This window comes from Gammaproteobacteria bacterium, from assembly GCA_019911805.1.
Classification (GTDB): Bacteria; Pseudomonadota; Gammaproteobacteria; order Thiohalobacterales; family Thiohalobacteraceae; genus JAHJQQ01.
In genome coordinates this window covers 1-57,671 of record JAIOJV010000041.1, presented here as the reverse complement: position 1 = coordinate 57,671, position 57,671 = coordinate 1, and the positions used below count along the sequence as shown (strand labels likewise).

The 57,671-nt window shown below is 57.5% G+C and carries 43 protein-coding genes and 1 pseudogene (1 of these 44 running past the window's edge); 18 read left to right on the top strand and 26 right to left on the bottom strand.

Features of this window, described 5'->3' with window-relative positions:
* Nucleotides 1-337: the final stretch of a VPLPA-CTERM sorting domain-containing protein gene (locus tag K8I04_03970; protein ID MBZ0070871.1), read on the top strand. Its footprint begins 377 nt before the window's first position; the window shows 337 of its 714 coding nt (coding positions 378-714); the start codon falls outside the window, past its left edge; the stop codon is at nt 335-337.
* 105 nt (nt 338-442) lie between these two features.
* Here the strand turns inward: K8I04_03970 and K8I04_03965 are convergent, their stop codons facing one another.
* Together K8I04_03965 and K8I04_03960 are read right to left on the bottom strand one after the other, a co-directional pair.
* Nucleotides 443-625, bottom strand: a complete 183-nt coding sequence (locus tag K8I04_03965) for a hypothetical protein (protein MBZ0070870.1) — start codon at nt 623-625, stop codon at nt 443-445.
* Between the two features lie 301 nt (nt 626-926).
* Nucleotides 927-4,091, bottom strand: a complete 3,165-nt coding sequence (locus tag K8I04_03960; GenBank protein MBZ0070869.1) for an error-prone DNA polymerase — start codon at nt 4,089-4,091, stop codon at nt 927-929.
* A gap of 143 nt (nt 4,092-4,234) precedes the next feature.
* On the opposite strand from K8I04_03960, the gene K8I04_03955 reads away from it, so the two are divergent.
* Nucleotides 4,235-4,444, top strand: a complete 210-nt coding sequence (locus tag K8I04_03955) for a hypothetical protein (protein MBZ0070868.1) — start codon at nt 4,235-4,237, stop codon at nt 4,442-4,444.
* Between the two features lie 63 nt (nt 4,445-4,507).
* On the opposite strand, the gene K8I04_03950 is transcribed toward K8I04_03955, so the two are convergent.
* On the bottom strand, nt 4,508-6,067 hold the full coding sequence (locus tag K8I04_03950) for a hypothetical protein (protein MBZ0070867.1): 1,560 nt from the start codon (nt 6,065-6,067) through the stop codon (nt 4,508-4,510).
* Nucleotides 6,068-6,322: 255 nt separating this feature from the next.
* On the opposite strand from K8I04_03950, the gene K8I04_03945 reads away from it, so the two are divergent.
* Nucleotides 6,323-7,783, top strand: coding sequence for a DUF853 domain-containing protein (locus K8I04_03945; protein ID MBZ0070866.1), 1,461 nt, complete (start codon nt 6,323-6,325; stop codon nt 7,781-7,783).
* A 6-nt stretch (nt 7,784-7,789) separates the two neighbouring features.
* On the opposite strand, the gene K8I04_03940 is transcribed toward K8I04_03945, so the two are convergent.
* The 3 genes from K8I04_03940 to lexA all read right to left on the bottom strand — a co-directional run bounded on the left by K8I04_03940 (nt 7,790) and on the right by lexA (nt 10,726).
* Complete coding sequence (locus K8I04_03940; protein MBZ0070865.1) at nt 7,790-9,373, bottom strand: DNA polymerase Y family protein; 1,584 nt, start codon at nt 9,371-9,373, stop codon at nt 7,790-7,792.
* 109 nt (nt 9,374-9,482) lie between these two features.
* Nucleotides 9,483-10,127, bottom strand: a complete 645-nt coding sequence (gene imuA, locus K8I04_03935) for a translesion DNA synthesis-associated protein ImuA (GenBank protein ID MBZ0070864.1) — start codon at nt 10,125-10,127, stop codon at nt 9,483-9,485.
* Nucleotides 10,124-10,726: a transcriptional repressor LexA gene (lexA, locus tag K8I04_03930; protein ID MBZ0070863.1), complete on the bottom strand. Its 603-nt coding sequence runs from the start codon at nt 10,724-10,726 to the stop codon at nt 10,124-10,126. Before lexA ends, imuA begins: the two co-directional genes overlap by 4 nt.
* Before the next feature lie 497 nt (nt 10,727-11,223).
* On the opposite strand from lexA, the gene K8I04_03925 reads away from it, so the two are divergent.
* The 6 genes from K8I04_03925 to K8I04_03900 all read left to right on the top strand — a co-directional run bounded on the left by K8I04_03925 (nt 11,224) and on the right by K8I04_03900 (nt 24,094).
* Nucleotides 11,224-13,524: a type I restriction-modification system subunit M gene (locus tag K8I04_03925; GenBank protein ID MBZ0070862.1), complete on the top strand. Its 2,301-nt coding sequence runs from the start codon at nt 11,224-11,226 to the stop codon at nt 13,522-13,524.
* Between the two features lie 134 nt (nt 13,525-13,658).
* On the top strand, nt 13,659-14,549 hold the full coding sequence (locus tag K8I04_03920) for a hypothetical protein (protein MBZ0070861.1): 891 nt from the start codon (nt 13,659-13,661) through the stop codon (nt 14,547-14,549).
* An 18-nt stretch (nt 14,550-14,567) separates the two neighbouring features.
* On the top strand, nt 14,568-16,676 hold the full coding sequence (locus K8I04_03915; GenBank protein ID MBZ0070860.1) for an NADAR domain-containing protein: 2,109 nt from the start codon (nt 14,568-14,570) through the stop codon (nt 16,674-16,676).
* Complete coding sequence (locus K8I04_03910; protein MBZ0070859.1) at nt 16,673-17,617, top strand: phospholipase D family protein; 945 nt, start codon at nt 16,673-16,675, stop codon at nt 17,615-17,617. The genes K8I04_03915 and K8I04_03910 overlap by 4 nt, the downstream gene beginning before the upstream one ends.
* The gene (locus tag K8I04_03905; protein MBZ0070858.1) at nt 17,614-20,631 is read left to right on the top strand and encodes a type I restriction endonuclease subunit R; all 3,018 of its coding nucleotides are present in this window, start codon (nt 17,614-17,616) and stop codon (nt 20,629-20,631) included. The genes K8I04_03910 and K8I04_03905 overlap by 4 nt, the downstream gene beginning before the upstream one ends.
* A 79-nt stretch (nt 20,632-20,710) precedes the next feature.
* Nucleotides 20,711-24,094: a hypothetical protein gene (locus tag K8I04_03900; protein MBZ0070857.1), complete on the top strand. Its 3,384-nt coding sequence runs from the start codon at nt 20,711-20,713 to the stop codon at nt 24,092-24,094.
* Nucleotides 24,095-24,236: 142 nt separating this feature from the next.
* Here the strand turns inward: K8I04_03900 and K8I04_03895 are convergent, their stop codons facing one another.
* Both K8I04_03895 and K8I04_03890 read right to left on the bottom strand, forming a co-directional pair.
* Entirely contained in the window at nt 24,237-25,724 is a 1,488-nt protein-coding gene (locus K8I04_03895) for a type I restriction-modification system subunit M (protein ID MBZ0070856.1), read from the bottom strand.
* 2 nt (nt 25,725-25,726) lie between these two features.
* The gene (locus tag K8I04_03890; protein ID MBZ0070855.1) at nt 25,727-26,215 is read right to left on the bottom strand and encodes a restriction endonuclease subunit S; all 489 of its coding nucleotides are present in this window, start codon (nt 26,213-26,215) and stop codon (nt 25,727-25,729) included.
* 283 nt (nt 26,216-26,498) lie between these two features.
* Here K8I04_03890 and K8I04_03885 point away from each other — a divergent pair, with 283 nt between their 5' ends.
* The 5 genes from K8I04_03885 (at nt 26,499) to K8I04_03865 (ending at nt 33,418) form a co-directional block, all read left to right on the top strand.
* Complete coding sequence (locus K8I04_03885; GenBank protein MBZ0070854.1) at nt 26,499-27,173, top strand: Tn7 transposase TnsA N-terminal domain-containing protein; 675 nt, start codon at nt 26,499-26,501, stop codon at nt 27,171-27,173.
* Between the two features lie 2 nt (nt 27,174-27,175).
* Complete coding sequence (locus K8I04_03880; protein MBZ0070853.1) at nt 27,176-29,170, top strand: DDE-type integrase/transposase/recombinase; 1,995 nt, start codon at nt 27,176-27,178, stop codon at nt 29,168-29,170.
* Nucleotides 29,171-29,172: 2 nt separating this feature from the next.
* Nucleotides 29,173-30,123 (top strand): TniB family NTP-binding protein, encoded by a 951-nt coding sequence (locus K8I04_03875; protein MBZ0070852.1) that lies wholly within the window; start codon nt 29,173-29,175, stop codon nt 30,121-30,123.
* Nucleotides 30,124-30,128: 5 nt separating this feature from the next.
* Nucleotides 30,129-32,324: a TniQ family protein gene (locus K8I04_03870; GenBank protein MBZ0070851.1), complete on the top strand. Its 2,196-nt coding sequence runs from the start codon at nt 30,129-30,131 to the stop codon at nt 32,322-32,324.
* Between the two features lie 476 nt (nt 32,325-32,800).
* The gene (locus K8I04_03865) at nt 32,801-33,418 is read left to right on the top strand and encodes a hypothetical protein (protein MBZ0070850.1); all 618 of its coding nucleotides are present in this window, start codon (nt 32,801-32,803) and stop codon (nt 33,416-33,418) included.
* Between the two features lie 382 nt (nt 33,419-33,800).
* Here the strand turns inward: K8I04_03865 and K8I04_03860 are convergent, their stop codons facing one another.
* From K8I04_03860 to K8I04_03800, 13 genes and pseudogenes are all read right to left on the bottom strand, one after another.
* Nucleotides 33,801-34,397 carry a hypothetical protein gene (locus K8I04_03860; protein MBZ0070849.1) on the bottom strand — a complete coding sequence of 199 codons (597 nt, stop codon included), beginning with the start codon at nt 34,395-34,397 and terminating at the stop codon, nt 33,801-33,803.
* A gap of 12 nt (nt 34,398-34,409) precedes the next feature.
* Entirely contained in the window at nt 34,410-34,793 is a 384-nt protein-coding gene (locus tag K8I04_03855) for a hypothetical protein (protein MBZ0070848.1), read from the bottom strand.
* A gap of 954 nt (nt 34,794-35,747) precedes the next feature.
* A pseudogene (locus K8I04_03850) lies at nt 35,748-36,611 on the bottom strand (hypothetical protein).
* A 279-nt stretch (nt 36,612-36,890) separates the two neighbouring features.
* Entirely contained in the window at nt 36,891-38,087 is a 1,197-nt protein-coding gene (locus K8I04_03845; protein ID MBZ0070847.1) for a peptidoglycan-binding protein, read from the bottom strand.
* A 568-nt stretch (nt 38,088-38,655) separates the two neighbouring features.
* Complete coding sequence (locus K8I04_03840) at nt 38,656-40,098, bottom strand: ATP-binding protein (protein ID MBZ0070846.1); 1,443 nt, start codon at nt 40,096-40,098, stop codon at nt 38,656-38,658.
* A gap of 3 nt (nt 40,099-40,101) precedes the next feature.
* Entirely contained in the window at nt 40,102-42,594 is a 2,493-nt protein-coding gene (locus tag K8I04_03835) for an Hsp70 family protein (GenBank protein MBZ0070845.1), read from the bottom strand.
* Entirely contained in the window at nt 42,591-42,962 is a 372-nt protein-coding gene (locus K8I04_03830) for a hypothetical protein (GenBank protein ID MBZ0070844.1), read from the bottom strand. The genes K8I04_03835 and K8I04_03830 overlap by 4 nt, the downstream gene beginning before the upstream one ends.
* Nucleotides 42,963-44,235: 1,273 nt before the next feature.
* Nucleotides 44,236-44,919, bottom strand: a complete 684-nt coding sequence (locus K8I04_03825) for a DUF1566 domain-containing protein (GenBank protein ID MBZ0070843.1) — start codon at nt 44,917-44,919, stop codon at nt 44,236-44,238.
* 469 nt (nt 44,920-45,388) lie between these two features.
* Nucleotides 45,389-46,234: a hypothetical protein gene (locus K8I04_03820; protein ID MBZ0070842.1), complete on the bottom strand. Its 846-nt coding sequence runs from the start codon at nt 46,232-46,234 to the stop codon at nt 45,389-45,391.
* 29 nt (nt 46,235-46,263) lie between these two features.
* Nucleotides 46,264-47,322 (bottom strand): hypothetical protein, encoded by a 1,059-nt coding sequence (locus K8I04_03815; protein ID MBZ0070841.1) that lies wholly within the window; start codon nt 47,320-47,322, stop codon nt 46,264-46,266.
* Complete coding sequence (locus K8I04_03810) at nt 47,315-48,358, bottom strand: WYL domain-containing protein (protein ID MBZ0070840.1); 1,044 nt, start codon at nt 48,356-48,358, stop codon at nt 47,315-47,317. The genes K8I04_03815 and K8I04_03810 overlap by 8 nt, the downstream gene beginning before the upstream one ends.
* Nucleotides 48,359-48,360: 2 nt before the next feature.
* Nucleotides 48,361-49,818 carry a DUF2779 domain-containing protein gene (locus tag K8I04_03805; protein MBZ0070839.1) on the bottom strand — a complete coding sequence of 486 codons (1,458 nt, stop codon included), beginning with the start codon at nt 49,816-49,818 and terminating at the stop codon, nt 48,361-48,363.
* 98 nt (nt 49,819-49,916) lie between these two features.
* Nucleotides 49,917-50,510 (bottom strand): hypothetical protein, encoded by a 594-nt coding sequence (locus K8I04_03800; GenBank protein ID MBZ0070838.1) that lies wholly within the window; start codon nt 50,508-50,510, stop codon nt 49,917-49,919.
* A 127-nt stretch (nt 50,511-50,637) separates the two neighbouring features.
* Between K8I04_03800 and K8I04_03795 the strand changes: the two genes are divergently transcribed.
* A complete protein-coding gene (locus K8I04_03795; GenBank protein MBZ0070837.1) occupies nt 50,638-51,279 on the top strand; it encodes an ankyrin repeat domain-containing protein in 642 nt (213 codons plus the stop codon).
* Here the strand turns inward: K8I04_03795 and K8I04_03790 are convergent.
* Nucleotides 51,246-51,473 carry a hypothetical protein gene (locus tag K8I04_03790; protein MBZ0070836.1) on the bottom strand — a complete coding sequence of 76 codons (228 nt, stop codon included), beginning with the start codon at nt 51,471-51,473 and terminating at the stop codon, nt 51,246-51,248. The genes K8I04_03795 and K8I04_03790 overlap by 34 nt on opposite strands.
* A gap of 157 nt (nt 51,474-51,630) precedes the next feature.
* Between K8I04_03790 and K8I04_03785 the strand changes: the two genes are divergently transcribed.
* The 3 genes from K8I04_03785 (at nt 51,631) to K8I04_03775 (ending at nt 54,359) form a co-directional block, all read left to right on the top strand.
* Nucleotides 51,631-51,861 (top strand): hypothetical protein, encoded by a 231-nt coding sequence (locus K8I04_03785; GenBank protein ID MBZ0070835.1) that lies wholly within the window; start codon nt 51,631-51,633, stop codon nt 51,859-51,861.
* Between the two features lie 287 nt (nt 51,862-52,148).
* Nucleotides 52,149-53,426 (top strand): hypothetical protein, encoded by a 1,278-nt coding sequence (locus K8I04_03780; protein ID MBZ0070834.1) that lies wholly within the window; start codon nt 52,149-52,151, stop codon nt 53,424-53,426.
* Nucleotides 53,427-53,588: 162 nt separating this feature from the next.
* A complete protein-coding gene (locus tag K8I04_03775) occupies nt 53,589-54,359 on the top strand; it encodes a hypothetical protein (protein MBZ0070833.1) in 771 nt (256 codons plus the stop codon).
* 395 nt (nt 54,360-54,754) lie between these two features.
* On the opposite strand, the gene K8I04_03770 is transcribed toward K8I04_03775, so the two are convergent.
* The 4 genes from K8I04_03770 to K8I04_03755 all read right to left on the bottom strand — a co-directional run bounded on the left by K8I04_03770 (nt 54,755) and on the right by K8I04_03755 (nt 57,321).
* The gene (locus K8I04_03770; protein MBZ0070832.1) at nt 54,755-55,504 is read right to left on the bottom strand and encodes an RES family NAD+ phosphorylase; all 750 of its coding nucleotides are present in this window, start codon (nt 55,502-55,504) and stop codon (nt 54,755-54,757) included.
* Nucleotides 55,505-55,864: an XRE family transcriptional regulator gene (locus tag K8I04_03765; protein MBZ0070831.1), complete on the bottom strand. Its 360-nt coding sequence runs from the start codon at nt 55,862-55,864 to the stop codon at nt 55,505-55,507. It abuts the gene before it with no gap.
* Nucleotides 55,865-56,380: 516 nt separating this feature from the next.
* A complete protein-coding gene (locus K8I04_03760) occupies nt 56,381-56,785 on the bottom strand; it encodes a hypothetical protein (GenBank protein ID MBZ0070830.1) in 405 nt (134 codons plus the stop codon).
* On the bottom strand, nt 56,782-57,321 hold the full coding sequence (locus K8I04_03755; protein ID MBZ0070829.1) for a MarR family transcriptional regulator: 540 nt from the start codon (nt 57,319-57,321) through the stop codon (nt 56,782-56,784). Before K8I04_03755 ends, K8I04_03760 begins: the two co-directional genes overlap by 4 nt.
* Nucleotides 57,322-57,671: the final 350 nt, after the last annotated feature.

The window sequence follows — 57,671 nt, the reverse complement described above, 5'->3', positions numbered from 1 at the left end:
AGGTGCCCTGTCGCCGATCGATTTCGTCTTTGGCCTCTCCCTGATGGATGCCGGATGGGTAGATAGGAAAGGCAATGGGGCCGATGTGCTGACATTCACGCCCCAAGGCGAGACTTCACGGTTCGACCTCCAGACCGAAAGCGGCAGCCTCATCTTCACACTTCTCGGCTGGTCCGCGGATGACGGTCAGACCTTCAGCGACAGCTTCACCGTCGGCGATGCCTCCGGCGCCAAGATCAAACTCTACGCTGCCGTCACACCGGTGCCGGTGCCTGCGGCAGTGTGGCTGTTCGGTACTGGCCTGGTTGCCCTGGTCGGAGTGGCCCGTCGCCGCTGAGTGACCCTGAGTGTGACCCGCGGTAATCCTGTCGCGGGCGCGCCGGTTGAAATGGATGGAAGGACAGAGGCACGGCTGCCCGCGGATGCGGGCAGCCGGCTGGACTCAGGGTTGAGTCTCGTCAGAAATGACGTCGTACAGTTGCTGTTTCAGTATCTGCGCCTCACGGCGTTCTTCGAGCCGGCGGCGCGCCAGGGCCTGGCGCAGTGCCGACTCCCCGCCCTTCCCCTTGGACGATGATTTGCCCACATCCCGGGCAAATGCGGAAGCACGTCTGATCGGGCTCATAGTACCCCCTCTTGATCGGAAAGGATGGAACCACAACCGTTGCCGAATACACCGCACGGCAATGCCTAGACTATCGACCCGGGCGAGGGGGCGCTTTAACCTACCGGTGTGTCGACGCACACTGTCTGGGAGACGCCAAGGCTGCGCCCGCCAATTTTCTGCACCTCGTCGGGAACGAAACTGCTGCTCACCGAGGGCTTGGGACACACACGCACCCGGCACGATGCCGGTGCGACGTCGACATGATGCATACCGCAGTGACATTCCTCTACCACCCCGGATAGAGGAACCGATACGTGGCTCAATGAAAATCCCGCGAGACGGCCTCCAGGTTGCCGAGCAGGATGCTCATGTCCTCCAGCCGTCGTGCGATCACGTGCACGACTTCACCGTTGCGCTGGATCTCGCCGGTGACGACCAGCAGACGCGCCTTGAGCAGGGGGCGTCGATACCGCTCGACGAGCGTGGGCCGCACCACCACCTGAGCGCTGCCAGCCTCGTCTTCAAGGGTCACGAACACTACGCCGGCCGCGCTGCCCGGGCGCTGCCGGCACGTCACCAGACCGGCCAGGCGCACACAGACGCCCGTCGGCGCCTGCCGCAGCGTCCGGGTCGTCACCATGCCCTGTGCCGTCAGCCGCCCGCGCAGCAAGGCCAGCGGGTGACGCCCGAGTGTGACACCCAGGCTGGCATAATCGGCGACGATATCCTGCGCCTCGGTCGGCCTGCGCAGCAGTGGCGTCGCCTCGGCGATGCCCGCATTCCCCAGCACCGGCAAGGGTGCCTCCACGCCAGCACAGTCCCAACGGGCGCGGTGCCGATGGCCCGCAAGCGCCCGCAAGGCGCCGGCGGCAGCCAGCGCCTCCAGGTCGCTGCGGGTAAGGCGCGCGCGCTGCGCGAGATCGCCGACATCGACAAATAGCTGCTGAGCGCGCGTGTCCACCAGGCGCTTCGCTGCCGCAGCGGTCAGGCCCTTGACCAGGCGCAACCCCAGTCGTAAAACCGGGCGCAAGGCCGCCCCCCCCGCAGGGTCTTCGAGTGAACAGTCCCAGGCACTGCGGTTCACATCCACCAGGCGCACCTCGACGCCGTGCCGACGTGCATCCTGCAGCAGCTGCGACGGTGCATAGAACCCCATGGGCTGGCTGTTGAGCAGCGCCGCCGTGAAGGCCGCCGGCTCATGGCATTTCAGCCAGGCCGAGGCATACACCAGCAAGGCGAAGCTCGCGGCGTGGGATTCCGGGAAGCCGTATTCGCCGAAGCCCAGGATCTGCTGATAGATCTGCCGCGCGAACCGCTCGGAATAACCGCGCTCACACATGCCGTCGATCAGGCGCCGCTCGAAGGGCTGCAGCCCGCCGCGCCGCCGCCAGGCCGCCATGGCACGCCGCAACGCATCGGCCTCGCCGCCGCTGAAGCCGGCCGCGACCATCGCGATCTTGATCACCTGCTCCTGAAAAATGGGGATGCCGAGCGTGCGCTCGACGACACCGCGGATGGCCTCGCTGGGATAGCGTACCGCCTCCAGGCCCTGTCTCCGGCGCAGGTAGGGATGGACCATGTCACCCTGGATCGGCCCCGGCCGGACGATGGCGACCTCGATCACCAGGTCATAGAAACAGGCGGGCCGTAGCCGCGGCAGCATGGCCATCTGGGCGCGTGACTCGATCTGGAACACACCGACGGCATCGGCCTTCTGGAGCATGCGATAGACCGCCGGATCCTCGGCTGGCAGCGTCGCCAGTGTCCAGCGACGCCCCGCATAGCCGGCGACGAGATCGAAACAGCGGCGTAGGGCCGTGAGCATCCCGAGCGCCAGGACGTCGACCTTCAGGAGGCCGAGCGCGTCGAGGTCATCCTTGTCCCATTGAATGACGGTGCGCTCCGCCATGGCCGCATTCTCGATCGGTACCAGTCGCGACAGCAGGCCACGCGCAATCACGAAGCCACCGACATGTTGAGAGAGGTGCCGTGGGAAGCCGCGCAATTCACCGACCAGGCTGCGCAGGCGCCGGATGACGGGGCTGTCCGGATCAAAACCCGCGTCGCGCAGCCGCCGCGCGGCGGTATCGGGCGCACCTGCGCCGGTAGTAGACACGGCCTCAGGTCGCCCCCAGCCTCCATCCCACCCGCTCTGGCCGTGCGCCAGACGCTCGACCTGGTCCTGCCCCAGACCCAAGGCCTTGCCGACATCGCGGATGGCGCTGCGTGTCCGGTAGGTGATCACGGTCGCCGCCAGCGCGGTCCGGTCACGGCCGTATTTCGTGTAGAGATACTGAATGACCTCTTCACGGCGCTCATGCTCGAAATCCACATCGATGTCGGGCGGTTCATCACGCTCCCTGGAGATGAAACGTTCGAACAGCGTATCGATACGATCCGGATCGACCTCGGTAATACCCAGACAGAAGCACACCGCCGAATTCGCCGCCGACCCGCGCCCCTGACAGAGTATCCCGCGGCCACGTGCGAACTGCACGATATCGTGCACGGTGAGGAAATACGGTTCGTACTGCAGCTCGGCGATCAGTGCCAACTCCTGTTCGATACGCGCCTGTATCTGCGCAGACACCCCGTGCGGCCAGCGCCGGCGCATACCCTGCTCCGTGAGTTTGCGCAGCCACGTCGTGGGCGTCTCATCGGCCGGGGTGAGTTCATCGGGGTATTCGTAGCGCAGTTCGTCGAGTGAAAATCGACACTGCCCGGCGATGCGCAGGGTTTCCGCAAGCAGTTCGGCCGGGTACAGCCGTGCCAAGGATCCGCGGCTGCGCAGATGGCGTTCGCCGTTCGAGGCGAGTGCCGTGCCGATGTGCGGCAACGGCGTATTGAGCCGGATGGCCGTGAGCGTATCCTGCAGGGCGCGGCGGCTGCGCACATGCATGTGCACATCACCGGTGGCGACCAGCGGCAGGCCGACCATAGCGCTGAGGCGCTCAGCACGCTGTAGCCGCACCCGGTCCCAGCCATCCCGCAGGAGTTCGACCGCAATCCACGATGATCCTGCCGGGAAGCGTGCGAGTTTGTCGTGCGCAGGAAACGACCGGTCCATCCCTTGTCTGAAATCGGGCAGCCACAGCAGTAGACAGCGTCTCCCCCACGCGGCGATATCTTCGAGCGTCAAGCGATACGTACCCTTTTTCGCCCGGCGTCTGCCCAAGGTGATGAGCTGTGTCAGGTCACCGTAGCTTTCCCTGTCGCGCACCAGCAATAGCAGGCGCAGACCATCATCTAACCTGAACTCACTGCCGACGATGAGCTGTAACCCGCACGCGTGGGCCGCACGATGTGCACGCACTACGCCGGCAACGGAACATTCGTCCGTCATCGCCAGTGCCGCATACCCCAGCTCATGGGCGCGTGTCACCAGTTCCTCCGGCCACGAGGCACCACGCAGGAAGCTGAAATTGGACAGGCAGTGCAGCTCGGCGTAACCGGGCGCGGATTGAGTGGACATGGTCGCAGACACGGTATTCGGATACTGTATATGTATACAGTATCCGAATACCGTGCAAGCCCCGCCCCAAGCCCTTGTGGCACCACTGCTTTTCAGGATGCATTCGCGACCAATTCGGCTATCATCCCGCCGAGGACATCCATAGAGGACGATCGATGAAGAGGTATGGCATTCGCGGCGAGCTGCCGCCCGGAGACCCGCTGCGGGCCGCGCACCTGCTGGGGGATCGTTGGGAGTGGACACGCTGGTACGACAGCGTCGCGGTCCGGGACGAGACCTATGACGAGTTGGCCCGGCAGTTCGTCTATTATCGCACCGGGGACCGGCCAAGCGTCGTGCTCACCAAGATCGAACAGGACGGCTGAACGGCCGTCACATCCCTCCATGATGAGGAAGGCCGCGCAGCGGCAAGATGCAGACGACCGACGTCAGGCGATTTTGAGCCGATCCTTGGGATCGTCCGAGACCTGGTTGCGCACGGCATTCTGCATCTTGTGCTCGACCGCGAAGCCGGAAATCAGCCGGCAGGCCGGGTCGACCAGGCGCTTGTCCATCCGCATGGCGGACTCCAACAGCTCCACGCCGCGCACATCCTTGCGCGACAGCATGAACTTGCCGACACCGAACGTGATACGCGCATCCTCCGGATTGAGCTCCAGAATGCGCTCGTATGCCTGCATGGCCTCCACAGGCGTACCGTAGCGTTTGACCAGGGCGGCATACTCCATAGCCTCACTGCCTCGCAACCCGTGGCGCTGCAGCAGCTCGCGCAGGGTGTACAGGCGGCTGTATTGACGCTGGGCCTTTTCGTGGCGGCTGCGCCATGCCTCCTGGTGTTCTCCCGCCCAACGTACATCGCAGCGGTCGATGAGCCACTGGTAGCTCGCACCGAAGAGCGCCTGGGCTGCGCCGACGGCTTGCGGAGAATGATAGTGGACATCGCCGTGACCAACCTCGTTCAGCCGCGCCTTCAGGCCCGGATCGCCCGCATTGTCACGCCACTTGCCGACGAAGGCCTCGCGTACCCAGGTCTGCACGGTGTCGGGGTTGACACGTTTGCGGAATACCGCCTCCAGGTTGCGGAATACCTTGAAATTCGGCGTGGCGGAATGCTCGGCCGCCGCCATGACCGTGGGCCAATAGATCTCCTTCAGGAAGCGCTGCATGATCACTTCACCGACGATCATCTCGACCACCAGGTCATCGCTCGCGACTTCAAGTGCATAGTGATCGCGCTTGAGCCGATGGGTGCCGTCCAGACGGTCGGCCAATGCAGTCATCAATGGCGCGTAGCCGGACAGGAACACCCGGTACAGTAGCGCAGCCGGTGTCCAGCGCCCGGCGACCGCTGCTCGATACTGGCGCCAGGTACGGGCCAACTGGCTGATCCAGCCGGCCACATCCGTGCGTACAGCGGACAATTCACCCACACAGGCGGCCAGCAGACACTTGAACTGATCGAGCGTCAGACATTGGAGGGTGGGCATCCCTGCCACCAGCACATGACGGAACAGGAACGGATAGCCGGTGCGCGGCACCCGATGTACCGTGAGTCGGGCATCATCTGACAGGTGGATGTCGCTGATCACCGGTGCCTGGAACGCCGAACGGATCTCATCGACGAGCGCGAACAACGCCGGGGCCTGCTCGGCAGTCAGCGATTCCCCTATGGGATCACCCACCCGCAGACGCCAGAGCGACACGGTGAATGTCACACACAGGGCCAGCAGGGACAACGTGATCCACTGCCCCTGGAGGGCGGCCAGCCCGCCCTCCAGGGGCGCAGTGACGAACCCGAAGATCAGCGCCAGCATCGCCACGGGAAACAGCAGTGGTACCGCATAACCGATCAGTGCCACAACGATGGCCACCCCCAGAAAGGGTTTCGGATGATGCTCGATCAGCCGCTGGGACAGGGCCGCCCAGAAGGCCTTGACACGCTCCCAGCGTGTTGTTTCCTCGGAAATATCTGTAATGGCTTCGTTCATTGTCGCTGGCCTCGTGGACGCGGCCAAGCCGCATCGTACCGTTCTGCTCGTCTGGCGGATCTGTCGACCGACAGCCGGTAAACTTAGCGACCTGCGTCACGGGACGTACAAAAGTGCCGCGCACGGTCACCCGACCAGAGACCTGTGTCACACTTTGCGAGGCGCGTGATATCCACTCCGGCCTGCCGGGGATGCTGGGCACATCCTTGCATTCCAAACGGCCACAGCACCCCACAACACCAAGGAAGCCATCGCATGGAGACCTCCGAGCACATCCAAATCGGTCATGGCGAGACACCCCTGCATCTGTTGATGAGCATGGCGAACCGCCACGGGCTGATTGCAGGCGCTACCGGCACCGGCAAGACCGTAACCCTGCAGGTACTGGCCGAAGGCTTCTCGCGCTGTGGCGTACCCGTGTTCATGGCGGACGTGAAGGGTGATCTGTCCGGTATCAGTCAGGCAGGAGAGGCCAAACCCAAGCTGCTGGAGCGTGCCCAACGCGTGGGGCTGGCGAATTTCACACCGCGCACCTACCCCACGCTGTTCTGGGATTTGTTCGAAGAACAGGGACATCCTATCCGTACAACCATTTCGGATATGGGGCCGCTACTGCTGGCCCGACTGCTCGATCTCAATAATACCCAGGAAGCAGTGCTGGCCATCGCCTTCAAGCTGGCCGACGACCAGGGCCTGCTGCTACTCGACCTGAAGGATTTGCGCACACTGCTCACCTATATAAGTGACAACGCCAAAGAACTGAAGAGCACCTATGGCAACATCAGTGGCGCATCGGTGGGCGCGATCCAGCGCGGGCTGCTGGTACTGGAGCAGCAGGGTACCGGACGCTTCTTCGGGGAACCGGCGCTGGGCCTCACCGATCTGATGCACACGGATTTTTCCGGCAATGGTGTCATCAGCATCCTTGCCGCGGACAAGCTCATGCAGACGCCCAAGGCTTACGCCACACTCTTGTTGTGGCTGTTGGCCGAACTGTTCGAGGAGCTGCCAGAGGTCGGCGACCAGGCGAAGCCGAAGCTGGTGTTCTTCTTCGATGAGGCACATCTGCTCTTCATCGACGCACCAAAGGCGCTTGTGCAGCAGGTCGAGCAGGTAGTGCGATTAGTTCGCTCTAAGGGTGTCGGTGTATATTTCGTCACCCAGAATCCACTGGATATCCCCGATACCATCCTCGGCCAGCTCGGTAACCGGGTACAGCACGCCCTGCGTGCCTTCACACCGCGCGATCAGAAGGCAGTACGCGCCGCCGCCCAGACATTGCGTACCAACGCGATGCTCGACACAGAACGGGCTATCACCGAACTGGGCGTCGGTGAAGCTCTGGTTTCGCTGCTGGACGCCAAGGGCATCCCTGGCGTCGTGCAGCGTGCACTGATCTGCCCACCAACTTCGCGTATCGGTCCAGCAACGGCAGAGGAGCGCAAGCAGGTGATCGGCCGCAGCCCGATCGGCGGCAAGTACGATCATCCCATCGACCGTGAATCCGCCTATGAGCTACTGGAGCGGCGCGCCCAACAGGCTGTTGCGGAAATGGAAGTCCGTCCGCCCACCGGCAGCGGACGCAACAATGGCCGGACGAGCAATCGGCAGAGCGTTGGCGAGGCCTTCACCAAGAGCATGGCGCGCGCCCTCGGTAGTTCATTGGGACACCAGATTCTGCGTGGTGTGCTCGGGACGATTTTCAAGGGCCGCTAGCTTTTCTCACGCGAATATCCCCTGCAGGAACCACCGCCCCTCCCTGCGCAGTTCGCGGAAGATCCAATAGCGGGCACCGTGCCGGTCTTCGGCGATGAAATAATCACGGGCCACATCGGTGCCGTCCCACCAGCCGCCTTCGATGCGTTCGCGCCCAGACAGCAGTCGCAGCTCGCCCACCAGCCAGGGACGATCATCGCGCATGCGCAGTGGCACCGGCCCCTGCAGCAGCCAGAGCGGGCGCCGCAGCGAAACCGGCTCCGGAATTGCGTCTCCCATTCCTGGTTCACACCAGCGCCAGGCGTGTTCCGGTCGATGATCGTCACGCAGGCACAGCCCGCGTACCGCCTTGTCACCCAGCCGCGCACGCAGTTGTTCCAGCAGAACGGCATGTGCCTGCACCAGAATCTGTCGAGGTGCGTGCGCACCCTCGAAGAGATCGGTGGACCGCCCGGCGAGCGGACGACTATCCAGCACCAGCAGCCGCAAGGCCTGTACCGGGGCTGGCAGTCGCACCCGCTCCAGTCGGGCCTCCAACAGAGTAAAGATATGCCGCGCATCCCGAGTCGGCTCGGCACAGTTCACGCGGACGACGGTGTCGCGCCCGCTCTGATGCTGCAACGACAGTCGCAATGCCGTCACGCCGGCGACGCGCGCCACCAGCCAACCGCCCAGCTCCTCTGTCAGGCGCTGCACACCCGGGAGCAGGCCTTGCATGACCTCCACATCATCGGGCAGTAAAAGTTCACTAACAAAGCGTGCCGGCGGCTCGAAGGGCGGTCGCGGATCGGGCACACGCCCCAAGGCCTGGTCGAGACGATTCAGCAGCTGCGGACCGAGACGCCGCGCAAGACCGGCACGCGGCAGGCGCAGGATATCCCCCAGACGCCGCAGCCCCATGCCTTGCAGGGAGACATGATCACGTTCATCCAGCCCCAACACCGCCAGCGGCAGCCGCGACAGCTGTCGCACCACCCCGCCCTGTCCAACCAGTTTCACCGCCATGCCGGCACGTGCCAGCCAGGTCGCGGCCAACGGTACCGGTGCCAACGCCAATTGCGCCGTGAGACCCAAGGCCTGTACACCTGTCTGCACGGCCCTCCATACAGGCTCGATGCCCCCGAACAGGCGCAGACTGCCGCGCACCTCCACCAGAATGGTATCCGGTGGTACCAGGGTTATCAGGGAGGAGAATTGGCCGCACCAGGCGGCAACGTTGTGCAGCAGCCGCTGCTCGGCCACGGTATCACGCGTCTGCACCCGCAGACCGGCGCACAGGGCGTGTGCCGCCTCCAGACGCATACCTGCCTGCACACCGGCCGCCCGTACCCGAGGCGTCGCCGCGATGACACAGGGGCTGCGCGCATGGCCGTCATGAATGACCAGGACCCCGGATTCGGGCTCGGGCTGTGCGCGGACATAGACCTCCAACGGCAGCTGCGGCAGATGTACGCACAACCACAGACGCGCACCAGTGTCCGCGCCGATACCGGAGTCGGTGTGATCCTCCTTGGACGACACACCGCGGTCGACCAGACGCAATAAGGCCTGTGTGGAAGACGGCTTGCCTGCAGACTTGCGGAACAACATGCGAAAAACTCTGACGGCACTCGGGGCGGATCAACAGATCGCACGCAGGGATTTCTCCGTAGAGTGCGACTATGTCAGGCAGCCTATGGTCAGCGCGTTGCGGATCGTTTCAGGAGAGGCAGGGCTCCGGCGTCTGCCGCAGCAGCTGATCCAACGACAGCGGCACCGGGCCGGCCGCCCAGCCACCACGGCGTTTGAGCACCTGCACCGCCACACCATCGTGACGACGCGAGATCTGTACCCGCAGCGCCGCCGGCGAGGGCCGTTCGGCAACCTGCTCCGGTCTGAACAGGATACCCAGCGACTGACCAGCCTCGGCGGCCAGCTGCAGCCGGCGCAGGACCTTGCCGTCGCCGACGACGGGCCAGGCCAGCACGGCGCCGCAGGTGCCGGAGCGCAGGCTCTGTTCTATGGCCCAGAGGCCATCGCCTCCAGCCCGGGGATGGATGAGCAGCATCCGCGACAGGTCCACCCCCGCCGCCGCCAATGCCGGGGCATAGGGGATGTAGGGCGGCGCCACCCAGGCAATCCAGCGTTGCTGCTGGCTCAGGCGCGCGAGTGCCGGCAGCAGCAACTGCAGGGCACCTATGCCCTCGCGCGGTACCAGCAGTTCGGTCAGCGCGCCCTGCGGCCAGCCACCGCCGGGGAATACCGCATCCAGCTCCGCAAAGCCCGTGGAGATGGCGGGCATGCGCGTGGATTGCTCACTACCACGCCAGATGTCGGCGCGCTGCAACAGATGATCGAGATTCATAGTGCGTGCCCGGTCCGGAGGACACCGACGCCCAATCCCTCGATAACCAGGGATTGGTGGCGCAGATCGACGTGGATGGGTTCGAAATCGGGGTTTTCCGGCAGCAACTGCACCTGGCTGCCGCGTCGCTGGAAGCGCTTCACGGTGACCTCGTCCTCGACACGTGCCACTACCACCTGACCGTTACGCGCCTCGTGCGTGCGATGTACGGCGAGCAGATCGTCGTCGAGAATGCCGGCATCGCGCATGCTCATACCGCGCACCCGCAACAGATAATGGGCGCGCGGCTGGAACACCCGCGGATCGACTTCGTAGTGCTGCTCGATGTGTTGCTCGGCCAGGATGGGCGAACCGGCCGCGACCCGTCCGACCACCGGCAGACCGGGTTCCTCCAGCAGACGAATACCGCGCGAGGAGCCCGGCAACAACTCTATGGCCCCCTTGCGCGCCAGTGCCTTGAGGTGCTCCTCGGCAGCATTGGGTGAACGGAAGCCGAAAGCCGTGGCGATCTCGGCACGGGTCGGTGGTGAACCGCGTTCGGCGATGGATTCGCGGATCAGCTCCAGGATTTCGGCCTGGCGCGGGGTCAACTCGGACATGCTGGCATCACCTGATGATTTATACAGTACCTGGAAGTATATACAGCCTCAGGTACAAATCAAGTCAGGAGCCGTCGAGCGCCACGGAAAGTGAGATTGGTGCCAGTAAAAATGAGATTGGGTGCCAGATAAAACGAGATTTTCCAACCTCTACTCCCCGCCCCCGGAAAGGGCATGACGATTCAGACACAATGCGGTAAGCTCTGGCCTTTACAGGAATTTTTAGCCCCAAAGAATGATCTCGCCCCCTCCGATGCCGGCGGGTGGTCGCGCGACGAATATACAAATGGGGCTGCACGGCGCATACCGACACGGGCTCAGCCCCAGAATCGTGCGCTGATACCTGATAACCGCCCGAGAAGCGGTGGGTAGCTAAAGAGGGCAATCGGAATTGAGTTCCGGGCTAGGGAGCTTCGCCCAAGTACATTATTTCATCCAACCCTTCGTGACTGGGGCTGTCCTGGTGCGCGATAAATACGCTTTTGAGTCGTTCAAGCATGGACCAGGCCACACACAATAAGATCGTCTCTTTTATTTGGGGAATCGCGGACGACGTACTCCGCGACCTCTTTAAGCGCGGCAAGTACCCCGACGTCATCCTGCCGATGTGCGTTATCCGGCGCCTGGATGCCGTACTCGAGCCCACCAAGCAAAAGGTGCTTGAAACCAAGGCGATGCTCGACAAGGCAGGCATCACCGAGCAACGCGCCGCGCTCGCCGAAGCAGCTGGCCAGGCTTTCTACAATACGTCGAAGTTCACCTTGCGCGACCTCAAATCACGCGGCAGCCAGCAGCAATTGCTCGCCGACTTCGAAGACTACCTCGACGGCTTCTCACCCAACGTTCAGGACATCCTCGAGAACTTCAAGTTTCGTAATCAGCTGCAAACCCTGTCCAAGGCTGACGCGATCGGCACGCTCATCAACAAGTTCCTCGACCCCGAGATTGACCTGTCGCCGGCCGGCATCGACAACCATGCGATGGGCACCGTCTTCGAAGAATTGGTCCGCAAGTTCAACGAGGACAACAATGAAGAGGCGGGCGAACACTGGACGCCGCGCGACGCCGTACGCCTGATGGCGAACCTTGTGTTCCTGCCGATCGAGAACCAACTCAAGTCCGGCACCTACCTCCTGTATGACTGTGCCTGCGGTACCGGCGGCATGCTGACCGTGGCAGAGGAAACGCTCGCGGCCATCGGCGCGAAGCGCAAGCAGCAGATCACGAGCCTTCTCTACGGCCAGGAGATCAACCCCGAGACCTACGCCGTCTGCAAAGCGGACATGCTGCTCAAAGGCGAGGGCGAAAGCGCCGACCACATCGTTGGCGGCGCGGAATGGTCCACGCTTGCGCACGACGCCTTCCCGGCGCAAGAGTTCGACTTCATGCTCGCTAATCCGCCTTACGGCAAGAGCTGGAAGAAAGACCTCGAGGCAATGGGTGGCAAGGACGGCATGCGCGATCCGCGCTTCAAGGTGATGCACCAGGGCGAAGAGCTCTCGCTTGTCACCCGCTCCAGCGATGGCCAGATGCTCTTCCTCGCCAACATGGCCTCGAAGATGAACAATAAATCGGCGCTGGGCAGCCGCATCGCCGAAGTCCACAACGGCAGCTCGCTGTTTACCGGCGACGCCGGCCAAGGGGAAAGTAACATCCGCCGTTGGCTCATCGAGAACGACTGGGTCGAGGCCATCGTCGCGCTGCCGCTCAACCTCTTCTACAACACCGGCATCGCCACCTATATCTGGGTGCTGTCCAACAAAAAGCCCTCGCACCGCAAGGGCCAAGTGCAACTCATCGACGCCAGCCAGTGGTACAAGCCGTTGCGCAAAAACCTCGGCAAGAAGAATTGCGAGCTCTCGCCCGAGAACATCGAGCGTATCAGCCGCACCTTCCTCGACTTCAAGGATACTCCCGAGTCCAAAATCTTCCCCAATGCCGCTTTCGGCTACTGGAAGGTAACGGTCGACCGCCCGCTGCGCCTACACAGTCAGCTCACGCGCAAGGCCATCGAAACCCTGCGTTTCGATTCCGGTGACGAAGACTTGCGTGCCGCGCTCTACGACGAGTTCGGCGACGATCTCGTTACCAATTTCGACAAGATTTCAGGGGCGCTGGAGAAGCGCCTCGCCGACTGGTCCAGCGACGAGGACGAGGGCAACGAAGAAGACGGCGGCGCCAAGAAGGGCATACCCGAGAAAAAGAAGAAGAAGCTGCTCGACCCGAAGACCTGGGAACGCGACGCACGCCTGGTCGAAACCGCCATGGCCTTACGCGAGACGTTGGGCGACAAACTCTTCGAGGACCACAACATCTTCCGTGATCGCGTGGCTGCGGCGCTCAAGAAAGCGGACCGCAAACTCCCGGCGGCCGACCTGAAGCAGATCCTCAAAGCCGTGAGCTGGCGCGTCGAAACCGCGCCGCCCGTGATCGGCAAGACACACAAACCCGGCAAGACCAAGCCCGACCCGCTGCGCGGCCTGTATGAGGTTACGCTGGACGGCAAGCCCGCTATCGTCGAGCACGAACACGATGCCGACCTGCGCGATACCGAACAGGTGCCACTACTCGAAGACGGCGGCATCGAGGCCTTCATCCGCCGCGAGGTGCTCCCCTACACGCCAGACGCATGGATCAAGGCAGACGCGACCAAGATCGGCTACGAGATAAGCTTCACCCGTCACTTCTACAAACCGAAACCGCTGCGCACGCTGGACGAAATACGCGCCGACATACTCGCGCTGGAGAAAGAAACCGAAGGCCTGATCACCGAAATTATTGGTGGAGGCGCGAAATGACCGAGCGCAGCGATCTGCTGGCATCCATTGCCCACACCATCCGGGATTACCGGGCGGGCGAGATCGCCCAGCCGATTCCGGGGCATGTTGATCGTTGGGTGAAGCAGTTTGATACAGGGGTCCACCTTCCAATGCTGCGCGAATTGGACCACGTCCTTCAGAAGACGTACGTCAACAAAGATACGGTTTCCGGTTTCCTCAAGGAACTCGTCAAGAACAAGAAACTGGCAGGGGAAGACCCTTGTGCTTTCTGGGCCAGCGCCCATTTTCTGTCGATCCAGGATAATGGCCACAGTCAAAAGGAGATACTGGAAATCTTCGATGCGGAGTTACATGCTCAGTGCAAACTTCGAGTCAAAGACTGTGGCCGGGACGGAGGCGCGTACATCTACCTGGATGACGTGATGTTCAGCGGTAATCGCGTCGGGAATGATTTGGTAAAATGGATTAAAGAACAAGCCTCTATGGAGGCTACTGTTCATGTAATTGTCGCTGCTATTCATACTAGCGGTGAATATATGGTCGGCAAGCGAATCAAAGAAGCCATCGCAGATTCAGGCAAAAAAATCGAAATCCACTATTGGCGCTCCCTGAATATCGAGAACCGCAAGTACTACAAGAATGACTCGGAAGTGCTTTGGCCATGCGAAGTGCCCGATGACGAACTGGTAAAGCAATATCTAGCCAAGCCCCACAAGTTTCCATTCGAACCTAGAAAGCCAGGTGGAAAATTGGGTCCCTTTTCCTGTGAAGAAGGGCGACAATTGCTTGAACGCGAATTTCTAATTGCGGGACTCAAAATTCGATCTTTTAGCGAACATCCTAAGGATGTTATGCGCCCGCTGGGGTTCAGCCCCTTCGGTCTAGGGTTCGGGTCGATGATCGCTACCTTCCGGAACTGCCCAAACAACACACCACTTGCGCTGTGGTGGGGTGACCCTGAAGCGACCTCCGGGCCGTTCCACTGGTATCCGCTATTGCCTAGGAAAACATACGGAGGAGCAAAGATTGTCATTCCTTGGTGATAGTCAACGAGCATAGTGATGAAGCAGATCCGCACCTACAAACGCTCCGAAAGCGCAGTCTTCTCCAAGACGAAGGAAGCCTTTGGCGGTTTGTCCAATATGGCGGCAGGCTTCCCGTTGCGTGTCAATGGCGTGCGCATTCTTACTTCTGAGGCGCTTTACCAGGCTTGTCGGTTCCCGCACCGTCCCGAGGTGCAACGGCTCATCATCGGCGAGGCAAGCCCGATGACTGCGAAGATGAAGAGCAAGCCGTACCGCCAGGATTCACGGCCGGATTGGGATCGGGTGCGCGTCAAGATCATGCGCTGGTGCCTGAGGGTGAAACTCGCGCAAAACTGGCGTTCTTTCAGCGAGCTGCTCCTGAAGACGGGTGACAAGCAAATTGTTGAGCAGTCGAGCAAGGATGACTTTTGGGGCGCCAAACCTATTGATGAGTGCACGCTGGTCGGCATGAACGTTCTTGGCCGGCTGCTGATGGAGTTGAGAGAAGAAATCAAAACAAGCAGTCGAGAATCGCTCAAGTACGTGCAACCGTTGACTATCCCAGACTTTATGCTTGAGGGACGGCCTATAGAGGCTGTTGGCATTAAGAAATCCCATCTAGACGAGGTGACGGAGGAGTTACCCGCACGTGCATCTCACGGGCATATAGATGGTCCGGCTGTGATGCAGCCGTCATTGTTTGATGAGCCTGTAGTAAAAGAATCTCCTTCGGCCGCTTCTTTAGAGAGTAACGAGTGCGGTATCCGCATCGCCGACCTTAAACCGTATTCAGCATATAAGGAGTCGGGGTTGCCGTGGCTTGGGCGTGTGCCGACGCATTGGGGATTGATTCCCAACCGTGGTCTTATCCGTAAAAGAAAAATCCTCGTCGGCAATCGCCATAGTGATTACCGTCTCCTCTCTCTTACAAAGCAGGGCGTTATAGTTCGTGACATCACGACTGGAAAGGGGAAGTTCTCTTCGGACATGGGAACCTCACAGGAGGTTCGACACGGTGACCTTGTCTTTTGCCTGTTTGATGTGCCGGAGACGCCTCGAACGGTGGGCCTATCTCGTCACGACGGAATGATCACCGGGGCGTATACGGTGTTTGAATCTCTGGGCAGAGGCAGTTCTGAGTACTTCGAGTTATTCTATCGAGCCATGGACGATAGGAAACTCCTTAGTCCGCTCTACTCCGGCTTAAGGAACACGATTCCTGCTGATAGGTTTCTGGGTACAAAAACTCCCCAACCCCCTCCCGACGAGCAGGCGGCGATCGTGCGGTTTCTGGACTGGGCGAACGGGCGGCTGGAGCGGGCGATCCTGGCGAAGCAGAAGGTGATCGCGCTCCTCAACGAGCAGAAGCAGGCCATCATCCACCGCGCTGTCACCCGCGGCCTCAAACCCTCCGCCCCCCTCAAACCCTCCGGCATCCCCTGGCTCGGCGACATTCCGCAGCATTGGGAGCTGGCACCTAATCGCGCCTTCCTACGGATTAGAAAGGTGCTCGTCGGCGAGAAACACAACCAGTTTCAACTGCTGTCACTCACCAAACGCGGAGTAATCGTGCGAGACCTAGCGGAAATGAGAGGTAAGTTCTCTTCCGACATGGGTACTTCGCAAGAGGTGAGGGTCGGTGATTTGGTCTTTTGTCTGTTCGATGTGCCAGAAACACCGCGCACCGTTGGTCACTCACGATTCAACGGCATGATCACCGGTGCCTACACCGTGATGGAATGCTCTGATCACGATACTGCTAGGTTTCTGGAATCGTTCTACATTGCGATGGATGATCGCAAGCTGCTTAGCCCTCTGTATTCCGGATTGCGCAATACTATTCCGAAAGAGCGGTTTCTGGGCATAAAGACTCCGATGCCGCCGCCTGAGGAGCGGTTCCAGATTCTTGGCTACATCGAGTGTGAAACGGGGGCTTTGGACTCCGCCATACACCGGCTCTCCCGAGAGATTCAATTAATGATCGAATACCGCACCCGCCTCGTCGCCGATGTGGTGACCGGCAAACTCGATGTCCGCGAGGCTGCGACGCAATTACCCGAAGTCACCGCGGCCGACACTACCGAAGACGATGCCTATTTGAGCTTCGATGCCGAAACCGTCGACGAGGAGGAGCTCAGTCTTTGAGCATTGAATTCGTCAGTCAGGAGATATGGCCGCAATTGACCAGGGCGGTCCGTGGATCACGGCAGCGCTGCGCGGTGGCCGTCGCGTATTTTGGTGCGGGTGCCAGCCGTCTCCTACCGCTGCCGAAGGGGAGTCGCCTCGTGGTGGATGCCAGCGAACGGTCGGTCGCCTCCGGCCAAACCTGCCCTGCTGACCTTATCAAGCTCACGAAACGCGGCGTGAGCATATTTAGCGTGCCCAACCTGCACGCCAAGGTGTTCGTCTTGGGGCGTACCGCATATATCGGCTCCACCAATGTCTCCAGCCGTTCTGCTTCGCACCTTGTTGAAGCGGTCATTCGCACCACCGAGCCGGGCGCAGTCGACGCTGCCCGGGAATTCGTGCAACAGCATTGTCTTCATGAACTGACGCCCACGGTCCTGAAACGCTTGGCCAAGCTCTACCGTCCGCCGCTCATCCCCGGGGGCAAGCCGGGCAAACGGCAACAAGCAAGAACCTCTAAACGCCCGGCATTGCCGCGCCTATTTCTCGCTCAGCTCCACTTTGAAGACTGGTCGGAGCGAGACCAGACGCTGCATGATTCGGCTCTGGCGGTGGCAGAGAAACGACGGAAGCATCCGCGCAGCTTTGAACTGGATAGCTTCCGCAATACGGGAAAGTGTATTTATCAGCGCGGGGATGTGATCATTCAAGTCCTGGACGAAGGCAACGGCAATATCCTGGTGGCGCCGCCCGGCAACGTCCTGCATGTGCGCACCCGGCGGGATGGAAAAAAACAGGTGTCGTTTATCTACTTGGAGCGGCCTGCCCGGCGACGCCGACCGATAAAGTCGTTGGCGCGAACGATTGGATGCACCCAGAAGCAATTGCGCCGTAATGGGATGGTCCGCGACAGGTCGTTTGCACAGGCACTCTTGAGCACTTGGGTGATTGAGCCATGAACACCACGGACACCACCGAGAAGGGCCTCGAAACGCTCATCATGCGGCACATGACTGGCGTAGATGGTTTGGCCGTTCCACAGGACAGTGTCGCAGAGCCGCCTGCGCCTTTCGGCGGCATTGGCTACTTTGCCGGCAGCGCCAAGGACTTCGACCGCGCCCACGCACTGGACGTGCCGCAGCTCTTCGCCTTCCTGCGCGCGACTCAGCCCGAGGCGTTCAAGAAGCTGGCAATGGCCGATGCCAACGATGCCAAGGATATTAACCGTCTCAAGTTCCTCGCGCGGCTCGCGACTGAGATCGGCAAGCGGGGTGTCATCGATGTGCTGCGCAAGGGTATCGAGCACGGGCCGGTGCACTTCGATCTGTTCTACGGTACGCCTTCACCGGGCAACGCCAAGGCCGCGGCGCTGCATGCGCAGAACCGCTTTTCGATGACGCGTCAGCTTGCCTACAGCATGGACGAGACGCGCCGTGCGCTCGATCTGGGTCTGTTCATTAATGGCCTGCCTATCGCCACCTTCGAGTTGAAGAACAGCCTCACCAAGCAGACCGTCGCCGATGCCGTGGAGCAATACAAGCGCGACCGCGATCCGCGTGAAAAGCTGTTTGGCTTCGGCCGCTGCGTGGTGCACTTCGCGGTGGACGACAGCGAGGTGCAGATGTGCACCGAACTCAAGGGCAAGGGCTCGTGGTTTCTGCCCTTCAACAAGGGTTATAACGATGGCGCGGGAAACCCGCCCAATCCACATGGCCTGAAGACCGACTACCTCTGGAAAGAGGTGCTCACTCCGGCGCGGCTGACCAACATCCTCGAGAACTATGCGCAGATCGTCGAAGAGAAAGACGAACGCACCGGCAGGAAGAAGCGCCGGCAGGTGTGGCCGCGTTACCACCAGCTCGACGTGGTTCGCGAGGCGCTGGCCAATGTGCGCGCCAACGGCGTCGGTAAGCGTTACCTGATCCAACACTCGGCGGGCAGCGGCAAATCCAATTCCATCGCCTGGCTCTCTCACCAGCTCATTGGCGTGAAGCGCGACGACAAGTCGATCTTCGACTCGGTGATCGTGGTTACTGACCGACGCATCCTCGACGATCAGATCCAGAAGACCATCAAGCAGTTCATGCAGGTGGGTGCGACAGTGGGTCACGCCAAGGTATCCGGCGACCTGCGCAAGTTCATCCAGGAAGGCAAGAAGATCATCGTTTCGACGGTGCAGAAGTTCCCCTACATCCTCGACGAGATCGCCACTGAGGGTGGCAAGACCTTCGCGATTGTCATCGACGAGGCGCACTCGAGCCAGGGCGGCAAGACCTCGGCGGCAATGAGTCAGGCGCTCGGCGATACAGCAGAGAGCAATGATGCCGGGGAGGATGCGGAGGACATCATCAACGAGGCGCTGGATAAGCGCATGGCGGCGCGCAAGATGCTGACCAATGCCAGCTACTTCGCCTTCACGGCCACACCCAAGAACAAAACCCTGGAGATGTTCGGCGTACCACTGCCGCCCGATGCCCAAGGCAAGGTCAAGCACCGGCCGTTCCACAGCTACACCATGAAGCAGGCGATCGAGGAGCGATTCATCCTTGATGTGCTTAAGAACTACACGCCCGTGGACAGCTACTACAAGCTGGTGAAGAAGATCGAGGGCGACCCGGAATTCGATATCAAGAAGGCGAAGAAGAAGCTGCGCCGTTATGTGGAAAGCCACGACCATGCGATCCGGCTCAAGGCCGAGATCATGGTAGACCACTTCCACGAGCAGGTGCTCGCCGCCGGCAAGATCGGCGGGCAGGCGCGGGCGATGGTGGTGACGAGCGGCATCGAGCGGGCGATCCAGTACTTCCATGCCTTCAAGGCGTATCTCGTGGAGCGGAAGAGCCCGTATCAGGCGATCGTCGCCTTTTCGGGCGAGCACGAGTACGGCGGCGCCAAGGTGAGCGAGGTATCGCTCAACGGTTTCCCCAGCGGAGAGATCGCCGCCAACATCCAGAATGACCCGTACCGCTTTCTGATCTGCGCCGACAAGTTCCAGACCGGTTACGACGAACCCCTCCTGCATACCATGTATGTGGACAAGGCGCTCTCGGGTATCAAGGCGGTGCAGACACTGTCGCGTCTCAACCGCGCCCACCCGCAGAAGCACGACTGCTTCGTGCTCGACTTCCAGAACAACAGCGAAGCCATTACCTTGGCCTTCCAGGACTACTACCGCACCACGTTGCTCGCCGAGGAAACCGACCCCAACAAGCTGCACGACTTGAAGGCAGCGCTGGATGCCGCCCAGGTATATTCACCTGAGCAAGTTCAGCAGCTGGTGGAGCTGTTCCTTGGCGGTGCCGACCGCGACAAGCTCGATCCGATTCTCGATGCATGCGTGGCGGTTTATATGAATCAGCTCGACGAAGACGGACAAGTTGACTTCAAGGGCAAGGCCAAGGCGTTTTGCCGCACCTACAGCTTCCTTTCCTCGTTGATTTCCTACAGCAACCGCGAATGGGAGAAGCTCTCGGTCCTGCTCAATTTGCTGATACCCAAACTGCCGGCACCACAGGAGGAAGACCTCGCCAGGGGTATCCTGGAAGCCATTGACATGGACAGCTACCGGGTCGAGAAAAAGGCCGTGTTGAAGATCGCGCTGGCGGACGAAGATGCGGAGATCGAACCCGTTCCGACGGATGCGGGTGGTCGAAAGAGCGAACCAGAGCTTGACCGCCTGAGTAATATCCTCAAGACCTTCAACGAACAGTTCGGCACGCTATTCACTGACACTGACCGCGTCGCGAAGCGCATCCGTGAAGACATCGCACCGAAGGTGGCGGCCGACACGGCTTACCAGCATGCGAAAGAGAATACGCCACACACCGCGCGCATGGCTCACGACCAGGCACTGGCCAAAGTGATGCAGCACCTATTGAAGGATGACACGCAGGTCTATAAGCAGTTCGTTGAGAACGAATCGTTCAAGCGCTTTGTCGGCGACATGGTGTACGCAATTACGTCTCAGATCTAGATACGCGGCGTGTATTTATTTATACGGAAGAACGACTGTCATCCACTAGGCCAGAGCACCTCTGTCAGCGGAAAGCGCGATGATCCAGAAGATTCTCAATACACTCCATTATCGACTCAGACGTGAGTTAAGAGAATGGCGCAGGGCCAACGCGTATCTTCGTGAGACAGACTGGCCTTGGTATATGAGGGCGTTGATCGCCGCCGGCGAACATCCGGTACGAATTCCCCTGGAATTGCTATCTATTGTTATTGGACTATCCGCGACAGTATGGGCCTATCATGCACTAACAACCCTCGTATCGTCTGACCCAGTTTTATCACCCCCCAACATCCAGGAGCACTTTTCTACATTGTGGACGGTCCAGGCCGCCATTGCCGCGATGATCTATCCCATCGTGATTGGTTTTGTAACTTTGTTACTCCAGCGCCGTCACTCCGCAAAGGCCAGTCTACACATCTATCTGCATTACTCCGCAGCCATATTAACCGGCCTTAGCGCACTGTTTCTTGTGGCCACAATGGGGGTGCAATTTGTCTTTATTCCCATAGCTAGTGAGTCTGTAGTGTTTCAATGGCTAATTCTCGATGTGGCTTGGTTTCTAGTTAATATTTTAGGCACCATCTGGTTTCTTGCGCGTACCTTCGACTACCTGCGCCCAGAACGTCGTGCGGAGATTATGCGCGCCTATGCAATAAACCATGTCTGGCCGGCAGAGCTGCGCAGCAATCTTGAATACAATCTATTTTGCGGGGCGATCCATTACGGCTGGCTGCCTGGCCCCGTTTACGGTGATGAAGAGAACGAATCGAACACGGCCATTATCCCCAGCCCTGTCGGACGTAGCATGGGCGATATTCAGGTCACGGTAAGACGAAAACGTTCATGGACAATTCTGGACGTGCGCTTCCGCCTGCTGTCACTAGCAGTGCGCAGCTGGCAACGGCGGGAAAGCAATCTCGCGACTTCATCGGAGCAGCACTCGGTCGCATCAGCTGGAACACGTCATAAGCGGTTGCTAATCCTCCCATCTATTCCAGGAGAGTCGTACGAGAATGACGTCGGTCTGTGCCGCGTGGAAGGTGGCTCAGGCCTGCGCTGGTGGGAGCGATGGCTGATCCGGAAGTCATTTGTTCTCTCTCCATCCACCGGACAATTATCAACCCTGAACATCAGTGACATTCTGAATGGACTGATCACTGAGGTACAGGTCGCCATGGAGACCGGCGAGGAGGTCGTTTTTCGGGAAGCATTGCATGAGCTAGTGGATCTGCATACGGCTTTGTTGCAAGCAGGCGACTTTGTCACTGATGCGGGCCAACATGGCAATTATGCAAATCTAGTGGACCGCCACCATGCCTTCGAAGCCCGGATTCATGATCTCTGGACCCGCGAATATCGCCGACTCTTTGACGCCGCTATTGAGCGGCTTGCGACAAGCACTACCTATTTCAATTATTTGGTGCATGTGCCCGGCTGGATACTCAGCCGATTCGAGGAGATACGTCCAATAGAAATATCAGTGCATTTGCTTCAGCTTTCATGCTCCCTACACTACCGTCTGAATCGGTGGTGGTCGAAAATAGGAGAAGAACAAGGATTGCTCAAGCACGGTCCGTGTGAGCCAGGCGCACTCAATGCACCGGCATTTACAGTCTATGACTCCGCGATCAAGGAATTTGTAGGTGCCTGGGAATCCCTCAAAAATGATCGCTTTCCGCCAACACGAGATGAGCCGCCAGAGTGGGGTACGTATGGAGAAGTCACAATACTATATACGGCGCATCTTGACGGCACACTCCACATGTTGTTCGACAGCCTGTCACTCGGCAACAAGGAAGGTGCGGAATGGCTTTGTGATTCCCTCATAAAGTGGTGGAACACAATCCGTTTTAGGTTCGATAATATTTACTATTACATCCGTGACGAACGCAATCTGACACTGGAAATCCTAAATACACCGTGGGAAGAGGCCAGAAGAGTCATTGATCTCTCCATGGTCGGAAACGATGAAGAAAATGCACCAAAGGCGATTTGGACAGCCTCCATTTACAACTACTGGACCGACCTGACATGCGTGGCGCTCTACGCCATGCTTCAGCTCGGCAAAGGCTGCACTTGTGAAATGTCTTTGCCTGCACAATTAGCTGCGGCCCTTAGTCAGGGAAAAGCCTTACGAGCTGGAGGAGCGGGAATTGGAGAGGGGTGGCCGATCCGCTCTATTGAAGACTTATTAATTGCGATCATTCGGCAGTACTATTTTGATGGCGGCTACCATCGTGGTTATCGATCCCGGCTCAACAAGGTTATAGAGGGGATTTCTAACCAGGGAAAGCCTGCAATGGTTCCCGGACGCATCTATTCTGGCTGGGGGCTTGAAGACCTGGATTCCCTTCGAGATGGGCAATTGATACTCCTATGCCTGTTTGCAAAAGAGGGGTGGACACCATCGGCGCGGCTGATGGAAATAATACAACAATGGGGATCACGGGACGATGCGGGTCTACGTGCATTTGTCGATCTACTTAAGCAATGGAAAACCAGATTGACTGACGCCGACTATCTTGCCTATGACACCCTCTTTTCTTGTATTCAACAAAGAGTTGGCGTTACTGCAAGCCTGAGAAGCACTATCTCGGTTTTAGATGCGGGCATTCATCAGATCATTACTGGCATAGAAGGTTTCCGGATAGAGCAGCTGCGGGATGCCCAGATAAGCGATGAACGACTAGAAAAAGTAGCCAGCTGGAGTTCTCGATCAGGATTTAGTAAAGACAACGCTGCAACTCCCATTTCGTTGTTTAGAGAAGTCCAATATTCAAGAGAGCAATATACAGAGCATAGTCTAACTATCAGAGGAATTAACAAAGGAGAGCTTGTCGATCCGCCGATGGCACAGCGCGCCGGCAATGAGGCTGAGTGGTTTGACCGTACAATCAGCAGCCATGTAGCCGGATCGGTTATGACAGATATTTTAAAAACTATAATTTTAGAGATAGCAGAAGTAGACAGCCCCGTAGGTTATTGGCAGCAGATAAAGCTTGCGGCAATGAGAATCCGCAACGACGGAGGCACACCGATACTTTTAGTAGCAGGCCGGGCTGATCCGCATTGTCTGCTCGAGTGGACAAGAAATACATATGATGAACGTGCGGACCGACCGGAAGACCCTCGACTTATCCGCGATAAGCAATTCAAGACTGAAGGGTATATAGGAAGTTTGAATGATATTCCAGTTTTTGTTGCGCCGATTGGCCCAGGATCATCTTACCTGATACCACTTGAAGTAATGAACACCCTATCATTCACTGAGCATACAGACGGGGTGTTCGTACAAATTTCATTTGAGCCGGTAGAGGGGAATGATGGATTGATCAACCTCAAGCTGTCCTGGCACTCCAAACTAGATTTAGATGCAGGAAAAAGTTGGCAGCTGCGGTATGTCCGGACTCAGGTCAAATGAGAATGATTGAAAACGGTTATGCTTTCATGGACATTTCAAGCTTGAAGCCATCTGACACCGACTTCCAAACTAAATGGTGCAGCATGCAACCAAGGCAACACAGTATCGACACACACCCTGCCAACCATATTCCGTTTCCTGGTTATCGTCTCAACTCGGTCAGCAACTCGCGCAGCTTTCCGTCCGCCTCACCAGACTTCTCACAGAGCCTATCGTACTCTGTCACGAGGTCTTCGACGCTCCGCACATCATTTTGACTCGGTTTCTTTATATACAGCGAAACCGATAGGTTGAATTGGCGTTCTTCTAACTTCTCTGGATCAACGAGCGCGACCATCCCTTCCTCATCCGTACGCCCCTTATAGAGGCGCACGATTTCTTCAATATGTTCAGAAGAGAGCGCATTCTGCGCCCTACCGTAAACAAATCGGTCGCTTACATCCATGAATAACACATTCTGGTCAGTTTTGTCTGCGCGCAGAATCAGTAGGCAGATCGGGATCGCCACGCCATAGAGCAGCTTCTCAGGAAGCGCGATGATTGCATCAACCAGATTTTCTTTGATGAGCTTTTCTCGGATCGACGCCTCGCTGCCTGTCCGGAACAGAACACCCTGCGGCACGACGGTACAGACTCTTCCGTGTGCAGGCTTCATACTCGCCACCATGTGCAGAATGGTGCCGTAGTTGCCGCGTGTTTTAGGCGGCAACCCACGCTTGAAGCGCATATACCTATCATGGTCCGCGGCTTTATGAGACCACCGCTCTATAGAGAAAGGCGGGTTGCAGACCATGACGTCGAACTGGCGTAGCGTGTCGTCATTCATGACGAAACGCGGCTCGCGAATCACATCGCCAGAAGCCAACTCAATATTCGTCTCTCCGTGTATCAACAAATTGAGTTTTGCGAGCGCCCAGTCAGACCGGCTCGCGGCCTGGCCCCATAGCCTGTAATCCTGCATGCCGGACACGGCCCTCAAGTGCTTCCCGCAAGCCACCAGCGTAGACCCTGTGCCGCATACAGGGTCGCAAATGTCCTCCCCGGGCTTTGGATCGACGAGCCTCGCCATAAGCTCGGCCAACTCGGGGGAGGTATGGACCACGTCATCTGCGCCACCTGCAAGCGCCAAGCGATGCAGCAAGAGATCAAATGCCTCGCTGGCCACACGTTCGTCCGCGACACAGCCCGGACGAAGATCAAGTGCCGGCTTCGCGAAGGCGTAAAGCAATGCGCCTACTGCGTGATCATTGAATGCAACTTCCCCGGACAAGTCCGAGAATCGGCACTCCTGAAACACCCCTTCAAGTTCGGCTCGGTTTTCATCCGCGAACGCCGATAGCGCATCATCCAAGCGCTGCGCATTGCCGGGCTCATGGAGTCGTTCGTGAAGGTCCCAAAACCCCTTCCCTTTCGGAAGCACCAGCCGACCGAGCAGCCTCACCCGCTCTGTCGGCAGATCATCTTGATGATCCTTTGAACCCGTCGCTCGCGCGGCGTCGGAGACGTACTTAAAGAACAAGAACGCCAATATGTGCAGCCAGAATCGATCAGGCGGCACCACTCCCTTGAAGACTTCGGCCGCGGCCCCTGCGGCTAACGCAACTGAATCGGCCATGTTGAGCGCCGCCATGGTTAGTTGTCCTCCGCACTTCGAATTGCATATGCAACGGCATCCATCAGCTCTACCCGGTTCTTGATCAAGGCTTCGTAGCAGCGGATCTGCTCACGGACCTGACGCTCTAGCTCAATGATCCGTACCTGCTCAGCCACGCTCGGTATTGCCACGGGGATGCCCGAGGCAGCAGCAACAGTGATCACCGGCAGGTGGGTTCCGGTCACCATAGAAGTGATGTAGTCCTGGATGGTGCGCCTATTCAGCTGCCAGGCGAGGAAGGCCGGACGTACGCGGTCGGCCTCCGTTTTCACCCGTATCCGGATGAACTGGGGCCCCGGGACGGTCTTCTCTGGCACCTCCCCAAGATGGACAGAAAACAGCCGGTGGCCCCGGGCGACCAACAGGATGTCATCGTCCTCCAGCCAGTCGGGCTTCGCCCGGGCCGGTAGCCGGGTCCTGGTCACTTGGTCCCAGTCCAGAGGCTCGCCCTCCGTCACGTCACGCATCTGTACGACCCGCACATCCCCCTCGGGATCCGCTTGGATCGCCCCCCGAAACGGATGACCCGAACGGACATCTGCCAAGTCAGACAATGGCTTAGTATTCACATCGGCACCACACACAAGAGTTTCATGCATTTTAGGCTTGAAAAGTACCGGAGGCAAGTGTAACCTGGACATACTACACACAAGCTTTGCATGTACTTTAAGTAGCGTTCAGTATAGCCTCCGAACAGGTGAGGCTCCAGGCAAAAGCCCCATCGGGGGGCCGTTTAAAAGGACACTCAATATGAAACTCAAAGACCAGATCAAACAAATCATCCTCGACACCCAACCGGAGCACGGGGTCCTCCAAGGCGTCCGAAGGATCACCAAGGGACTTCCCATGAAACGCGTCGGGTATTTCCCGAGCGTGAAGAACGACGCCCTCATACCCTGCGAGAGCGGGTTGGAAGCGGATCACTGCCTGGGACTGGAGTTCGAAAAGCCGGTAGTCCGCTACCAATCCCAGCCACTGACACTTGATTTGGGTAACCAGGGGAAATACACCCCCGACACCGGCCACATCGACACGATCGGCGACGTCGAACTGCGCGAAGTCAAATTCTCGGGCGCACTTCAGGATCCGAAGGTACGGGACTTCCACCACTGGCTGAAACGCCACCTCGCAGAACAGGGCATTCGCTTTCGGGTACTCACGGAACTCGAAATACGGCGGGCGCCGGATTACGAAAACGCCAGGTACCTGTACCGGGCCTCGCACCTGCGCTACAGCAGCCATCTGCTCGACCAAGCCCTCGCAACATTGACCGAACTCGGGGGGCGTGTCGCCCTGAGCACCCTGCGAAAAGCCCTCGCCAAGCAAGGCTTACCGCCGCTCCTGGCCGACCGCCTCCTGCTTCTGAAGCGCGCGTATCACGACACGTCGCGACCCTTGAGCTCTGACTCAACTGTGTGGTGCTGATCATGAACACTCAACACAACCTCCCATCCGTCGGGCAAGTTTACCTGCTCAAAGGTAGCAAATTCCAAGTCATCAGCGTTGTCGCAGGCGTTGTCCGCTTTGCGTCGCTTCACGGCGGTCAGATTCGCCAGCTGCCCATCGAGAAGTACAACGCACTTTTAGCTCAGCGGTTGATTCAGCCGGATCCCGAGAGCCCTCTGACGTCTTCGCAGAATAATGCCATTTCTCCGCAGGCACTCTCAGACCGTGAGACCGCAGAGATGAATCGTCGCCTTCGTTATGTGCGACCGATTGTCGCCACTTGTGAGTACCCGACATCGCAGCGCCATATTAAACCGCTTCTGCCGAAGCTGGCTGAAGAAGTGGGCGATACCAGCGTACCCGGCGCTTCCACGGTCTGTAAATGGGTCAAGTCCTTCAACGAAAGTCATTCGAACCCGCTGTCACTTGTCCCCCTGGCCCGCAACAGGGGCTGCCGGGATACCAAGCTTCCATTACCCATAGAGAAACGGATACTGGAACGCATCGAACAGGACTATCTGACCCCGCAACGCCTGACTGCCGCCAAAGTTCACTCCCACATCAATGGTGAACTGATCGAGCAATACGGTGATGATCGCATCCTCCCCGAGGACTTTCGGCTACCCTCGCTTCGGACTGTCCAGCGGCGAATCGCCCGCCTCGATCCGTACCACCGCATGCGGTCACGCCACGGTGCGTACTATGCGAATCGGAAGTTCAAAGCCGCAGGTGTGCGCCAACTGGCAACCCGCCCACTGGAATACGTCGAGGCGGATGGCCAGCTCTTGGACATCATTGTGCGACATCCGACCAACCCCGAAATTGTTGGCCGTCCCTACGCGACCGCGGTTATGGATCGCTACACCAGGGCCATCCTGGCCATCGTCATCACCTTTATCCCGTTTTCGGCGCCGACACTTCTCAAGGCCCTAAAAATGGCCGTTGGCGGTCCGTCTCGGGGTTTCTTCGGGGTGATTGAAAAGCTGATTGTGGACAATGGATCCGACTACATCAGTAACTCCGTCCGTAATTTCTGCAACGCCACCGGCATTTGGATTGAGCATGGCAGCCCCCGCAGTCCAGACACCAAGCCTCACAAGGAGCGATTCTTCGGAGTTCTGAATACCGACGTCATCCACACACTGCCCGGCACGACATTCTCCAATCCCACGGACCGTGGTGATTACAATTCTGAAAAGATGGCCTGCCTGACCATCGATGAGCTAGAGAAGATCGTGCTGGATTGGATAGACAATGACTACCATGTCCGCCCGCACTCCACGACAGGCCGTGCGCCTGCGAAATTGTGGGCCGAAGCCACCGGCCGTGACGAGGTAGCGTCATTCCCGCCAGAAGACCTCGACATCCTTGCACGCACCGTAGTTACCCGGACGATCAACAAGGGTCGTATCACCGTCGAGAATCTCACTTGGTACTCCCCGGCGCTCACTGTCATTGAACAGGAATTCAAGTCCAAAAAACAGTCGGCACGGGTGCAGGTCTATCTCGACGAACTCGATCTTGGCCGCGTCTTTGTCAAGGATCCCCGCGGTATCTGTGATTTCATCCAGGCCGATTGCACGCTACCCGCTTATACACGCGGGCTGAGCCTGTACGAGCATCGACTGACCCAGAAGCGCCTCCGACTCCAGAGCTTGCGCGACCTGGAAGCGTATGGTCAGAACGCACTGTTCCTCGAACGCTGGAAGACCTGGAAGGCGATCGAGGCGCTCAAAGACAAGTCTTCACGGAAACGGTTGCTACGTATGGAAAAGATGCCGGAACTCAAGGCACTAGAGGCCATCACCGGCTTATCTGATCCGATTAGCGAAGACGACAGCGTTATCGAGTCTCCATCGACCGAAACTCGCTCTGCCACAACGCTTGACAGCAGTGCCGCCCTGATCGCTCCAACAGCCGACGACATGCCGTCCGACACCGACGACGATGCTCCCTTTGAATCCAAGAGGTATTAATCATGAACCTAGAATCCATCCTGAAACGTGTCAACAAGATCGACGGCTCCTACATCGAGCACCCTGCAATACAGAACGCAATCGATGGCTTTGTGTCTTGCCTACTGGAGTCCAAGAGTTCACGCGAGCCGGCCAATATCCTGCTTGTCGGAGAACCCGGGACCGGCAAGACGACTGTCTGCGAAGCGCTTCTGAAGATGTACCCGCCCAGGAACGAGGTCCGCGAGGGTTATGAAGTCACGATCGTACCTACCTTCTACTCCTCGATCAAAGCACCCGTCTCGATTCGTGGAGTGGCCTCGGAGTGCCTTAGCAAGCTGAATGATCCGAATCCAAGAACCGGTAACGCGCTGGAGCTCACCGGGCGCCTTGGCGAGCTGCTTCATAAGTGTGAGACACAGCTGATGATGCTTGATGAGTTCCACAACCTCTTACCCAAGAAACGCACTCGCGGCGGTAAGTACGAGGATGTCCAGGACTGGGTACGCGCGGTCATCATCGACTTCAGAGTACCCATCGGATTGGTAGGCACCCCGGATTGCGAGCAGCTGATCGACTCAGATCCTCAGTTGGCGCGTCGCTTCCGGTATCGCTTCCGACTCACCAATTTGGATTTCGGGGGCGCCAAGAAAGGCGACTTCAGGAAGTTCATTGAGCGCCTCTCTCTGGACTTTGTTGAACTGTGCAACCTCCAGGGAATGCCTGATCTACTGTCCAGGGACAATGCGCTGGCTGTTTATGCAGCGACATCGGGCAATCCGGATGACATCGTCGATCTCATGAAGCGCGCTGTTCGCGAAGGACTTACGGAGGGACGCGAATTCATCACGATGGACGACTTGGCCACCGCCTACGAAAACATTGTGATGGTCAACACATTGACGAAAAAGACGAACCCCTTCCGGATCTCCGTGACGGAGCTCAACAACCGCCTCTCGCGGTTTATACGGTGATCGCCATGGCACAACTACTCGTGAGGCCTATTCCCTATGATGACGAGTCCCCTGGCGGCTTTCTGCTTCGCGTATCCCAGGGCAATGGCTGGCGCAGCCCGTCAAGACTGATCAACAAATATCTGCCGAGGAACTATGGCATCGAGGTGAATTTGATAGCCCTGCTGGCGGATGCGGAGAGCTACGGAGACCTGTGCGCCCGACTCGGCCTTGATCGAGATCGCGGCGCAGCGCTCTGCTACCCGCAGAAAGGCGTGACCCGGCATGCACCCCATTATTGGCGCGGCATTGGCGTACCGTGGAACTCGCTAAGACTGGCGAACCCTGCAATTTGCCCCCAATGCGTCGAGGAGCGGGGTTACCTCAAGTCTGCCTGGGACCATCAGATCGCGACCTCGTGTGTCGAGCATGGGATTCTGCTGGTGGACAAGTGCCCCGCCTGCGGCCACAACCTCGCCTGGAACCGGAAAAGCTTGGAACGATGTGCGTGCGGATTCGATCTGAGACGCGCGAAACGGATTCCGGTCGACATTACCGAGAGTGCGTATCTCGAAACGCTCATCGCACGTGGCGAAGCCGGCGAGTTCGACTTGGTTATCCAATTCTTTGAGGCCTTGAGACGCATATACAGCCACAGCCTGTCCGGTACGCACAAGCAGCTGGCATTGGATAAAGCGGTACGAGGCGTACGTGCCCCGGGCCGGTTGGCGCAGGAGCTGGCGGATGACTGGGCTGACTGCGCATTCAGCCTGCCTGGGCGGCATCCCCGCATCGAGCTCATGCCACTGCTGGCAAGCCACTCGGCCCGAATCCGTGACGTGGCGCGACAGGCCCTATCGTTAATCGATCCACACGTCCTTGAAGCCCTGGAAACCGATCGGGTGCTTTTTGGTTCCGCCATTGTGCGTGAGGCCTGCGCTGCCCTCGGCTTGCCTCAGCACATCACCACCGAGCTGATTGAGTCGAAGACACTCAGGAGTGTAAGACCGGACAATCCCAACTCCCGAATCAGTGTCACGATTCGGTCCTTAAACAACCTGCTGATCGAACTGGGCTCACGACAGGAAGCGAACGACCGGTTCGTCCCGATTATGCGTTTCCTCCGTGGGCGGGATTTACAGTTCCACGATGTTATCGAGCTCATTCGCACCGGAAAGATACGGTGTGGCGGATACACCCTCACAGACGGGCTGGCTGGCCTGCGGGTAGAGCCCCCTGATGGCCGACTGATCGCTGAGTCAATACCCGACTCGTCCGATATGACGATCGCAGACGCAGCGAAGCGTCTGGAGGTGCCGGCTGCGGCGCTCACGGCGGCCATTCGAGGCGGACTCCTCAAGCCGGTCGACACGACCAGGTCCGGTCGACGAGTCCGTATGATTCCAGCCGAGAGCCTTGACGCGTTCACTGACAGCTACGTTTATGCAAAGGCCCTCGGGGAGGCCCATGGGGCTAGACCGGGGCGTTTGGTGCGACAACTCGATCGGGTCGGCGTAAAACCCGTCGTCGCACTGCCGAGGGGAAGTGCGTCATGGCATATCTTCAAGCGGTCACACCTAGCCCGCATCGACTGGGAAGCTGTGGTCGCACTGCGGATTCCGACTACCCGCCGAAAGCCGGGGAAGACCAATGCGGGTACCCCAGAGACCATGGGTATCACGCCTCGTGTTGCCTCCGAAAAACTGGGTATTTCTGTCCGTAAGGTAAAAACCCTTATCGACCGCGGACTGATTAAGGTGATCGGGCAGGACGCTGGCATACCCATCATCGATCCCGACTCGTTGCAGAATTTTCAGAAAATGCTCCACGACGAGGCGTATATCCCGATCGTCGAAGCCGCAGCACTGGTAGGCGAATCGCGCTCGGCATTCTCAAAGCGCTGGGTTTCGACCGGACTCATCACCCTCATCGATCTCGGTGTCGGGCTATTCGTTCACAAAGCCGAGATCGCGACTGTTCTCGACTGGAAGTCGAAATATATCACCGCGAATGAATTTTCCGCCGGGGTAAGCCGAAATCGCAGCCTGATTCCTCACCTGCGGCGGAAGGGCCTGATTCAACCTGCACAGACGCTTATGGTCAACGGAGAGCCACGCCACTTTTACGACCGTGCTGAGCTGTTCAGGATTCTGGATCGAGAGGCGCAACATACCGCTGGAGGCACATACGCTCATGAAGGTAACTCGCATTCATTCGGATAAAGATGTCTTGATACGGCGAATAATCGGCGTCTGCTTGCACCACATCGCGGAGCGCGGTGTTTTCGTAGACATCGCCAACCTGTCGTCAGGCCGCCCAAAAGAGGTCACGCTAGGATCAATCAGCATCCTCCATACGTCTCGGTTTTGCAGAATCCCGGGGCTTGGCGGAAAGGATGTCCTTGACGTATGGGCGACTCATAACGGGAAGACCCGAAAAGTACTGTCGGTCTGGTGGGAACCGCTCGAGGTCGTGTCTTTCAAGCGAGGCGAGTGGATCGACGAGATATTGAGTTCCGTGCCATGAGTCTGCGGGTTTGTTTTTCCGGAATGTATAAACGGAGACACAACTATGGATACCTTTGATCCCGTTCTTCGTCGAGATCTGCCGTGTAGATATCGAGAGCCTGGCGCTCACCCATAGGCGCTGCAACGCCACGACAAATGCTGTCGCCCACACCCCATTATGGAGGTCTGCGATGACTAACACCTTCGACACCCCACAGCCGCCCTCACTGGCCGATCTCGAAGACCGGATCCGCAACATTGAGATGCAACTCGAGACATTCTTCGATGCAGTCGCCGCGACTGATACCAGCGGCGCAGCGGGTGCCACGCGAGGACATAGGAACAGCCCCTTGGCGACAACACCCTCCAAGACGGAACGGTCGCCACGCCTTGCTGAGGAACGAATCACCGCACTAGTGAAACTCGCCGCCACCTTGCTGATCGAGCGTGACAGCGGCGCGCTATTGTTCCGAAACCGCCGTGCCGGGTGCTGGGACATGGATGGCAGGATGATCGGGGCAGGCGCGACAACGGACGATGCTCTGATCGACGCAATCGCGCATGAGGGAGAGGACACTGCCGGCGAGTGGATTACTGCGTCAATACCACGTGGTGACCTCGATAGACTAGTCCTAGATCCCGCACTTGCGCGACTGGCAACGCTCGCTCAGCTTGTCAACGAGGAAACAGATGAGCCAGTCACCGTTGCCACACAAGACTCCAGCCGACCCTCGCTTGACGATCACGAGCGGCGGATTCGGGAGATCGAACAATTGGTTCAACACCTGAGGGATGCGGATACGCGCTGACAAGCTTACCAAGTGGGCTCAGCGTTGATACCACCTCCCGGTGATGGCGCATAAGGCACGCCGAGGCCTGTATTATTCATGCCCAAATGACCGTAGATGTTGCGCCCAGACTTACAACTCTCGGCGATCCGTCGGAGTTGCGGTGGTCGCTGCCGCTGCACGACAAGGTACCGACCGCATCCGACGAGAAGCGGACAAAGCCGAGATCGGTTGCCTGCCACTTCCGCGCGACAGCTATCGGCCAGAAGCGGTACAAGTTGTAGATCTACAGTTCTATATTCTGCTGATAGTTCAGATCGCGTAAAACGGGCATTCAGTGCTCACCATAACAGGCGTGCAAAAGCAGAGCGAAGCGGCACTTTTTCTCCTCTTGACGGAATTGTTAGGCATTCCTCGTGTCATCTTTGAGTCGACCCCTAAGGAACTTGCCCGCAGTTCCCTTTAGCTCGCTTCTGTCGAAAAGCTTACCTTGGAACTGGAATTCTCGATCAATGCGAACGATTAGCAACTGCTCAAAGTTTCCTTGGCGCTTGACGAGTACACGGTCGCTGGCTTTCTCAGGCGAGATGGTCTTTACCTCAACAATCTTTCCGGCAATCGTACCGTCAGAACCGGCCTTGTGTGTCCCATGACGGCGAAGTCCAAATTTGATCTCAGCATAGATCTCTCCTAGTTCACCCCAGACTTGTAAATACCTACCTGTGTTCTCGAAGTGGCGTGTAGCGCAATTAACTAGATCTTGGAATATCTGCGTCTGTTCTAGGATGCTACAGGGAAACCCATCCCTACTCTGAAAAGGCCTGCTTGGCTTAACTGCGTAGGCATCATCCTCTGGCTCACCCTTAAGCTGAGAATCGATCCATTCTCTGCTTATGTACTCCCACTCCCAAGGCGCCGCGCCAGAGCTCGCAGCATCAGCCATCTCCTCTGGATCATTGCCAAGCTCGTTCATTTCATAAAGGAAATCCCAATCGCTCATGATTTCTCTCGCCTAACGTTTCGCGTAACAGGCAGGCAAATGCATAGCGAGGAACAAGCGACGCTTTTGCCTGTACTGGTTGACGCGTTTGATATGTGATTTTTTCCTAGCGACAAACGCTTGGGCAATTAGCGCCCGTTCCACCAGGACCGGAATAACATGGACCACCCGGCCCCGAATAGCATCGACCTCCCGGACCATCATAAGCAGGACCACCAGGACCGTCGTATGAAGGACCGCCTGGACCTGAGTATCTTGTACCGCCAGGGCCATCATAAGCCGGGCCACCGGGACCTGAATATTCCGCCCCACCAGGTCCGGCATAACACGGACCACCAGGACCTGAATATGCACGACCACCCGGACCATCGTAAGCAGGGCCGCCGGGACCTGCATAGCAAGGACCACCAGGACCAGCGTAACCTTTGCAATTACATGGATCTATCGCAAATACTGAGCTGGATATGAAAAACATCAATATGCAAGAAAGTAATTCTATTTGTCTCATGCACTTCTCCTTTTACACATAACGTTCCGCATGAGCGGCTGAACTAGCACCAGAGCAGACCTTACTCTGCGATCGAATTCAGATGTTTGCATGTGATTCAATTTAGATGTGAATTAGTGCTTTGGGTCGATTTCGAATTCACCCATAACGACATCAGTCTGTTATCGCCAGACCCGTACAGCCTTGTTGCCAGTAATAGCTGCCCTATAACGAGTCATCGAACTATAGGGAAGCAGCTCCTCCCGGAGGGGTTACTTGCTTGTCCCAGAGCAGGTGGCAGGGATCACTGCTAGGTCAATGAAAAGCGGGGCAACTAGATTACTTGCATGCTACGACTTCCATCTCAACCCCATGTACTTGTCCAACAGGTGGAAGATAACATCCGTATCAGTGAGAGTGCTGAACTGAGGTACCTTTGTCAGCGATACTTCGCGCTTGATTTTGTCGAGCACACCATAATCCTTCTTCCTCATCTCAATGCAGCCATAACTACGGAGGAACGAGGAGGTGCTCACTTCGAAATCTCTACCCCTGAACACAACCTTTTTGTGGGGATAGAAGTAACATTCGTCGTAAACGAAGTAGCCGTTCCTCTCTATCTGTTCCTCGTAGAATCTCACCCGCCGGTCAAACGTGACATGCAATAGGAATCCATAGAAATCAGCAAGGTTTGCGATCTGCTGCGTTTTGTTCTTGTTAAAAATGACGCCCTGCTCGTCAATGGAGATATTGAGGGTCTGTCCGCCGCTGAAGGTCAGCGTCAGAATTGCCTTCTCAGTTTTTCCTGTCTCCACGAAATTTGTCTTGTGAGTCGTGATCGATCGATAAAATCCGATATGTATGATCGCGTTGATGTCGTACGCGCGACCTTTCCATGAGAAGGTATTGCCAGACAGATTGAAGTCGCTGAACTTCTCGGAAAGTATGCTCCGACCTGAAGCAATATCCTCCAGTGCTTCGACGTCCTGCTCAACGCGCTCGGATACCTCTGGGATTTCAGAGAACAATTCCTGAAGCAAGCCGGTGAGTCTCTGAGACTGTGTTAGCATGTCGTGCTTGTTGAAAAGATCGATGGCGAGACTACGTATCTCATAGGCCAATTCATGGCTTGATTCATGATCGATGCCGCGCGCCTTGGCGCTCAACTGGATAGGCTGAGCGACTTTGTCCCAGTTGCGCACCACGGCAGTGAGCTTGTCCACATACGATTTGACGGCGGCTTCGCCAATGTTCGCCGAGTCACGGGCGGTTTTGATCAGCTTGTGGACGTTTTCTGCTTCCTTCAGAAGGAATCCCTGGGTTTCCACCTCATAACTGTCAACAAGGTCATCAACTAGTCCAGGGGCGTGTTCCTCGCCACCTGCCGTGGCCCCATCTACTGCGTCAGTCATTACCTGGATGAGTGTCGTCGGTGGCAATTTATCGAGCGCATCCTTGATGGCGCTACGGTAGTAGCGTTTGCGTTCCGCCAGTTCGGCTTCGACCTGATCAAGTGCACGCACTTCTGGGAAGCCTGAGACAGCGCGATCTTCATTGATGTCCCGCAGGACCTCTTCGGCATCAAGATCGTCCGCAAGGTAGGCAACCTCCTGAATAAAACCGGCCAAATCCTCCGCATCGTGCTCGCCGTTCACGGCCTCGAACGCAGCTGCGAGCAGATTCAAATGCGCAAGCGTGGGCAGGCCGGATTCCTCCCTGACTGCCATAGGGTTATGGAGCAGGCTTTCGACCAGCTGGGATGCCTTTCGCGGAGAAACCCCGGGAAGCCATGCGATCTCCGCGCTCAGCCTAGTACGTGGATTCGTCAGATCAGACCGAGCCTTCTGGCATACATCGTGGTCCAGCTCCAAGGACTTCTCTTCCGCCAGCTCAACGATGCGCCTTCGGTCGTCACGGGTCGTTGCCCCCAGGACCGCAAACGGCGACTGAAGTAGCCATTTGAAGCAGATTGTTATGCCCACGCAACTGTCTCCCTTGAATTTACCCTAGCGCCGAATCGAACTTAACTGCAACGTCAGGCATCGGTTATAGGCTGCGGCCCCGTTTGATTTTTCAGTAATGCAGGCCAGTTGAATGGAAGACTTTTCCTGATAGCTCAAATCGTCGAGGCTCGGAGTTCTAGGCGCGTTATGCAGCTCTCTGAGCTGCCCGACCAAGCAGCGGTTGTAGTTCGCCGCACCCTCAGATTTAGTCGTGATGCACGCGAGCTCAATGGCAGATGTCTCTTCGTAGGAAAGCCCTGACATGTTAGGTTGGCGGGGGGCACTTTCAAGCTCCCGCAGCTGTGAGGCTAGGCAGCGGTTGTAGCTTGCCGCGCCCTCTGATTTGGTCGTGATGCATGCAAGCTCGATGGCAGATTTCTCGTCGTATGAAAGCCCTGACATGCTCGGTTGGCGGGGGGCACTTTCAAGCTCACGAATCTGTGATGCCAGGCAGCGATTGTAGCTTGCTGCACCCTCCGACTTGGTAGTAATGCACGCCAGCTCAATCGCAGACCTCTCGTCATACGAGAGGGATGCCATGCTTGGCGTTCGGGGGGCTGAAGCCAATTGTTCAAGCTGTCGATTAACACAGTCGTTGTAGGCGGCAGGCCCTTGTGTCTTAGCGATGATGCATGCTAGTTCGATGGACGAGCGCTCGTCTGTTGTAAGAGAAACTTGATTCTGGCGGCTCAGCCCAGAAAGATCAGTTGAACGGAAAGTAGATGAATGTGAGCTATTGGCAGGACGGCTCTCTGGCTGAGGTTGTGACGGGCGTGGAGGAACTTGCTGTAGCTGGCGCAGCAACACTTGGTCTGCGACACCCGTGGCAGCCATACCCCTGTCCTGCTGAAATGCAATGATGGCTGAGCGGGTAGCTCTACCCATTAGTCCATCTGCGGTACCGGCGTTGTAGCCAAGCTCATTGAGTTTCCGTTGAATGGCTTGCACCGTCGCATCCGGAGCAGGACGTGGCTGCGCCGGTGCCGATAGGGAGCCAGTAGATGAGCCGCGAGCGAATCTGCTCCTGCCTTCGGCCCGAAACTGGATCCGGTACGGTTCTATGTCTCGGCGCGCGTGTTCCAACGCACCACTTCTATAGCGAAAACTCCCGCAGCGGCTGTTGTAGTCGGCTACCATCGCATTGAACCGATCGACATCGAACTCGCTGTAGTTGTCGAGAGCGGACTTCGCGCCATCCATGCGGATTTCTTCGGCCAGGCAGTATCGAATCTGAGCTGTCGAAAATATGAGGTCGCGTCCGGCCGGCGGCTTTGACTCTTCCGGTCGCGATGGTACTTGATGTTGTACAGGAGGAGATGATTTGCTTGGCGCTGTGTTTCGTTCAGACAGAGAATAAGCGGGCGCCGGAGATGTGGCCTGCGCCGACTGACCATCATACGGGTCTATCAACTGTGTGGGCGGAGCATAAGTAGGTGCCGGCGTTGAAGGGTTCTTATCTGCCTCGCCGATGAACCATAGCACACCGATGACAGCAGCGATGCCCAACAACCATTTGCCGCCGGAAGAGCCTGAAGAAGGCTGCGCGGGCGCTTGATAGGGCTTCTGACTGGGTTGTGACTCTGGTTCAGCGTGATGCGGAGCTGAGTGTGCGGCACTAGATGAAGCACCGGCGGTGCCCGTAGTCTCTTTCTTGTCGTTAGAAGGCGGCAGCGTCGTGTCCACGTCGGACACGAGCGAAGAAATCCCAGCAAAGCCTTTGGCTTCATTCTTGTTTTGTTCTTCTTCTCCCGCCACCACCGTTGCCCCCTCAGATGAATCCGATACGTCGTTTCTTCTCACCGCCTTCACGTTCCCGCGCCGGTGTCGTCCGCAAGGCGGCCAGCAAACTGGCCTGATCTAGCCTATCCTTGCCTGAGTGCGCGGCGAGCCTTGCACCTTCGCGCACGACAAAGGCGACATCGGACAACGGCCTTCCTGCGAGTTCGTGCGCCAACGGCGTGGAGTCCACGTCCGGCTCCTTCGGCAAGGAGGACAGCAGCTTGTCTAACAGGGACTGCACCTCGATCTCACTTGCAAAGTCTACCTTGATGACATGATCGAAGCGTCCCCGGCGCTGGATGGCAGGGTCGATCATGTCAATCCGGTTCGTCATGGCTATGATCAGTACCTCGTTCTTTACTGCCTCTGGAATGCGGCGGAGAAATTCGGCCATTTCCTCAACGCGGTGATGGCCAGACCCCATTTCACGATCTGCAAGAAACGCCTCCATCTCGTCAATCACGAGGACTGAAGGCGCGTTCTCCATAGCCTTCTCGAATACCTGTGCGACCTTCTTGCTGGTCTCGTGGATGTAGGGACTGGCCACGCTGGATGCGTCGATCTGGAAGCTCGGCCACCCGAGAAAATCAACCAGTCGCTCGACCGCAAACGTCTTTCCGGTGCCCGGAGGACCGTGCAGGATCACTGCCGACGGGAACTCGATGCCGAGCGCTTTGTAGCGATCACGATTCAGGATAATGTCAACAATGTGTTCGTTGAAGAAAGAAGCCAGTTCTGGCCGGCCAGCCAGTTCAAAGACCTTATTGCGTTCGGCTGTAGCTTGTTTAACTTCTTCAGTCTTAGCCCCAGCTGCAATTGCTTCTGTTTTCTCGGGAAGATTGGTCGTTTTGCGATCAAGTGGAATAACTTCAGAGACCTCGAAGCCTGCCGCTTGAACAACATCTTTCAAGTGGCTTGCCCCCAGCCAACTCATTGTCTGGCGTAGTCTGCGAAAAGACGTGGCCGGAATACTCGCCCCGCCGGTCAGCCAGTAGCCAAGAACGACATCATCGCTGGTTCTCGAACTTATGCTGTAGGTCGGGAGCAGCCGCGTGATCTTCTCGACGTACAGAGCATCCTGTAGCGCTGAGCTTGCATCGATCTCGCGCGTTGCCTTTAACGCAAGGGCGAAAGCGAGCGCTTCGGCCTTGTTGTCAGGTGACTTTGCCTCGCTGACGGGGCACAGCATCTGGCTCGGTCCACATGAAATTGACCGAAGCTGGAGGTCGCCGAATTGGAAGGCGCTGAACGTGCCGCCATCGATCAACCCGGCATCTAGCCATTGCTGCGCCAGCGTGTCATGCACCACGAGTGCCCGCCCACCACCTTGGGTCTCAAGAATCTGCCAGCCAGTCCCTTCAAACAGCGCGACGTGAGACTTTGCACCGTCAGGCAATTTGAATCCGATGGGAAGCCACGCGTCGAGCGCCATAGATCAACTCCGCACGATGTTCGCACCCGCCAGCATGTCATCCTCGCCCGCAGAACCGATGCGGATGGAGTCGAGATGGGCGACCACGGCACGCAATTTATCGATGTCGTTGGCCTTCAACGCCTCTGCTCCAGCAGCCACGAGCTGAGCATGTTCACGAACATCGGGGAAGAGGTAGCTATCCTCAGCCAGCCACTTGAAACGTTCAATGACGAACCAATCCTGACGCCACAGGATCATGAAGTTTCGACTCCGCAATTCATCCAAATGTGATTCGAAATCGCTGTTGGGATTGTCAATCGCACGCTGCGCTGTCTTGACCAAGTTATCGAACGACGAAGCTTCGGTGGGTCGAGCGTGCTGGCGTACGGCCTTGTCGAAGAAGTCGACAGCCTTATCTAGTTCAAGCTGGCGAATGTCCTTCAGGTGTTCTTTGCGAGTCAGGGCCAGTAGCCGCTTGGCCTCTTGGACGTGGTCCATCGCCTGTTTGGCCGTTTCGGGGTCAGCCTCACCAGGCTTGATGGTGCCCGCCTGTTCCAGCTTCTCCCGAGCTTGCTCCAGACGCGCGTCATCGACCTTGGACTCCATCTCGTCGAGTCGCTGCAAGGTGTGCTCCGACTGCTCCTGGATGTTCTTCGCTTGATTGGTGTAGTCGACCTTGCCTTCCTGGCTGGAATAGAAGTTGCGCCCGCTTTTGAACGAGCCGCTGATGGAAGGAACTGACACTTCCAGGACAATGTTGCCGGAGTCGAGCACTTCGTATTCGCAGATCAACTCTGCGCCAGCGGCGATGACGCCGTCGTCGAAGTCCGACCCCTTGATCTCGAACATCCCGATGAACCGGTTGTCATTGATGGGATCGGAGATGTCACCCTCCCATAGCTTGAACTTGATCGACCCGGTGCTTCCGGCCTTGAGAGACTCCCCCGCCTTGAAGGACTTCTTGCCCTTCTTGGGCAACTGATCGCCTTCTCGCACGAGGTAGTCCAGAACCAAGCGTCCGCCGACCTTGTCGCGGGCTTCCACGCCGATGGAGTGAGACGCGGGAATCGCATCGATGCTGGCGGCGGTACGCGCGATGACGATCTTGTCTTCATGCAGGGAGACGGGGCCGCCGTTAGAATCGAACACGAACACTTTGAAGACGTTGTCGCCCGGCTTGGCAAGGTTGAGTTCGACGTTTGCGCCATCCTTGAGCGCAATGCGACCAGATGACCACCCGGTATCCAGACTATCAATCTGAAACTCGACACCTGCCGGAGCGTGACTGCCAAGCTTGGCGACAATCTTGGCCCTGGTGTCCGGCGTACGTGAGATGTAGTTGAACGAAAGGTCTAGCGCACCACCAGCACTGATCGCGCCACGAGCGCTCTTACGCCCGCGACTTTGGGAGGTCCAGTCGATAGACTCAGCAAAGACCGCTGCACCTTCCGCAACGGCGGTCATGGGGTTCACATCGGTGGACGGCGCGATACCGAGCTCGAAGGCTACCTTGTCGCGTAGAGGCTTGTAGTGGGTCGGGCCACCCACAAACACGACGCGTTCGACATCGTGTGGACTCAAACCGGCCTTTTCGAGCGTTTCGCGAGCTGACTGGATCGATTCCTCCACCTTCGAGGCAATCAGACCGTCGTACAGTTTGCGATCAATGGTGATGTCGATGTAGATCTCCTGGCCAGCCTGATCGCGGGCACCCAACTCGGTTTCAGGAAGGCTGACGACGGCTTCCTCCTTCTGCGACAACTCGATCTTTGCCTTTTCCGTCGCCCACGTAGCCATTCGCAACAGGGATTTGAACTGTGGATTGGTTATCAAATCCTCGGGAAGATCGAAGTTCTCAAACAGCCAGGGCTTTACAATGTTGTCAAACAGAATTCGGTCGAAATCACGCCCGCCACACATGGCGATGCCGCCGTGCGCGAGAAGCGTCACGCGGCCGGATATACTCTCCGCGATAGCAATGTCGAGCGTACCGCCGCCAAGGTCATAGACAACAAAGACACCGTCGCTCTTACGCTGCCGCATGACGCTCATCACGGCGGCCACCGGCTCTTGCATCAGCGCGACTCGCCCGAGACCAGCCGCATCGGCGGCAGCCATCGTTGAGTCCTTCTGCATTTGGTTGAACGCCGCTGGAACTGTAATGACAGTGCCGGTGTCGCCATCGTTTCTGATCTCTTCCGGCAGGTAGCCGTACAGCGCGCGCAGCACCTCGGCGGAACACTCTTCCGGCGTCATGATGAGGTTCACTGCTGGCAGTTTCACGGGCGTGCTCGTGCCCATGAGTCGTTTAAACAACACCGCAGCGTTGTCGGGGTTCCGGGCGGCATTGTTATAGGCGCGCGAGCCGACGTACTTGTTGCCACGCCGGTCTATGAAAATGGCCGATGGTGTGACGTCGTGCTGTTCAGGACTCTTATAGAGCCGGATGGACTCACCATCAAAGGAGCAAATGGCGCTGTTGGTCGTGCCAAGGTCAATGCCAACGTATTTCATGCCTGTACTTTCCTCAGCATCACGGTACCCTGTTTGCGGAGGCCATTTGGCCCCATGATGATTGGTTCCAACATCTGATCGACGAGCAGCACGTCGTCAGGACCGAAGTCTCCTAGGTTCAAAGCGGACGCCGCCATACCCGGGTCGTAGGGCTGACCTTCGACGTTGACCAGCTTGAGGCCATTTGAGTCGAGGCTCTCCTCGACTTTCTTCTGGAAGTAGCGGAGCTGATTGGTGTAGCGGCCCGACTCACCTGCATCGAGTTTACTGACGACCTTTCCGAACAGACGCGAGAAGCGCCAACTCTCGACAGCGATGTCGATCAAGGACTGCTCCATCCGCTCGCTTTCTTCATTTGGCTGGCCCATCAATCTCTCCCGTGTCCTCCAGTTGGCCGGTTTTCCATCCTTTGACTGCTACTGAATCTACTGGCTAACCCCAACCTTAGAGAATCGCCACTCCCGTTGCCCTTGGGCAAAATACAGGACAGCAGCTCGCACCCGGCCTAGATGGCAACATGGCCTCGGTGACGAGCCATGGGCAAACAGGTACGCCGGTAGCAGCCTTACCCATAATTTAATCGCAGCGGACCGGCGGGGCGGCCAGAGCGCACGACGGCGGATGAAGTAGCCGCTCGACATAAACTCGGATTTGGCGCGGAACTTATCCACTGCCTCCTAAAAGGTCAGTTCCATTTTATTTCGATATCTTTAAAGTAGGCGCTCGTCATTATGATTTATTAGGCATTCAATGACTGAGTGAACAAAGCCGCGCGAATTCTTATTGCCCGCTTGCAGCATATTCTTTTCTAGTATGTGACAGCTTACTGCATCTTCTACCGCAGGTCATGCCGGAACTAGCGGGGGGGCCACGGAGTGGATCCAGGCTGTGCAGGCCCCGGCCTTCGGCAGCGGGTCGGAGGGAGCCGCGAACCCGAGACCGCGCCCCGGCCCAACTTGGCCAGGCTCGTGGGCGGTGAAGCCCCCACGGTGACGGAGCTGGGAACCCAGCCGCAAAGTGGAACGAGCCCCCCAGTACAGGCGTAGCCGTGGGTGGCTGTCGCCCGAGAGCCGTTTCCTTGGGGTTCCACTGGGTTAAGACCCACCAGCCCTTTACCCGTCCGTCCTCATCTGCCACACAGGCGTACCCCGCCTCACCGACGCGCTGAACTCTGCTCGGCCCGCCGCTCGACTACTAGTGGATGCCACGCTCCATGTCCGGATGATCATCCGTTCTGTCCAACGTCGAGTACTTGGTTATGATTCCAATTTTGATTTGTAACTACCGCTTCTGGCGAGAAGCGGGCGAGTCCCTGAATGATTGTTCGCCGATGTTGTAAGTCTGCTATCGGCCAATTGTGTTGAAAAACTCTCTGTCGGGTACCGAAAGACAAACACTTCAGAAATTCTGACCTCGCAGGAAGGCATAGGAGCGACGATCTCCCTTCGAGGAAGGGTCTGAGCACCCCGAAAGAGAACGGCATCGGGCGTGCAACTGAGTTTCTCAACAGAATCGGCCAGAAGCAGCTGTTTATGGGATATCTCGACGAGAACTATTTTCACGTATTCGCTAGGCAGGAAGACAGGAGGGCGCACCCCTGCGCATTCCTAAAAGGATCAATGCTCTCGCACCACCGAAGGCTCAGCATCGACATTTGCGGCTCATGCCGGCAAGCGCCAACAAGCCGCTGGCGAACAACCATACCGCTGTAGGTAGCGGCACCATCGAAGGAATTGCAGCCACATCACCATCACGTACAGCCCACGCATGTAAATAAGGACTGCCCATGCCTTGGGCTCCCTGTCTACCAGTGGAGCTGAAGCTCCATGCGTAACTATTCCCAAGAGATGAGTAGATAGTACCTGACCAATAATTGAACACGATGTTGGTAAATAGGTAATAATTATCATTATGCGTAGTAGTAAGAGAATAGCCTGCTACACCACCCAGCTCATTGTAGAACAGGTGACCCAGCTCGCTACCCGTGCAGTTTATTAAGCCATCGTTTGTTTGTTGGCAGCTAGGATCTGGTTCCAGCGTGGTCGGCAGACGCCAGTCGTCATAGGTAACGTTGCGCACACTATCGTAATAGGACAGATTCATCGCCCAACTGACTGCGTTCTGCCAATCCATTGCACCATTGCTGGTGCCATCGATACTGTCATAAGACGACCCGGCACCGTAATTGGCATTCGCCAGCCAAGTGATGTTTAGATCGGTGTCGTAAATTAGACCGCCACCTCGATCGATCAACGCAGCTTGCGCCGCACCACTGATCGCAACAAGAAGACTGGTGCACACGGCACCTAGGATCGCGTGTTTCATGGGATGCACATCCAGTATTTATATTTGGTATTCGGGATCGGAGCCATCAAATTTAGATGAAAAACGCTCTATTTATCCGCGCTCCCAACAGCGGATCCTCTGTCCATATTCGCCGACTGTTTCCCTGTGCATAGGGGGCCAGCAGCGCAGTTTCTTGTAGCTGAAAATACTATCGAAAGATCAGGAGGGCAATTCCTGTTTACGGAACCAATGCCCTTGTAAGACTATGCTGACAAAACCAACTCACTCAGCAAATACGTGGCAACGGTCGCTTCGGGTCGAAATCGGAAGACGTGTCCTTGAAATATTAGCAAACACTGAATTACGGAGTCCGACCCAAAACAGTCCTGGGGATTCGCGAATTCGCTCTGCGCTATACGGACGTGAGTCGGCCAGTTGCAGTCCTAGATGGCCTTCGAGGTCTCGTATGTTGCGTGAATCCGGAATCAATTCGGACGCTGACAACAGATCACCCGTTAAAGGCCAAGCATGCAACGACCTCGGCAGTGTGCCCCAAAGAGCCATCGCCAAGACAAGCCACCGCAATCGTTACGTCGCACATCGGATAGGCGATCGACAGCGCATCTTGAATCGCCGATCCGGCTGATTCGAAATCTTCCAGTCGGAGCTGATCCGGTGCTGCGCCATAACTGCAAAACAATCCACGCGGATTGCCGCGCAACGGGGAAGCGATGTCGATACGCCCGTCGAATCCGGGCGTATCTCCGGTCGTGTTCGCTTTTGCCAAATCAACCATGGTGACAGTGGCGATTGCCCAGCCATGCACTGCTTCCTTGAGATCGCCAAGATCGAGGCCGATTAGATTCACGCGATGATCGAGCGTGGCAGCAACCAGCGTATATGCAACACGGGTGACCCCTGCTCGATCATAGTCTGGGTGCGATCCTGATTTGACGACCACCAGACTGTCCACGGCCGCGCGTAGCAAGTGCAATACGGTGGACTTCACGGTCGCATCGAGGCGGTCGGCCGCGACCGGTTCACTGCATAAGGCCATAACAAGGTACGATCCGGCCTTGCGTGCCGCTTCACCCGCCTTGGTCGCATCGTGCACGGCCTCGGCGTCATTTGGATCGACGACGATCATGACGTAGTCCGCCGCCTCGCCCGCTGTGGCCAACAATTCGTCACCAACGAGGAACGAGGGGGCATTTGCAGTGCTGTCTATCGTAAGCATCGCTTGACGAGCAAGTGTTGATCTCGTCGGCACTGCATGGCTGTCGTAAAACGAAAGGTGCAGGCGCGCTATGACGGAAACAGCGGAGCAGTCCACGCCTAAGATGATCGTTCTCATGCGACGAGTCTTCGACAAATTAGAGAGGGCTAGAACGGATTCCACTTCTTAACGGCTTCCAAAATTGAGCCAGCTATTTTATGTGAGTCTAGTTCTCCATTTGTGGTGAGTTTTTTGATTGGAACAGATATATGTTTTCTGTCGTCTTTTATCTCGCTTCCGATGTTTTCAATCTCCCAATATATTTCGCTAGGCTTACTAGCAGAGAAATATATTGCGCACAGAAGCCGACTTCTAGAGTAGCTCTTCCACATTTCTATGCCTATGGCGTGCCATTCTGTGCTTGAAGGCTCTTCGTCGCATACCAGAGCAAAATATCCGGGCCCCCAATTGTTGCACTTTGATAGGACTGGCATGCTCTCCTGAGCTATGCGGCGCGCATCTTGAAGCAATGAAACACAGGAGTCCGCAATTTCAAAACACGACTTTAACGCGTAATTGCGGCGTTTCTGGCCATGCGCACTCACCTTCGATAAAAACATGCCAACCTGTTCCAGCTGCGGAACTGTGATGTTTTCACGATAACTCATGCCCATATCCTCCAAAAGGTCGACAAATGCGTCACAGAGAAATCTGTCTTTACTGCTACGGCGGCTTGATACTTCAGAGACCGCGCGAGATACATCTTGCCAGCGAAGGTGATTCACGCCTAACTGAGATAATCGTGCCCTCGATATCTCTGGCCAATTCTTTGTGATCGCTACCAATACCTCGGTGCCAGAATCAATATAGTTCTTTAGCTGGTCTTCACCTAGCACAGCGCCAACCTTGCTTTCGATAAATATTGGCTTACTTGCGCCCGTCCGTTTAGTTCCTTGGGTTGGCTGTAAACATAGGTCTGGACGTATCGTCTTGTTAAGCGGCGTGACCGGTTGATAGTCACATACCCAATTTTTATAGTCTGGCACATCACCACGCATGCCACGTGATTTCCAAATCAATGAAAGAATGGTATTCGCAAATGCAGGAGACTGCGTAAAGCAAGCATGGAATGCTCTAGACAGGTAATTTTCAGAAGGTTTGCTTCCTGCAAGCGCAATAAAGAAATTAGAGGGGTCGCTTCGGATTTGCTTTGACACTTTATCCACGGAATGACGTCTCCTGTTGAGTAACTTCATCTTGGTACGCATGGCTCGCATCTAATACTTCACGTACTACCTCGTAACGCAGACTTCTTGGGTTAAGGATTACTGCTCCATCACCCCACGATAATACCCACCACCGCAACTGCCAACTATCCGCGACGGTCGCAGTCAACAGCAATTCCCCGTTCTTGCGCACGATACGCATGTCCTCCGACAGCGGGGTCTCTTCGAGCGTGCGCGCCAGCGTTTCGCTCACGCGCGCCTTCAGTCGGATCATTTTGCCGTTGCCGAATTGCAGTGCGCCGTCCGCGATGTAGGTGTCGATGCTGAAGCCTTTCGGCCGGCGTGCCGGTTCGTCGATCACGCCCGCAGCGATGAACCGATGAACGGCATACAGATGCGCGTCGTCATAATCGAAGGCGGTGGCGACGAGGTAGGTCACCGGGCCGCGCTGAACGAGCGCGAGCGGGTGCAGGCGCTGTTCGGTCTCGCGGCCGTCAGCGGAGCGGTAGCGGCATTCGATCTGCTTATCGCGCAGCAGGGCGTCCTCGATCCTGGCGAGCAACTCGGCGTCGATGGTCGGCGGCAGTAGCGGGAGTGTGGGCGGTACACTGCGGATTTTGTCGGCCCAGGTCGCGATGTGATTGCTGCCCGACAATTGTGCGAGAGCGCGCTCGGCTTGTTCGAAACGCGGTCCCAGTACGGAGAGCACTGACGCAGGAAGCAGTGGCGCGAGAAAATCGCGCAGCAGCGTGAGTGAGAGCGCATCTGTTACGTCCAGTGCAGGAATGTCGAGCCCGCAGTGCTTCATCCAGTACCATCTATGTGCAACGCGATCTCCTTCGCCGTCACAGATCAGCGGGAAGATGGCCGACAGCGCTTTCAGGTCACGCGCCACCGTGTTTTTGTCGACGACGTAGCCCCTGTCAGCGAGCAGGGCCTGCAATTCGCGGGCGGTATGGCCTGGTGCCCTGTCGGGCAGTAGCTTCAGCATTGTCCATTGACGCGCCATCGCATTGCCCGCGTTCGATCTCGGCATGGTCAGCGTCCCTGAAGGAAGTGCGCCAGGCGCACCATGGCGAGGGTGTCCTGGTTGCAATATGCAAGCAGCCCGTCGCGCAATTGCCTGCGGCGGCGTGCGCTCGTCTCCGGCGCGTTCATTTCCAGATAGGCCTGCTGGGCCATGCCGCCATCGCCGACGAGCAGGTTGCCGTAGTCGAGTTCCGGCGCGATCGTCGGCAACACGGCCTTGATGGACCAGGAGCCGCGCATGTCGGGATGGTAGTAATGCTCGCGGGTGATCGGGAGCAGGTCGACCAGGCGTTTGATTATGGCTTTCAAAGGTGATCGCTGCTTAGGAAAGTCGGCGGCCAGTTCTTCCAGGCGCTTGCGTTCAAAGGTGATGTTGTAGACAAAGACCGGGCCGGTGTCGCCGATGGCGTCGAGCAGGCTGTCCATGAAGGCGCGGCGCGGGTCGAGGTCATCGGCCGCAAGGAACCCGTCGGCGCGCAGCGTGCCGTTCTTCGCTTCGCGGTGACAGGACCACTGAAACGGCACTTGCTGGTAAGGCCGGGTTCCGGGCCAGATCGGCACCGCGGGATTGATGGTCTCGAAGTCCAGGTAGTAGCGCGGATAGCCGAAGCCGCGCAGCAGCGTTGCGGCCCCGGCGTCGAGCAGCGGTTTGCCGGTGACGCTGCATTGCCAGACGCGGAAGTGGTGCGGTTTGGCGAGACGGCCCTTCGGCACGTCGCGCAGATCGGTATAGCCTTCGGCGCGCAGCGAGCGGGCGAGCGTCTTTCCATGGGGCAGGATCTCCGGTGGATAGCCGTCCGCGTCGTCATCGCCGTTGCAGTAGTCGTGAAACGGGCAGGGATAGGGCTTCGTGCACTGGTCGCCCGGCTCGATACGCGGTTCCTTCTTCTTCGACAAGGTCGCGCGGGCGCCCTTGACCCAAACCGGCACCTCCCGAGCCAGTGCCTGCGCGTCGCGTGTCAGATCGACGTGTGCGAACAGGCCGGCATAGTCGGCGCCGCCGGGATAAACGAACGCCGTGTCGATGTGCGCCACTTCCACGTGCGTGACTTTAAGGCCGGCGTTGCGCGCTACCCAGGCCTGCACGGCGCTGTCTTCGATGTGGTGATCCTTAACCTCAGACGTTGCCTTCACTTCGACCAGGCGGTGCCCGCCGCGCGCGGGCAGCAGCAGATCGGCCCGCACCAGGACGCCGTCATGCTCGAAGGTCGCCTCGAACAGCGGTCGCCGCGGCGCGCTGTCCAGTGCTTTTCGCGTTTGCGCAAGGCAGGCGCGGAGGCTCTGTGCTTCGATGAGGATGCCGTCGCGGTGCAACGCGCGCGCCACGTCGCCGACCTGAAGCCCAGCACTTTGCCGCAGCCCGCCGTCGTCGTCCGGCTCGGCGAGATCGGGCCGATGGGTCTCCAGCCAGAGCCGTTTGGGGCACTGGCGGTAGGCCAGGAGTTTGGATTTGGAGAGTCCGTACATCTGTTATTGTCCTTTGCCGGGATACTAGCCCAGCTACTGTGACGATACAAAGCCGATGGGGCGTGGCTGGCGATCCGGCTTGAGGACGCACTTGGCCCTCAGTGCATCGACGAAAGCGGCGTCGTCGGCAAGCGGTTGAAATGCGTGTGCCGTGCCACGGCCGCGAAATCGCCGGGGCTCAGGGTAGTCAGTGTCGCGAGGTCAGGCTTCAACTTGGACGCGGGCACACGTAGACCAAGCACCGCCCAGTAACTGCGCAACAACCGCCACGCCTGCCTTGGGCGGAGATAACCGAACCGCAGCTTGATATCAAAGTGCCGCAGGGCCACAGGATCTATGCGGTCCATCCGGTTCGGGGTAGCGATATACGCACATTTCGGGGTTAGCGCTTTCGACAAGCGTGCCGTCGCGGCGCGTTTCTCCGCTTGCGCAAACAGTCGACGTATCTCTTGTACGACAGCCCGTCGGTTGAACCGTTTGGCTCCATAGTCCTCGCACTCACTGAACCCAAGGACCGCCGTCAGGCATCCCGTGGATACATAGAAACCGTCTTCCTCCAGCCAGTTTAAACACCCCCTCAAGGGGATCAAGGCACGGAGAATCCACAGGTTCATCTGCGGCGAAAGCGCGGCCGAGGGCGTCGGCAGGTCAACGTCCGTCTTGTTCGGGGTGTGGCGGATGGTCCGTGGCATGGCCGGCTCCTGGTCTGCGTGTCGACCTTAGTATCCACCACCACTACGACAAAATAGGTCGCACGACCTAAATCGTCGCAGGCCCGCGGTATCGTGGCCCCTGAGTCTCAAATCAAGGGGCAAGGGCATGGGCAAGTTGCATGAAGCGGTCATCCGCAACGATGTCGAGTCGCTGAAACGGATTCTCACCGGCGATGAGGACGTGGATGCTATCGACGCGAACCGCAATACGGCATTGATGCTGGCTGTTATGCGGAGCGCGCAGGTGTGCACTGATATCTTGCTGGCCGCAGGCGCCTCCACAACGAGCACAGATCAGATCGGACGCACGGCACTGCACTTAGCTACGGTATCTGGCCACACCCCTACCATCGGGCTCCTCATCCAATACAACGCTCCATTGGATAGGTGCGACATCTTTGGCTGGTCACCGCTCATCCTGGCGGCGCGCCAGGGTTCGCTGGAAGTGAGCGAGTCCCTGCTCGCCGCCGGTGCGTCAGTGGATGGCGTCGATAACGGTGGATGGATCGCGTTGTTTCATGCCATCTCAGGCGGACATTACACCGTGATGCACCTGTTGATTGCCGCAGGCGCGAATCCCTTGCGCAGAACGAAAACCGGCTGGTCCGCCTATCACCTGCTGTGCGCATGCGGGCGTCGCGATCTGTTTGAGACACTTGGCTGGCAGGGTGACTACGAAGGGCTGCGTGATAACGACGGTAGATCACCGGGATTTTATGAAAGGTCGTTACATGATCCACGATTCTGATCCAGTGGGCTGTTGGTCCGGATCCGGTGCCAGTGCGGGGCCGAATAACAGTTGCACGTCAGCATCTCGGAGATCACCTCGCGGATATTGTCCGCCGCCTCGCGCAGCCACATATCCGTCAGCTTGTCGACCACCGCCTGGGCCTTGTCCTGTACCGCGCAGCGATCATCAAAGGCCAGTTTTAAATCCCTCATTCGTGCGGCTAGCGGCTTCTATCCGCACGGGCAGATATTGAACCGCTTCATGCGGTTAACCCTGATATAAAAGTCATATCCGGCCGGATGACATCCCTCGCCAGCTTTTGCTACCATCAAATCACGTGGCCAGGATGCTGACTTGAGCTAAACCCGCATGACAACAGACTCACACCTTTCAGAAGACGCCGAGTCGGTACTGCGCCGCAAGCAATTCTATTCACTCGCCGAAATGCGGCTCGAGGCGTTCATCGCTACCGGCGAAGGCATCGACTGGAAGGACATGAGCGCATACCTCCAAGATCGGGCAGCTGGCAAACCTGGAGTGCTGCCAACCCCCAAAAAGCAGACAGATCTCTGGAATATGATCCGCGATCTGAAGACTTAGGCATCGATGATAGGCTCAGCAATTACTGGAAGCCCATCGCATGATCAACCTATATATTCCCCCAGACGAAATCTTGCCTGAACTTGATCGACGCCGAAACGATGGCTCGCTAGCGCGCGATACAATCACTTCATACCCCTGCTATCAGTCGTGCCCGTCTCAGCCAGATCTGCTGAAGCAGATTTCACCGGCCGGGATGCGACCGCCGGAGCATTACAAATTCGGCGTGTTCCTGGCATTGTCGGACTGACTACGCTCACAAACCTTGCTGCCAGCACACGATCTCAATGGCATCAGACAAACAGCACAACAATGCGCCAATTAGCCGTGAGAGGCTGTACGAGCTGGTTTGGTCCGAGCCGATGCTCAAAGTGGCCGAGCGGTTTGATGTGTCATCCAGCTATATGGCCCGGGTTTGCACACTACTCAACGTGCCTCGGCCTGAACGTGGCTATTGGGCCAAGCTTGCAGTAGGCAGGGCACCCGAACAGCCTTCATTACCCGAAGCCCGCCCTGGGGATCAGCTGACTTGGACCCGCGATGGCGAACCACCGGTCGTGCATCGAGTCCCACCGAAACCGCCGGCGCAGACTGCGCGACGGAGATCTCGGCGCACCGAGCCGCGCCCGGCACAACATCGTTTGCTTGTCGGCGCCAAGGCATTGTTCGAAGCAGGCCGACTTTCCTATAACGCAAACTATCTGAAACCCAGCAAGCGACTGCTGGTCGATCTGACTGTCACGAAAACGGGTCTCGACAAGGCGTTGGCCTTCGCCAACGAGCTGTTTCTAGCGCTGGAGGAACGCGGATACCGCGTCGTCATCGCTCCCGATGGAGAATCGTTTCACAGAGCCGATGTTGACGAGCGCGAAGCCCCGACAAAACAATCTAACTACAACAACCTGTGGCGACCGGCACGCTGCACCGTCGTCTACGTTGGCACCGTCGCGATCGGACTGACCATCATAGAGATGTCGGAAGAGGTTGAGGTGATTCACGTGGGCGGAGAATACGTCAGACTCAGCGAGTACACCCCGTCGAAGCGGTCGCGCTATGCCGCCGGTCATACATGGACGACCACACGTGAATATGCGACTAATCGCCTCTGCCTCCAGGCTTACTCGCCGTATCATCGCGCGAAGTGGAGCCATCAATGGCGTGAATCGAAAGATCGCGATTTGGCCAGTCGCATCACGACCATTGTGAAGGAACTGGAACAAGCTGCGGTCGAGATCTCGCGCCTAGCCGAGGAAGGCGCACGCCAAGCAGAGATCGAGAACCAGAAGTGGAAAGCCCAACACGAAGAATGGGAACGAAAGCGGCGCGAAGAAGAGGCCGCAAAAGCCCTTCAGGATAGCAAGGATGAACTGCTCAAAATCATCAGCGCCTGGTCGCAGTCCATGCAGCTTCAGGCATTTTTTGTGGACGCTGAAAACAGGATCGCCCAATTACCCAATGAGGAACGCGAACGAATGCTCGCACGCCTCAAACGTGCACGCGAACTGATAGGTAGCATTGACGCGCTGGAAAGATTCAATTCCTGGAGAGCGCCAGAAGAACGATAAGCCAGACTGGGCTAAGACCTAGACGAGAGCGGATTAACTTCTTGTCATCTTCCCCGACCCGACCACTATCAACTCCAACCCGCGGCATCCAGACAAATAATTGACTAGCCTAGACTCATCTGGATAATCCTGTATTTCCACATACAGCCGCAGGCCACAAAGATGTTTTTCAAAAATATACGCCGGGAAGCCGTATACGAGAAAATCGCGCAAACGCTTGTCGCACGCCATGACATCGAGAAGATGCTATCGAAGTTAAATGCCCATTACCCAGACGTCGACATGATGCCTAAGGAGATTCTCTTCCGGGTTTCCCAAGGTTATGACGCACAGATGCACCTTGACAAGGTCATGTGCGAACTAATCGAAAAGGCGTATAGACTGGGCATTACAGATGATGAAATAACCTCGGTTATGCGCGCGAAGGGGCTTGCGCACATCATAGATGAGGTTGATGACGAACCTATCCTCGAACCACTCAAATCCGACACTCTACCGCCAAAGGCAGATCCCGTTCGCGCGCATGATCGAGCCTCGAGCCTTCCTCCACGGACGCTCGCCGAGTTCGTCGCCGGTACTGTTCAGATCAAACTCGGTGAACAGCACAACATCGACGGAGGCCGTGCGCGTATTGCTCTTTTAGCAGTCATCTTCGCGCTCTGTAATTCCGCAGATGACGTCGAAGGTAACTACTTTGATATCTGCAACATGTATGGACTAACGCAGACCGAAGCGGAGGGATTCTCTGAATTCTACGCGTCGGCAGATGAACACCTTGCTTTCTGGATAACCAACAAGGTGTTCGAATTGAGGGACGAGGCCCTTAGAGGAGAAACACCAGCAATTGATGAAATCATCAAAACAACAATCGAGATCGCTGCACAGGAGGAATTTCCGCAGCTTATCGGTGATTTACATAGGCAAATAAGGTAATCAGAAACTGCCTGTTGATTTGCACCTAATGTCGACCCAGGTTTTGTATCGAATTTTGACCCGCCCGGTGAATCTGAGTGCAGCTCAGGTCTTATTCGGTTTTTTAGATTTCGCCCTCCAGCTCACGTTTTTCACTCCAGTTCTCCTGCCAGGGTTCCAGCAGGATAGGGGCTATACGCGAGTCAATTTTCGATGCAAATTTCTAGCTCAAGTGGACCAGTTTCAATTGCAAATCAATAGACAGCGGGCAGGCTCGTATAAACCCCTATCCCGTTATACTAGATACAAGGAAAAGCTAGTATAACCGGGTCTGGATGTGCAAGAAGCAACCTGAACCAGTCAAGATTCCTAATGAGAAAGGCCCGTCTCGCCTTTCCGTTCTAGGGCGGCGCATATCAAACAGACGGCCTTGGCAACCGACCATTGATCTGGAAAATCCCGATCGGATACTCATACACCTCTTTGCCGTGCGCGGCCTGGAACCGCACATGCTCGCCCGTCAGCTCGCAAAGCCAGGCCTCCTGAAAGATCGGTTGCGGGTTTGCGAATGCCACTGGTGACAGCAGCGCTACATTGATCCCGCGGTCCGGATCACGTGCCGAGAGGAACTCGAACGCGTCGACGTCGGCGGCGCGCAGGTTGGTGCCCAGGGCCTGCGTCTGGCTGTAATCAGCCGGATGCGTCAGCACCGCACCGTGTTCTGCAAATGGGTTTTGCTGTAGTTGCAGGCCACGCCCGGTGCGGTACTCGGCGCCAAACAGCGTGTGCTGGGTATCGAGCTTGCCTGGCGGCGGCGTCTCCATGTCATGCCAGAAGACGAACCGGTAGTAAGCAGCTTCGGCCAAGACCGTCCGCGTCTCCCAGGATCCATAAAAGAGACTCGGTTCAGTCCGTTTGCCGAACCGGGAACCGTGCTTGAGCGGCGGATAGCGGAAGGGAGCCGCTAAGAGATAGTGGAGATTTTCTGTCCCGGGGCGCAGTGCCGGCTTGGTCGCCTCCAGCATTTCCTCGAGCTGCGACTGGCGCGTGAGCGAAGAGACCAGCTGATTGGTGGCTACCTGCTCCTGGCTCTCTACCAGCCGACGCAGGGTACCGGCCAGCATCACCGGCGGCGTGGCCGCCAGTATCGCGGACCAGTCAACCACTCAGAGCTTACCCCGGATGGCGTCCAGGTACTGGAGGACCTCGACCAGCCCTGGGACGTGCTTGACCTGTTCGGCAGGTATGCCGCCGGTTCCGTGGTTCGGGGTACGCATCCAGTGTCGCATTTGGGCCGGGTCGCCGCCGACCAGGACGAACAATGCGCGGTAGCAGCGGACGAACAGTAACGCCAACTCGCCGGACTTGCTCTCGGGGTCGATGCGCCCGCGGCTGATCGCGCTACGGTCCTTGCCGATGATTTCGCCCAGCTCAGCCTGACTCAGTCCGAGCTGCTGGCCGGCGCTGCTGAAAGCCTCGGCGAGGATGCCGGCCTTGTCGGCGTCTCGTGAAATCACTTGGTTCATGAGGTCACCCCCCTACTGTGCATAAAGCACATATTAGCAGTTATTGTGCATTTTGCACGCCTGCGCAGAGGTTTGACGTCTTGGTATCCACTTCGCTCAATTCGAGCCATCCAAACAAACGTTTATTTTACTTATGAATCAATATGTTGATGCGCGATCAGGAAATCTCTTTAATCGCGGCACTTAGGTCAAATAATCTCAAATTGCTTGTCATCAGGTCTCGCCATTAGTGGCGCAGCGTCAACTAACATATTGTTTTTACTTTCTATATGATCTCTGCAACTGAGTCGCGGAACGGGAGCCGCAGGGCGCAACAACCCGAGAGATCGCACACCAAAAAGGTATGAATCAATATAAAACAGCTAGTTAAGACACATAAAAGGGGTATTACGACATTGCCATAAACAGCGACAATAGGGTCCGCGAAGTATGGTGCGGCGACAGGAACGCAATAATCTTCGTAACTGTCTATCATTCAACAGTTTTCTATGATCCGGAAATATACCATGCCCCCGTTCATGCCCCCGCATGTCTGGGTTTGGCGCGACGCCCTCGGCGCGCTTCTCTCGCTGCCGGCGTGGCCACCGGGCCGAAGGCCGGTGGCCAAGGGGGCGGTATTAGTCGAGCGACGGTAGGGTTAATGTAGTAGACCGTCTCACGCCCCTCGCGGCGCTCCAACACCATACCGTCCTTCACCAGCCGCTTCACCGATCTATTCACTTGCGCCATGCTGACGCCGATATCGTCCCCCACGACGCCCAGGGACTCTGTCGGGACTCGCTGGCTGTCGGCGTCCATCATCCCCGCCAGAGAAATAAACACATCGGCATCGATCTTTGACCGGCGCGCAAGCTCGTTTATCCGCGCTTCGCGCACAAATACGCGAACCTGGTCATCCTCATGCTCGTCGTGGAAACTCATGTCTCACTCCCATCTTTTCGTTTGTTGCTCACCACCGCACATAGCCTGGCGCGCTTCGCTTCCCGCAGGGCGCTATCGCCTTGCTCGCTTAACGCGCCCTTGTGCAAGTGGTTCGACCCCATCCAGCCCACTTCGGGATTAAGGCGGTATGCTTGATTTAGCCCACTTCTCGGACCCTTGAGCAGTAATCCTTTGTCTGTTAGCCGCTTTATACTGCGGCTCACGTTCTGTGGTTTCATCCCCAGCTCTCTGCTGATCTCTGTCTGCGCCACCAGTATCCAGTTCTCAAAATCCAGGCGCGCAAGCATCTTGAGCAAGACGCGCAGATCCGCGCCTTGCAGTTCGCTATCTTCTGCCATCAAGTCCATTGCGGTCTTGCTCATCGCTACAAACCCCTCTTTCTCAAAGCCATTTTTGCGCCTCGGTGGGTGGTAGGCAACAAAACCTTCCTTCTGGTCACCATCCTCGGTCACCAACCCCCCCGGCCCTTGTTTGCCGTTTGGATTTGAATTCTGCGTTAGTCGAATATTTGCCATTTTCCCGCCCTTAACCGATAATCATTAAAGATAAGTATCGCATCATATATGATTACTATCAACCCCCCTATTTTTACTTGTAACTTATTGTTTATATTTATCTTTTACATTTTCTATTTTCTTGCTCTTCTTTAGATATAGGGTTTTAGGTGCGTTTAGGGTCATCCCGCGACCCCCCGCCGAAGGCTAAACCCCGCAATCCGCCGAAGGCTAAACCCCGCAATCTGCACAGGACTCGGAAAACCCTAAACCTCGCGGTTAAACCCTGGACGCGCTGCGCGCTCTGCCCCACTCCCCCCCGCCCCTCGCCGGCGAGGGGCGGGGGGGAGTGGGGCAGAGCGCGCAGCGCG

Bases quoted from the DNA above. Each gene is read 5' to 3' on its own strand.
- K8I04_03895 (MBZ0070856.1), bottom strand. From the start codon at position 25,724: ATGGCGGCGCTCAACATGGCCGATTCAGTTGCGTTAGCCGCAGGGGCC.
- K8I04_03870 (MBZ0070851.1), top strand. From the start codon at position 30,129: ATGGCACAACTACTCGTGAGGCCTATTCCCTATGATGACGAGTCCCCT.
- K8I04_03790 (MBZ0070836.1), bottom strand. From the start codon at position 51,473: ATGAGGGATTTAAAACTGGCCTTTGATGATCGCTGCGCGGTACAGGAC.
- K8I04_03775 (MBZ0070833.1), top strand. From the start codon at position 53,589: ATGTTTTTCAAAAATATACGCCGGGAAGCCGTATACGAGAAAATCGCG.
- K8I04_03965 (MBZ0070870.1), bottom strand. From the start codon at position 625: ATGAGCCCGATCAGACGTGCTTCCGCATTTGCCCGGGATGTGGGCAAA.
- K8I04_03950 (MBZ0070867.1), bottom strand. From the start codon at position 6,067: ATGAACGAAGCCATTACAGATATTTCCGAGGAAACAACACGCTGGGAG.
- K8I04_03855 (MBZ0070848.1), bottom strand. From the start codon at position 34,793: ATGCAGGTCCCGGCGGCCCTGCTTACGATGGTCCGGGTGGTCGTGCAT.
- K8I04_03840 (MBZ0070846.1), bottom strand. From the start codon at position 40,098: ATGGCGCTCGACGCGTGGCTTCCCATCGGATTCAAATTGCCTGACGGT.
- K8I04_03845 (MBZ0070847.1), bottom strand. From the start codon at position 38,087: ATGGATGGCGCGAAGTCCGCTCTCGACAACTACAGCGAGTTCGATGTC.
- K8I04_03890 (MBZ0070855.1), bottom strand. From the start codon at position 26,215: ATGCGTGACGTGACGGAGGGCGAGCCTCTGGACTGGGACCAAGTGACC.
- K8I04_03900 (MBZ0070857.1), top strand. From the start codon at position 20,711: ATGATCCAGAAGATTCTCAATACACTCCATTATCGACTCAGACGTGAG.
- imuA (MBZ0070864.1), bottom strand. From the start codon at position 10,127: ATGAATCTCGATCATCTGTTGCAGCGCGCCGACATCTGGCGTGGTAGT.
- K8I04_03800 (MBZ0070838.1), bottom strand. From the start codon at position 50,510: ATGCCACGGACCATCCGCCACACCCCGAACAAGACGGACGTTGACCTG.
- K8I04_03865 (MBZ0070850.1), top strand. From the start codon at position 32,801: ATGACTAACACCTTCGACACCCCACAGCCGCCCTCACTGGCCGATCTC.
- K8I04_03765 (MBZ0070831.1), bottom strand. From the start codon at position 55,864: ATGAACCAAGTGATTTCACGAGACGCCGACAAGGCCGGCATCCTCGCC.
- K8I04_03880 (MBZ0070853.1), top strand. From the start codon at position 27,176: ATGAACACTCAACACAACCTCCCATCCGTCGGGCAAGTTTACCTGCTC.
- K8I04_03780 (MBZ0070834.1), top strand. From the start codon at position 52,149: ATGGCATCAGACAAACAGCACAACAATGCGCCAATTAGCCGTGAGAGG.
- K8I04_03830 (MBZ0070844.1), bottom strand. From the start codon at position 42,962: ATGGGCCAGCCAAATGAAGAAAGCGAGCGGATGGAGCAGTCCTTGATC.
- K8I04_03875 (MBZ0070852.1), top strand. From the start codon at position 29,173: ATGAACCTAGAATCCATCCTGAAACGTGTCAACAAGATCGACGGCTCC.
- K8I04_03905 (MBZ0070858.1), top strand. From the start codon at position 17,614: ATGAACACCACGGACACCACCGAGAAGGGCCTCGAAACGCTCATCATG.
- K8I04_03755 (MBZ0070829.1), bottom strand. From the start codon at position 57,321: ATGGCAAATATTCGACTAACGCAGAATTCAAATCCAAACGGCAAACAA.
- K8I04_03860 (MBZ0070849.1), bottom strand. From the start codon at position 34,397: ATGAGCGATTGGGATTTCCTTTATGAAATGAACGAGCTTGGCAATGAT.
- K8I04_03925 (MBZ0070862.1), top strand. From the start codon at position 11,224: ATGGACCAGGCCACACACAATAAGATCGTCTCTTTTATTTGGGGAATC.
- K8I04_03835 (MBZ0070845.1), bottom strand. From the start codon at position 42,594: ATGAAATACGTTGGCATTGACCTTGGCACGACCAACAGCGCCATTTGC.
- K8I04_03795 (MBZ0070837.1), top strand. From the start codon at position 50,638: ATGGGCAAGTTGCATGAAGCGGTCATCCGCAACGATGTCGAGTCGCTG.
- K8I04_03940 (MBZ0070865.1), bottom strand. From the start codon at position 9,373: ATGTTGTTCCGCAAGTCTGCAGGCAAGCCGTCTTCCACACAGGCCTTA.
- K8I04_03805 (MBZ0070839.1), bottom strand. From the start codon at position 49,818: ATGTACGGACTCTCCAAATCCAAACTCCTGGCCTACCGCCAGTGCCCC.
- K8I04_03760 (MBZ0070830.1), bottom strand. From the start codon at position 56,785: ATGAGTTTCCACGACGAGCATGAGGATGACCAGGTTCGCGTATTTGTG.
- K8I04_03820 (MBZ0070842.1), bottom strand. From the start codon at position 46,234: ATGAGAACGATCATCTTAGGCGTGGACTGCTCCGCTGTTTCCGTCATA.
- K8I04_03785 (MBZ0070835.1), top strand. From the start codon at position 51,631: ATGACAACAGACTCACACCTTTCAGAAGACGCCGAGTCGGTACTGCGC.
- K8I04_03885 (MBZ0070854.1), top strand. From the start codon at position 26,499: ATGAAACTCAAAGACCAGATCAAACAAATCATCCTCGACACCCAACCG.
- lexA (MBZ0070863.1), bottom strand. From the start codon at position 10,726: ATGTCCGAGTTGACCCCGCGCCAGGCCGAAATCCTGGAGCTGATCCGC.
- K8I04_03915 (MBZ0070860.1), top strand. From the start codon at position 14,568: ATGAAGCAGATCCGCACCTACAAACGCTCCGAAAGCGCAGTCTTCTCC.
- K8I04_03945 (MBZ0070866.1), top strand. From the start codon at position 6,323: ATGGAGACCTCCGAGCACATCCAAATCGGTCATGGCGAGACACCCCTG.
- K8I04_03825 (MBZ0070843.1), bottom strand. From the start codon at position 44,919: ATGAAACACGCGATCCTAGGTGCCGTGTGCACCAGTCTTCTTGTTGCG.
- K8I04_03810 (MBZ0070840.1), bottom strand. From the start codon at position 48,358: ATGCCGAGATCGAACGCGGGCAATGCGATGGCGCGTCAATGGACAATG.
- K8I04_03955 (MBZ0070868.1), top strand. From the start codon at position 4,235: ATGAAGAGGTATGGCATTCGCGGCGAGCTGCCGCCCGGAGACCCGCTG.